The sequence below is a fragment of the Mycobacterium sp. NGS51 genome (assembly GCF_059812525.1).
This window is the reverse complement of the sequence record NZ_JCALCV010000022.1, coordinates 1-57,671: the sequence shown is the minus strand read 5'-3', so window position 1 is coordinate 57,671 and position 57,671 is coordinate 1. Positions and strand designations below refer to the sequence as shown.

Genomic DNA, 57,671 nt, shown 5'->3' with positions numbered 1-57,671 from the left:
CTCGGCGGGTTCATCTTCGGCCCGCTCGGCGACCGTATCGGACGCAAACAGGTGCTGGTAATCACCATCTTGCTGATGACTGCGGCCACCACGGCCACGGGGGTGCTACCGGGCTACAACGCCATCGGCATCTGGGCCCCGATCCTGCTCGTCGTCACTCGAATCCTCCAGGGCCTCTCCACCGGCGGTGACTACGTCGGCGCGATGACTTACATCGGTGAGAATGCCCCCGACCGCAAACGCGGCATGATGGCCGGATTCTTGCCGGTCGGCACGATGAGCGGGTTCGTGGTCGGAGCGGTCGTGGTGACCGGATTGCAGACTGTCCTGCCGACCGACGCGATGCTGAGTTGGGGCTGGAGAATCCCGTTTCTGGTGAGTGCCCCGCTCGCCGTCGTCGCGGTATACATGCGATGGCGCCTTGAAGAATCGCCGGACTACGAGAACAAGGATGAAAGTGAGCGGGGATCCAGCGAAGGCGCGGGGCGACAGTTCAGGCAGACGGTCGTGGAGCAATGGAAGCCACTGCTGGTCTGCATGGGTCTGGTGCTGACGTTCAGCGTCAGCAGCTACATGCTCAGTGGCTACCTGCCCACCTATCTCAAGAAGACGGCACGCGTCGATGAGACGGCCGCACTGATGATGATCCTGCTGGTGCTGGTCATCCTGCTGTCTGCCGTGGTCTTTGTCGGAAAGTTGTCCGACCACATCGGTGTCAAACCGATCATGTGGACCGGCTGCGGGTTGCTCATCGCAGTATCGATCCCGGCATTCCTGCTCATCCGATTCGGCGGCAGCTACCCGGCGGTGTTCATTGGCGTACTGCTCGTCGGGCTCATGCTGCTTTGTTTCAACGGCACCCAGCCATCCATGTTGCCGGCGCTCTTTCCAACGGATGTGCGCTACGGCGCGGTGGCGATCGGATTCAACATCTCGGTGTCGGCTTTCGGCGGCACCACCCCACTGATCGCCGAGTCGCTGATCTCCATTACCGGCAGTCAGATGGTGCCTGCTTACATGCTGATGGTCGCTGGCGTGGTCGGCGCGATCACTTTGCTCTTCACGCCCGAAATGGCCGGCAGGAGGCTGCCGGGATCCGGACCTTCGGTCGAAAACGAGCAGGAGGCGCGGGAATTGGCCGCAGACGTGTAGTGCCCCGGGTGTTGCGGTTAAACCGGCGGTTTGGTGGGGTCCGGGCGAAGATCACGTAGTCGGGGCAGGTCGGGATCTGACTGCACGTACTCGGTGACCGCCTCGGGTTCGATCAACCCGTAGCGGACCTGCAAGTCGACTGGATTCAGGCCGAAGTATCGGGCCACCTTGATCAGGTTGTCGGCGCTGATCAGCCTGTTCTCGCGTGCCGCCTTGTAGTACGCGGACTTGCGGTAGCCGAAGGCCTCATAGACTTCGGTCGCGGCCAGCGGTCTGCCGACCAGATAGGGCAGCACCACCGCAGGATCCTTGTCGCGGTCATCCATGATCTTGAACTTTAATACTCGGCATGGAGTTGTTGTCCCTCCGCCATGCAGAGCTGGCGACCCGGTTGGCGGGCGCGTGTTATGGACGGCGCGCGCCGTCTTGAGGTAGTGGGGCATCAAGCTATGGTGGTAGCCGGCGGTTTTACGCGCCGTCATCCGAGGACCGCCAAGCTAGCAAACCAGCGGGGGAGGATCAGTGGACATCGTCATGGGTATGTCGATGGCGCCCGAGACGGTCCGCATGGTGCTGGTCGAGGGCGAAAACGCCGACGGGCTGACCGTCGATGAGGACGACTTCGATGTAGCCACCGTCGATGACTCGGCGAACTCTGGCGCGGCCGATCAAGTGATCGCCGCCATCCTGGGCACCCGGGAGAGCGCGGCCGAAGGCGACCACCACCTCGCGTCGACCGGAGTGACGTGGACGGATCCGGTGGAAGCCGCGGCACTGCGCGACGCGCTGGCCGCCCACAAAGTCGAGAACGTCATGTTGGTCTCGGCCTTCTTGGCCGCCGCCGCTCTGGCTCAGACCGCCGGCAGCGCTGTCGGGTATGCGCATACCGGGCTGCTGTTCCTCGAGCCAGATACTGCGACGTTGGCTATTGTCGACACCGCTGACGGCTCAATCGTCGATGTACGCCGACAGCCAATGCACAGCGCCGACGCGCCCACCGCGTTGGCCGAGATGATGGACGGGCTCGACACCCTGAATGGGCGGCCGGACGGGGTTTTCGTCGTCGGCTGCGGTGTCGACGTCACAGCGATCAGGCCCCAGTTGGAGACGGCGACGGCACTTCCGGTGAGTGGTCCAGAAGATCCCGAGACGGCGCTGGCGCGCGGGGCGGCATTAGCGTCGGCCAATTCGCTGCTGTTCTCGTCATCGACCACGGCATTGGCCTATTCGCAAGTGCATGACTGGACGACGGCTGAGCGAATCGACGTCTCCGCCGACACCGGCCGGACCGAAATTCGTGCATACAGCATCGCGGCGGACGACGACGCTTTCGCCGGCGAAGATGCCGAGCTCAACGCTGACGAGAACGACTACGGACGCAGGCCGTTCCTGGTGGCGCTCAGCGTCATGATGGTCTTCTTCGCCGGGATCCTGGCACTGGTCGTTTCGCTGGCTGTTGCCGTGCGCCCGGCGGTCAGTCAGCAGCCAAGCCCGGGCGGAAATCTCGTTGTGCCGGCTGAGCAGGTCCCGGCGCCTCCGCCAGCGTCGCTGAACAAAATCGAGCCGCCAGTGCGCGAGGCGCAGCCACTACCTGGAAACGCGCCGATCCCGGATGCGATACCGGCGGTTCCGGCACCCGCCCCGGAGGCTTCCGCCCCGGCGCCCGTTCATGTGCCCGCTGCCTCCGTCCCCGCTCCGCAGGCCCCGGCGCCCGCGCCCGAGGCCCCGGCGCCTGCCCCCGATGCGCTGGCTCCTGTTCCGGCGGCGCCGGCGCCTGCGCCCGCGGCTCCTGCACCTGTGCCGATAGCTCCGGTGCCGGTACCGGTGCCGGTGCCGATGGCGCCGCTCGCTCCCCGGCTACCGCCAATCTTCCATCCGCCGGTACAGAGCCCGCCGTCGCAGCGCCTACCGCAGCGTCCGGCCTGGCGGCCCGGCGGTGGTTCGCGAAACCGGGGCGGGTGGCAGCCCGGCGGTGGTAATCGCGGCGGTGGTGGCGGCATCGGAATCGGTGGCGGCCACGGTGGCTTTGGCGGTGGTCACGGCGGCTTCGGCGGTGGTTTTGGAGGTGGCGGGCACGGCAGAGGCCGCTGACCCTACGCGGTTCCGCCCGCGATCATTGCATTCGGATTCGCCGAAATTTGCGCACTAAAGCGGGGCGGCGGCCGGACAGATCGTGTGGTCCTGGCGGCGGCGGTCACCCTCGACCTAGCACGTTCGTCACGGCGTTTCGCGATCTGCATCACCAACCATGCCAGACCTCACCAGACCCAGCAGCCCCTGCAGTCGCTGGCCTAAGGATTACTGCCTTCTCAACCTCGATAGCGCATGCGATATCGCTCAAGAGGCGACCGCTCTAGATATCACATACGCTATCGCTTTCAAGCAAGAGGTCATGGACGGCCCGGGCCGGTGCTGGTGTGATTGCCGGTAGCCCAGTGGCCAGCGAGGCCAAACCAGCTGTCGGCTCACACTCGAGGGGTTCTGACGAGGTCAAGTCCCACTATTCTGGGCAAGGCCTAACGACAGTCTTTTGGACCCCTATGGGTATCTCTTCTGGTGGCGAGGGTGCGCCCGGTACTCCATCGATTGCTTGCGCCGCAATGGCCACCGCTTGCCTGCCCAATATGCGCTCAAATAGAGAACACTAAATGTTCCTATGCTGACGATTGAGATGATGTAGAACTGCAGCCGCTGTCCGCGCGCAACCGAATAACCCCAGCTTCCGTCGCCATATCCGTACCCGGCAGCTATTATTACAAACGCAGACGCCGCAACGGGTGCCATCAATGACGGTTTGTCTTCTGATTTCACGATCACGCAAAGAATGCATATAAGTAGAGTGAATATCAATAGCCACCATGACTTCTTTGCGGTGGCAATTCCCCCGTAAGAATCAGGAGCCGGATCATAGTCAGGGTCATTACGGTGAAGCGAAGGGCTACCTTTGGATGCGGGGTCAGGTAGGGCATCAGAGACGTGAAACGCATAAACTTTGTCGTGAACCTTGATATACGGTGTGAAAGCGTAAGCAGTGACTAGCATCCAAACCACTCCGAACAGCGAAACGCCTATGCCCAGCTTCCAATCAGGAATCGAAGCAAGGAATGCGCAAATTACCGCCGACGCTGTGCCGCCCCAATAGACGCGCCTTTCCCAGCTTCGGCCGCGCTGCAAAAAGAGCTGCGGCAGCACGGCCACGGCCAATGAAGCCAGTGTTGCGATAAAGAAGATTAGGGTAGTTGGTTGGTCAAGCGAAGGCGACGATGCCACTTCAGCTGCCTGCATCCGGGTTATTCCTATCATCGCTAATTCGTAAGCCACTTATAGCCATGCTCAGCCAACCATTCGCCGCCGAATGCGCCGCCGGCGCCACCAGCTAATGCAAACAAAAACGCGCCGGGTGGACCTCCGACCATCGCGCCGACTGGGCCGAGCGCTTCAGCGCCGGCCCACATGCCAGCAAAACCGCCGGCGGCTTTTACTCCGACCTCCACGGGCGACTTATGCTCTCCAAATATCTCATAGGCCGCTGTCCCGAGTTCGAGGACACTGCCGACGGCGCCAATCCGGCCGCCAAGCTTTCGCAAGGATTCAACGTCTTGAGCGTTATAGGCAGCCGCCTCTGGGGTCCAGTGCCTGCCGTGATCCTCCACTAACCCGGCATATCTTTCAATACTTTTTTCCCCAGCTTCGAATGGCTTACTGCCTGCTGCTGCAGCTTCCACGTATTCCTTGGGAATCTTTCCGTGCGACAAATCCTCCGCCACTTTGCAGGCGCCGTCCGGCGTCATGCCCGCTTGCTGGAGCTGCGCCTGTAGGTTCACTAGCGCATTGGCACGGTCCGTTGCTTCCATCTCATCCATCAGCTGGGTCGCTTGGTCCGGTGTCATCATATTTTGGTGCCAAGACAAATTGCCGTTCTCTAAATCTTGCTGCAATTTGAGTCTGGCCTGTGCCCGGGTCCGGGCATCGCCCCCGAGAACCGGATCTTTGGCCGCCACCGGACCGGTCGAATGGAGCACGTTGTAATCATCGAGACGCTCACCGGCCAGCCGTCGCGCTTGAGCGCGATCATGCACATCAACCGCGTTTCTGCCCGGGTCGTTGATCGATGGATCAGTAATGATCTTGTAGTCGCGCAGCCGAGCTTCGGCATCGGCCTCTTCTTGGCTGAAGTGCCCAGGCTGTCCTATGCCAGTCAGTGAGTCGCTGCGTCCCTCCGCCTTCGCCTTGTCGACCAACGCTTGATCCCGGGCTCGTTGTCCAGACTGGTCATATTGGCGGGCGGCGTCAGCTGGCGCATCACCGGGTACTCCGTCCACGTTGTCGAGCACATCGGGGACATATCCGGAAGCCATCATTGCCGCTTCTGCGCTGCGTAGTTGCGCTGCGTAGGCGCCACGGATCTCTTCTACATGGCCGAGCGCTGCTCTGACCGTACCGACGGCCTGGGCGTGGAGCCCGCCGGTATCCTCGTCGTTCGCTTTTGCAGCAGACATCTGGTTGTCAATTTCCTGCAATTGGGAATTGGTTCCTGCGATTGTGGCTTCGCTGTCGCGCTGCGCAATGGCCAGGGATGCAGCTGCCTCCTCCAACGCTGCCGCAATTCGCGGAAGTGCTTCCTTGTGCTCGCCCAGAGCGTCGGTTACGCGCCGCACCTCCGCTGAATCGTTGATTGGGTGCTCAGTGTCGTTGCGCTTATACGCATCTTTGAACTTCTGCTTGGCCTTATCGAAGTCGTCGTCGGCTTCCTTGACGTGGTTGCCGGACCGATGAAACGCGTCGGCAAGGTCGTTGATGGCGCCGGCATTACCGGCCTGCAGTTCGTCGTCAAGTTTCCAGGGGTCGCCGCCGGCGGCCCCACATAGCTCACTCACGTCCAAGTTGGTGAGGCTTGGCCATCCCACCGTCGGGCCTAGTCGAGCTCGCCAGCAGCTGAGTCGATCGCGTTCGCACCAGACTCGTCCGTGGCGGTGAATGCCTGAGCTGCCTCGGAAGTCTTATCCGATACGTCGTTTAACGACGCGTGATGGCCGTGTAGCTCATCCTGGTGTCGCTGATGCGCGGCGCTGAGCTTGCCGTGAAACTGCTGCGCCTCGGCAAAATCACCGAAAATGCCCGACGCAACGTGTGAACCAGCGAGCTCCTCTGCAGCTCTGCGCGCCGAATCGGCGGCGTCGCGAGATCTAGTGCTACCAGCGTTCAGATGCGCCGTGTCGACTTCGATCTTCTCCGCGTTCATAGCCGCAATCTACCTATTTACCAGCACGTTCGGCAAGGAACGACGTCTGCACGAGCAATCATCGGGCGACTGCTCTGGCGGTGGTCGCGGATACCCTGCCCCCGCCCCGTCATCCACCCACAGGCCACTGCGGAACCATGTTGGGGCGCAACAGGAATCGGCCAGCATCGGCAACGCGCGCGGCACCGCGTCCGGTCATCGGCCCCATCGGCATCAGTGGTACGCCTGCGGGCGCAACAACCGGCGAAGCGCTCGAACCGACGCTTGCCGTCGTCAGGACAACCGGGCTGCTGACCGGCGACGCCGCCGCCCAACTCTGCGGTACCGACAACGCACCGACCGAGGCACCCCGGCCCGCAGCCGCCGACATCGCACCGGCGCTCAGGCCTGGTAATCCCGCTGACCCCGACGCACCCGCCGCTGAGGACAGCGTCTGAACACCGGCGCCTCCTGCCGCGCCGGCGATGTTCGCCGTCCTGGCCAGGCCGGCCGCGCCGACGAGGAAACTCAACGTTGACGCCACCGTTCTGGTATGGCCGCTCAGCGAATCCAGGATCGACTGAGCCGGTTCCAGCGGCGACGACGGCGATGCGAGCCCCTGCAGCGCTCTGGGAATCACCGACGTCGACAAAATTTTCTGCGCCTGTGTGCCAGCGGATTGACCAACGGCTTTGGCAACTGCAGCGCCCTGACGGGCCGCACCGGTCGGGTCCGCGCTGGGAGGCGCGGGGGTGAACGGCGTGACCATCGACGCCGTCGCGGAGCCTGCGGCATACCCGTACATCGCTGCGGCGTCTTGGGCCCACATCTGGCCGTAGTGAAACTCGGTGGCCGCAATCGCCGGAGTGTTTTGGCCCAGAACGTTTGTCGACACCAACGACATCAGCAGCGCGCGATTGGCGGCAATCACCGGCGGAGGCACCGTCATCGCCCGCGCCGTCTCGTAGACGCCCGCCGCAGCCCTGGCCTGAGACGCCGACTGCTCTGCTTGCCCGGCGGTGGTGTGTAACCACGCGATAAACGGTGCGACGGCGGCTGCCATCGACACCGACGCCGGCCCCAACCAGGGCCCGCTGCTCAGTTGTGAGATCACGGACTGGTAGCTCGCGGCGGTGGTATGCAGCTCGGCGGCCAGCCCGTCCCAGGCCATCGCAGCCGCCAGCATCGGCCCTGAGCCCGGACCGGAATACATGCGTGCGGAATTGATTTCCGGTGGCAACAGTCCAAAATCCATCTCTACCACCCTGTTTCAGCCGGTCGAGAACGGGCGGGTAGTCGTTTCCTTACCAATGCTGACGAAAGACATGAGTTCTCCTGGAAAGTCGTTAGGAAAGTGGGTCTCGCCGACTCGTCGTGTTGACGTGTGCCTATACGCAGGCCGACGCGTGTGACCGGTCGCTACAGATGCGCACCGGACCATATGAGTCAGTTCTCACCGGCCGTTGTGCGATAACAACGGCTCGGCTCGAACCGATCAGCAACGGTTGATACAGAGCTGGGTCAAGAGTTGTTGGCCTGCAAGAAAGGTGGCAGGCGCATGCGTGCCAGTCCCACTGGACCGGTATGCGAGCGTGGGTGAAGGAGCGGGCGCAGACGACCATCGCGATAGCGGCCACCAACGTAGCCGCGGCGCTACCGCATGGTGCAGTCCCAAAGTGGCAGATGCCTTTTGGCTTGCCGGCGACGAGTCGTCATCGACGTCGGCGCGTTGAACGTCGTCTGCGGTCAGTGATACCAACACCGGAGGCGATGGGGAAGACATCGCAACCTCGAATCGGACCAACCCGTATCCGAGTACGCCAACCAGCACACACGTCGCGACAATGAGTGCAACGGCCGACCGCAGCCCTGGCGGCCTGGGTCCGTCGCGAAACCTCATAGTCATTCAAAACTATCAGGGCAGATGCCCCATGGGCGGTCTCGCGCGCTCCGGTCAAATCAAATACATAGAGAGTTCGCGGAGCCTGCACCGCGGCCCAGTCATGCAGCGCTCCCTGGAACAGAGCCGGCGAATTCAGCGTGCTTTGGTTGCGGCACAAGTCTTTTGCTCGGCTCCAGACGTGGAGTGATGCCGCCGATGGTGGCGTACCTCGTAGCTCAACAGCGCCGCGCCGACCAAGCCCGTGCACAGCGACACCAAAAACAGCAGCGGGCTGAGGTGGCCGGTGAGCGCGTCGCCCAGGATCACGACCGCGGCGGTCCCGGGAAACAAACCCGCAACCGTCGCCAGCGTGTACGGCATCACCCGCACCGCTGACGCGCTGACGGCGTAGTTGAGCACCGAGAAGGGCACCGCGGGAATCAGCCGCAGCGACACCACCGCCACCCAGCCACGCTCGCGCAGGCGGGCATCCAGCGTTTCGACGGCCTGATGACGCACCAGACGGCTCAGCTGCCAACCGGCCGCGCGCACCAACGCCAACGCAATCACTGCGCTGGCCGTACTGGCCACCACCGCGATCGCCACCCCCAGCGCCGGCCCGAACAACAGCCCGGCGGCCAGGGTGAAGGCGGTCCGCGGAAACGGCAATACCGTCACCACGATGTGGGCGGCCAGAAACGCCAGCGGGAACCACGGACCAACGGACGTCGCCCAGTCGCGCAGCTGCACCGCCGTGGGCAGCGGCACCAGCAATGCCACCGCCACCAAGCCGGCTACTGCCGTCGCGATCACGACGACCCGTCGTCTGGGCACCTGCCGCGCGGTGGCGACGACGGAGGAAGCCACGCCGCGCAGCACATCAACGATTTTGCTGGTCGCGCGAGCCGTCACAGCTCAAGACTACGGGCGGTCGCCCTCGGTTTCCGGGGGCCGACCGGTATCAATTAGCCTGGTTATCAAGTGACAACCCCCGCGGAGGGGGCCACATGCTGCAACAACAGGAGCCACCGGTGTCTCTCGATGTGTCTGCCGAGCCCGCCGACCTCGGACAGGGCCGGGCGAAATGGCGCACGGCGGTGGCCGGGGTGCTGGCCAAGAGCATGCGGCGCGACGCCGAGGAGTTCGGCGCCGAGCCGGAGCGGCAGCTGGACACCCCGACGTATGAGGGCTTCGCCATCCGCCCGCTGTACACCGCGTTCGATGCGCTGCCGGAAGCGTCTCTGCCTGGCGAATGGCCCTATCTTCGCGGCGGCGACGCGCTGCGCGATGTCAATTCGGGCTGGAAGGTCGTCGAGGCATTCCCCGCCAACGGCGCCGACGGCAACGCCGCTGTGCTGGCCGCGCTCACCGACGGGGCCAGCGCGCTGCTACTTCATGTCGGCCAGGACGGTGTACCGCCGGAACAGCTCGAGCAGTTGCTCGCCGGGGTCTACCTCGAGCTGGCGCCGATAATCCTCGATGCCGGCGCGGACTACACCGCCGCTGCTGATCGCCTGCTGACGTTAGCTGCCCACTCGGACAAACCGGCGACGCTTTCGATCGACCTGGGTGCCGACCCACTGACTGCCCCGCTGAGCGGCCGGGCATCCGCATCGCTCGATGAGGTGGTCGCGCTCGCCAAGCGGGTCACTGACAGCCAGGGCGTACGGGCGATCACTGTCGACGGCCCGGCGTTCCACAACCTGGGTGCCAACGCAGGCTGGGAACTGGCCGGCACCATCGCCGCGGCGGTGGCGTATCTGCGGGTACTCGAAGAGTCGGGTCTATCGGTCGCAAAAGCGCTGCCGCAGATCAGTTTCCGGTTCGCAGCCGATGACGACCAATTCATGACGACCGCGAAATTCCGTGCCGCCCGCCAACTCTGGGCGCGCGTCGCCGAGGTTACCGGCGCCCCAGCGGCCGGAGCGGCCACCATCCACGCCGAGACATCGCTACCGATGATGACTCAGCGCGATCCATGGGTGAACATGCTGCGCACCACCCTTGCCGCGTTCGGTGCGGGCGTCGGTGGAGCCGACACCGTGCTGGTCCTACAGTTCGACGTGGCCATCCCCGGCGGCTTCCCGGGCATGGCGACGAGCTTCTCGCGGCGCATCGCGCGCAACACCCAATTGCTGCTGCTCGAAGAGTCACACATCGGGCGGGTACTGGACCCCGCCGGCGGGTCGTGGTTCGTCGAGGACCTCACCGAGCAGTTGGCGCAGCAGGCGTGGCAACATTTCCAAGCCATCGAGCATCGCGGTGGATTTGTCGATGCCCGCGACTATGTGGCCGATCAGATCGCCGAGATCGCCGGGCGCCGCGCCGACGACATTGCGCACCGGCGCACCGCCATCACCGGCGTCAATGAATACCCGAACCTCACCGAACCACCGTTGCCGCAATCAGATTCATCAGTGGCTATCAAACGATACGCAGCGGCGTTCGAGGGGTTGCGGAACCGTTCGGATGCTTACCTGGAACGCACCGAAGAGCGCCCCCGGGTGCTGTTGCTGCCGCTGGGGCCGCTGGCCGAGCACAACATCCGAACCACCTTCGCGGCTAACCTGTTGGCGTCCGGCGGTATCGAAGCGGTCAACCCAGGCCCACTCGACGCCGCCGGCATCGCTCAGGCCGTGTCCGCCAACGGTTCTCCGTCGTTGGCAATCATCTGCGGCACCGACAAGCGCTACGCAGCCGAGGCCGAGGGGGCCGTCGAGGCTGCACGTAGCGCCGGGGTAGAGCGCGTTTATCTGGCTGGGCCGGAAAGGGCCATGGGGGAGGCCCAACACCGACCCGATGACTACCTGACCGCCAAGATCGATGCGGTCGAGGCTTTGTCGAATTTGCTGACTCGGTTGGGAGCCTAGCCACCATGACCGTCCACGATGTCGCCGGTCGGCCGGCTCCCGAAACCGCTTCCGCTGTCGGTAGCTTTGCCGACGTTCCGCTGCACGGCGAGCGTGCCGCCGAGCCTGCCACCGAAGCAGCGGTCACCGAGCATGTCGCCGCCGCCGCGTCGGCGCACGGGTATTCCCCGGACCAGTTGGATTGGCACACGCCGGAAGGCATCGTGGTCAAACCGGTTTACATCGCCGCTGACCGTGACGCGGCGGTTGCCGAGGGCTACCCGCTGGACGGCTTCCCCGGCGAACCGCCGTATGTGCGCGGGCCCTATCCGACGATGTATGTCAATCAGCCGTGGACCATCCGGCAGTACGCCGGCTTCTCCACCGCCGCAGATTCCAACGCCTTTTATCGCCGCAACCTGGCCGCCGGCCAGAAGGGCCTGTCGGTGGCGTTCGATTTGGCCACTCACCGCGGCTACGACTCCGACCACCCACGGGTGCAGGGCGATGTCGGAATGGCGGGTGTGGCAATCGATTCCATCCTCGACATGCGGCAACTGTTTGACGGAATCGACCTCTCGGCGGTCAGCGTGTCGATGACGATGAACGGCGCGGTGCTGCCGATTCTTGCGCTCTATGTGGTGGCCGCCGAGGAGCAGGGGGTGTCGCCGGAAAAACTGGCCGGCACCATCCAGAACGACATTCTCAAAGAATTCATGGTGCGCAACACCTACATCTATCCGCCCAAGCCGTCGATGCGGATCATCTCCGACATCTTCGGCTACACCAGCGCGAAGATGCCTAAGTTCAACTCGATCTCGATTTCCGGCTACCACATCCAAGAAGCGGGCGCCACAGCCGATTTGGAATTGGCCTACACACTGGCCGATGGGGTGGACTACATCAAAGCCGGGCTGGACGCCGGCCTCAGTATCGACCAGTTCGCACCGCGGCTGTCGTTCTTCTGGGGCATCGGGATGAACTTCTTCATGGAAGTCGCCAAACTGCGCGCCGGCCGGCTGCTGTGGAGCGAGCTCGTCGCCCAATTCAACCCGAAGAACCCGAAATCGCTGTCACTGCGCACACATTCGCAGACGTCAGGCTGGTCGTTGACCGCCCAGGACGCGTTCAACAACGTCGCCCGCACCTGCATCGAGGCGATGGCCGCCACCCAGGGGCACACCCAATCGCTGCACACCAATGCGCTCGACGAGGCGTTGGCCCTGCCCACCGATTTTTCCGCCCGCATCGCGCGCAATACCCAGTTGGTTCTCCAACAGGAGTCGGGAACCACCCGGCCGATCGACCCGTGGGCCGGCTCGTATTACGTCGAGTGGCTGACCTACCAGTTGGCCCAACGCGCCCGTGCGCACATCGCCGAGGTGCAAGAGCATGGCGGAATGGCCCAAGCCATCGACGATGGCATCCCCAAGCTGCGTATCGAGGAGGCTGCCGCGCGCACGCAGGCGCGCATCGACTCCGGGCGGCAGCCGGTGATCGGCGTCAACAAGTACCAGGTCGACGAGGACCACGAGATCGAGGTGCTCAAGGTCGAGAACAGCCGGGTGCGTAGCGAGCAACTCGCCAAACTGCAGGAGCTGCGGGCAAATCGGGACCAGGGCGCCGTCGAGCATGCGCTGGCCGAGCTCAGCCGCGCCGCCGGCGAGCACGGGCCTGCCGGCGAGGACGGGCTGGGCAATAACCTGATGGCGCTGGCGATCAACGCGGCCCGGGCTAAGGCCACCGTCGGGGAGATCTCCGATGCGCTGGAGAAGGTGTACGGACGTCATCAGGCCGAGATCCGTACCATCGCCGGGGTTTACCGCGACGAGGCGGGAGGAGACGGAGATATTACCCCGCTTTCCAAAGCCACCGAGCTGGTGGAGAAGTTCGCCGAGGCCGACGGTCGACGTCCGCGCATCCTGGTGGCAAAGATGGGCCAGGACGGCCACGATCGCGGGCAGAAGGTAATCGCAACAGCGTTCGCCGACATCGGCTTTGACGTCGACGTGGGTTCGCTGTTCTCAACTCCGGACGAGGTGGCCCGCCAGGCCGCCGACAACGACGTGCACGTCATCGGGGTGTCGTCGCTGGCGGCCGGTCACTTGACGCTGGTGCCGGCGCTGCGCGATGCGCTGGCCGACGTAGGCCGGCCCGACATTATGATCGTGGTGGGCGGCGTCATCCCGCCGGGCGACTTCGACGAGCTCTACGCAGCCGGAGCCACCGCCATTTTCCCGCCCGGAACCGTCATCGCCGACGCCGCGATCGGCTTGCTGCACAAGCTGGCCGAGCGGCTGGGGTACACCCTTTAACTCAATGGCAACCGAGAACGGCGACAGCGTCGACGAACTCGCCGCCGCTGTCCGCAGCGGCGATCGTGCGGCCCTGCCGCGGGCCATCACGTTGGTGGAGTCCACCCGGGCCGACCACCGCGACCAGGCGCAACAACTGCTGCTGGCGCTGATGCCGGAAGCCGGACGGGCCCACCACGTCGGCATCACCGGGGTCCCCGGGGTAGGCAAGTCGACGGCGATCGAGGCGCTCGGCATGTATTTGATCGGGCAGGGTCATCGGGTGGCGGTACTGGCGGTGGATCCGTCATCGACCCGCACCGGCGGATCGATCCTCGGCGACAAGACCCGGATGGCGCGGCTGGCAGTGCATCCCGACGCCTACATCCGACCGTCGCCGACCTCGGGCACCCTGGGCGGAGTAGCCAAGGCCACCCGGGAAACCATTGTGTTGCTGGAGGCCGCCGGGTTCGACGTGATCCTGATCGAGACGGTCGGAGTCGGCCAATCCGAAGTAGCGGTCGCCCACATGGTCGATACCTTCGTCTTCTTGACGTTGGCCCGCACCGGGGATCAGTTGCAGGGCATCAAGAAAGGTGTGCTGGAGCTGGCCGACATCGTCGTGGTGAACAAGGCCGACGGCGAACATCTGCCCGAGGCTCGATCCGCCGCACGCGAGCTGTCCGGGGCGATCCGGTTGATCTATCCGCGCGAGACGCTCTGGCGACCGCCGGTTCTCACGATGAGCGCATTGGAGGGGACCGGCCTGCCTGAGCTATGGGACACGGTCGAACGTCATCGGCAGGTGCTGACTGACGCCGGCGAGTTCGATGCGCGCCGTCGCGCCCAGCAGGTCGACTGGACCTGGCAGATGGTCCGCGACACGGTGCTGGACCGGGTGTTGGCCAATCCGGCGGTCCGCAAGATCCGCGCCGAGGTGGAGCGCCAGGTCATCGCCGGGGAATTAACCCCCGCGTTGGCCGCTCAGCAAATACTCAAGGTTGCATCAGGCTAACGGAAAGGTAACTTCAGTCTTGTTTGCGGATGACGTCGGTAAATTCGAAGATGTGAGGCTCGAAGTCGTGGGCAACCGGCGGTCGGTACTTCCGCGCCGGGTACACGGAGCCGCTGATCCACACTTTGCCTGCGCTATCCGCAGCTTTGCCAGCATGTTCCCTGGGGGCCGGTTCGGTGGCGGGGCGCTGGCGGTGTATCTCGACGGCGAGCCGGTCGTCGATGTGTGGACCGGGTGCGCGGACCGGCGCGGACGGGTGCCATGGACAGCGGATACCGCTCCGATGGTGTTCTCGGCAACCAAGGGCATGGCCTCCACCGTCATCCACCGCTTGGCCGACCGGGGCCTGATCGCCTACGACGCTCCCGTTGCCGAGTACTGGCCGGAGTTCGGCGCCAACGGTAAGGCCGATATTACCGTTCGTCAGGTCATGCGGCACCGGGCCGGCTTGTCAGCACTGCACGGCGCCAGTACACAAGACTTGCTGGATCACGCGGTGATGGAAGAGCGGATGGCAGCGGCGCCGGCCGGGAAGCTCCTGGGCAAACCTGCGTACCACGCGCTGACTTACGGTTGGCTGATGTCGGGGCTGGCCCGGGCGGTCACCGGCAAGGGCATGCGCGAGCTGTTCCGCCAGGAGTTGGCCGAGCCGCTGAATACTGACGGCCTGCACTTGGGCCGGCCTCCGGCCGACGCACCGACGCGTTCCGCGCAGATCATTACGCCGCAAAGCTCCATCCCCAACCCGCTGTTCAACGTGGTGGCCCCCAGGATCGCCGCGCTGCAGATGTCGGCCGGATTCGGCGCCATGTATTTCCCGGGAATGAGAGCTGTTGTGCAGGGCGAGATTCCGTTCCTCGACGGCGAGCTGCCAGCGGTGAACGGCGTGGTGACTGCGCGTGCCCTGGCGAAGATGTACGGGGCGATCGCCAACGGCGGCGAGATCGATGGCACTCGATTCCTGTCCCGCGAGTTGGTGGCCGGCCTCACCGGGCGGCCGAGTCTGCGTCCAGACCGGAACATCTTTGTGCCGCTGGGTTTCCACCTCGGATATCACCAGGTGCCGTTCAATCTGATGCCAGGCTTCGGCCACGTCGGGCTGGGCGGTTCGCTGGGATGGGCCGATCCGGCGAGTGGGTTGGCATTCGGTTTCGTGCACAACCGACTGCTGTCGCCGTTTGTGGTGGTGGATCACGCCGGATTCGTCGCGACGGGCACCATGCTGCGGCACGGCGCTGCTGAGGCCCGCAAAAACGGGTTCGAGCGGGTAACAGACTTCGGGGCGCCCTTCTCAGAGCCCGGAGCTGTTGCGGGCTAGGCGTCTTCGAGCCGGAAGCCGACTTTCATCGTCACCTGGTAGTGCGCGACGGCTCCATTCTCGAGGTGGCCGCGCACCGACTGCACCTCAAACCAGTCGAGGTTGCGGGTGGTCTCCGCTGCGCGGGCCAGTCCGTTGCGGATCGCAGCGTCGACGCTCTCGGAGGAAGTTCCGACTATCTCGATCACGCGGTAGGTGTGGTTGCTCATCGGCTTCCCCTATTTCTCGGTCGGGCTTGAACGGGACGATGCGTCAAGACGTTCGCCGGGTGATGGTGATCGACTTATCGATCTTCTTGAATGCCGTGAAAGTCGTTGCAGGCACGCCGAAGACAGTGGCGAGGACCTCGGGTGGAAGATTGCTGATCGAGGCGCCAATGCCGATATCGTCTTTACCTTCTTGTGTGCTGGCGTTGAAGACGATGACCAGATTCAGGTCGTCGCTGCCCTTGTTCTCGAAGTAGTGCAGCGAGCCTTGCGGCGCGAAAATCACGTCGCCGGGCTGAGCGTCGAAGGTTTCGCTGTGTCCGAGCGGATCGAGTAGGGTCCAGGTGGCGGCCCCGCTGATGATCACGCTGATTTCCCATGCGCTGGGATGCCAGTGTGGTTCCCGGACGCCTCCGGGTTGCAGCGTCACAAAAACGACGCTGGCCTGCTGTCCGGTGAGGATCGGGAAGTTCTCCTCGTGGGCCTGGCGCAGAAAGCCGCCGTCAAATGTGGTGGGGGACAGGGCACCCAACCGAAATAAGTGCGATTGCGAAGTGTTCAGTTCGGCGGGAATCCGCGGATCGCCGAACCGGGCAGGGTCATCGGTTATCGAATCGTCCGTGGGTCCCTCGCGGAAGCTGGGGGCATTGCCGGACAGTGCGCGGTCGACACCGACCCCGCCGACTGCCGCAGCGCCGGCCAAGCCGGCGCTGCCCAGCATGACTCGTCTCTTGATAGGCATATGCCCATGCTATGGGCCGCGAAACTACCTTGGGGGGTCCTTGCCTTCCAACGAATGACGCGACGCCCCGGCACGGGACGTCGCGTCATCGCTGAGGTCATCAGCACCTGGCAGCGGGATGGGCACAAGCAAGAAGCGCGTGCCTGTCCGCTCAGTAGTTGTTGCAGGTGCTGAAGACTTGGGTGAGAAGGGGAATGTACTGCTGAGCCTGTGGCGAGTTCTGAACCATCTTGGCGTACTTCAAGCGCTGGGGCGGCGGCGCGGCAAGGAACATCCGCACCTGATTCTGCAGCTGCGGATTACTGTTGAACTGCTCTGCAGTTGCTGGATCTTGCGCATTGAGCGCTGCTGCCGCTTGATCGTACGTGCAGGTGGTGTTGACGAAGACATCTAGATTGGGATCCGCGGATGCGACCCCCGCCCCAGCAGTCAACGCCAGTGCCAGACCGCCGGCTGCGATAGCCGATCTGGTCAACGACAGTTTGATCATGTGTGGCTTCCTCCCATTGATTGCGCCCTGATTGCACCGACTCTAACCGTCCAGTTCACATTCTGCCCGACCTTTTCGTAGCCCCCCAAACCGCCCACCACGCCGAGGACGGGGACCACAATCGGCCGGCGGTCAGCACTTAGCAGACCTTACCAACCGAAAGTATACGTGGCGAACGTCAACCTAGACGGTCGTCCTCGGGAAGACGTCTGTGACGGCCTCGTCGTCGCGGTAGTCGTCCTGAAGCATCAACGACCGCGTCACCGGGCGCGATGCCAGAGACCGAAGCATGAGGCTGGCCGGGCGCGGGCGAACCACCTGCGGCCACCAGAACCACCGTCCGAGCAGCGCGGCAATAGACGGTGTCATGAACGCTCGCACCACCAAGGTGTCGAACAGCAGACCCAGGCCGATGGTGGTACCGACCTGACCGATGATCCGCAGGTCGCTGACAGCCATCGAGGCCATCGTGATGGCGAACACCAGGCCTGCGTTGGTCACGACCTTGCCGGTGCCGCCCATTGCCCGAATGATGCCGGTATTTATACCGCTGGCTATTTCCTCTTTCATTCGGGATACGAGCAGCAGGTTATAGTCAGACCCCACCGCCAATAGCACGATCACGGACATCGGAAGTACCATCCAGTGCAATTGAATGCCGAGAATGTACTGCCAAATCAGCACAGACAAGCCAAAGGATGCGCCCAGCGAAAGTGCCACCGTGCCCACGATCGCTAATGCGGCAATAAAGCTGCGCGTGATGATGAGCATGATGATGAAAATCAGGCAGAGCGCACCGACGCCGGCGATCCACAAGTCATATTTTGCCCCGTCGTGGAAGTCCTTGAAGGTCGATGCGGTGCCAGCGAGATAGATCTTGGAGTCCTCCAGCGGCGTCGCCTTCAACGCCTCCTCGGCGGCCGTCCTGATCTTAGCGATACGTGCTATGCCCTCGGGGGTGGCGGGATCGCCCTTATGGGAGATGATGAATCGGGCCGCTTTCCCGTCCGGGGACAGGAAGGAGCTCATCGCCCGCTGGAAGTCTTTGTTCTCGAAAACCTCCGGAGGCAGGAAGAAAGTGTCGTCGTTTTTGGCCGCGTCGAACGCCTGCCCCATGGCGGTCGCGTTTTCGCTCGATTCGTCCATCGCCTTGAAAAGCCCCGACATGGTGCTGTGCATCGTCAGTAGCATCGTGCGTGCGCGCTGCGCAGTCGCGATGAGTTGGGGGAAGTTTTCAAGGAGCTGCGGCAACAGCTTTTCGAGCTGTCCCAGATCCTGAACCACAATCGAAAGATTGTCGGCTGCCAGATCGACACCGTCGACGCTCTCGAATACGGTTCTGATTGCATAGCACAACGGGATGTTTGTACAGTGCTTCTCCCAGAATAAAAAGCTCTTGATCGGCCTGAAGAAGTCCTCAAAATCCGCGATATGGTCCCGCAGCTCGCTGGTCACGGCCTCCATTTCACGTGTCACGCCAATCGTGTGAAGAGTATTGTCGGTGATTTGCTTCTGCAATTCGTACAGCCGCTGCATCGTCGCGACTTGAGTGGACAATATGTCGGCCTGCTTGAGCATGTCGTCAATACGGGCCTTCATATACTGCATGACTTGTTGTCGGCTCGCGTTTTGCATACTGATGATAAAGGGGATTGACGTGTGTTCTATTGGCGCTCCCTCGGGCCGGGTTATGCCCTGGACAAGTGAGACGCCGGGAACATGGAAGATCCCCTTGGCCAATTTGTGTAGTATCAGGAAATCGGCCGGATTGCGCATGTCGTGATCTGATTCGATCATAAGAATTTCGGGCATCATGCGCGATTGGGAGAAATGACGGTCGGCAGCCGCATACCCTTCGTTGGCCGGAATATCCTGAGGTATGTAGTTCCGGTCGTTGTAGCTGGTCTTGTAACCCGGCAGGGTCAGCAGTCCGACCAGCGCGATTGCTAGCGTCGCAGTGAGAATCGGTGCGGGCCAGCGAACAATCGCGGTGCCGAGTCGGCGCCATCGCCGGACACCGACTCTGCGCTTGGGGTCGAATAGCCCAAAGCCACTTCCGAGCGCCAGAACGGCCGGTACCAGAGTGAGCGCGACCGCGACCGCAACCACCATGCCGATTGCACAGGGGATGCCGATTGTCTGGAAGATAGGCATTCGGGTAAAGCTCAAGCACAAGATTGCGCCGGCGATCGTCAAACCCGAGGCCAAGACAACCGGAGCGACTCCCCGATAGGTCGTGTAGTAGGCCGTTTCCGGGTCCTGGCCGGACTGGCGCGCCTCGTGATACCGACCGAAGAAAAATATGCCGTAGTCCGTTCCGACCGCGATACCGAGGGCCACCAGTAGGTTAATGGCAAAAGTCGAAAGAACAAGAATATTGCTGTTGCCGAGAAATGCGACGATACCCCGAGCCGCCCCTAATTCGACGCCGACCATGACCAGCAACAGCACGACGGTGATGGCCGAGCGGTAAACAAGGAGCAGCATCGTGAAGATGATCGCGACGGTTATCACGGTCATCTTCACAATGGATCTATTACCGCTGTGCTGCATATCGGTGACGAGCGCCGCTGGGCCGGTGACATAGGCCTTGATTCCGGCTGGCGGCGCTGTCCGGTGCAAAATATCGCGGACCGCAGCTATGGATTCTTGGCCCAGGGTCGTGCCTTGATTCCCGGCCAGATTCAACTGCACATACGCGGCCTTGCGGTCGTCGCTTTGCGCGCCGGCCGCGGTAAGGCGATCACCCCACAAATCTTGCACGTGTTGGACGTGCGTCGGGTCGTCACGTAAGTCGCGTACCAAGCCGTCGTAGTAGAGGTGGGCATCCTCGCCGAGCGGCTGCTGGCCCTCCAGCACGATCATCGCGAAACTGTCCGAATCGGATTCTTGGAAGTCCTTGCCCATCTGCTTCATGGCCTGTACCGCCGGCGCGTCTTGCGGAGCCAGCGGCACGGAATGCTCTTCGCCCACGCGTTCCAGCGACGGAACGGCAAACGTCACAAGGAGCGTCAGCGCCACCCACGCGAGGATGACCAACAGCGAAAACCTGCGGATGGCCCGCGGTACGAAAGGGCTCTTAGGGTGTTCGGTGCTCATGCGGCGCTCATTATCCCGGGCTCCGTCCTCACCTGGATATCGCCACTCACTGCGGCTGTCTCAGCAAGGCACGCACCAGCGGACGGGGTCCCGACGGCCGGAGTAACGTACTGGCGGGTCGTGGACGCACTTGTTGCGGCCACCAGAACCAGCGTCCCAGCAGCGCGGCGATGGATGGCGTCATGAATGCCCGCACAATCAGTGTGTCGAACAGCAGACCCATCGCGATCGTCGTGCCCAGCTGACCGATGATGACCAGATCGCTGACGATCATCGACCCCATGGTGAACGCGAACACCAGGCCCGCGTTCGTTACGACCTTGCCGGTACCGCCCATTGCGCGAATAATGCCCGTTTTTATACCGGCGTGTATTTCCTCTTTCATCCGGGACACCAACAGCAAGTTGTAGTCGGAACCTACCGCCAAAAGGACGAGCACAGACATCGCGAGCACGGCCCAGTGGATTTGAGTGTGCAGCAAATGTTGCCAGACCAGTACGGACAGCCCGAAGGATGCGCCCAGCGAAAGCAATACTGTGCCCACGATAACCAGCGCGGCGATAAAACTGCGCGTCATGAGTAGCATAATGATGAAAATGAGGCAGACCGCAGCGACGCCGGCAATCATGAGATCGAACTTGGAGCCGTCCACCAAGTCTTTCGTCATCGCTGAGGTGCCGGTGAGATAAATTCTGGCGTTTTCCAGCGGAGTTCCCTTAAGCGCTTCCTCGGCGGCGGTCTTTATCTCGTTGACCCGCGCTACGCCCTGCGGCGACGCTGGATCGTCCCGCTGGGAAACGAGCAGACGAGTGGCTTTCCCGTCCGGAGAAATGAAGACGTCCATGACTCGTTTGAAGTCTTTATTTTTGAAAACCTCCGGAGGGAGGTAGAAAGAATCGTCGTTTTTGGATGCGTCGAACGCCTTACCCATGGCTGTCGCGTTATCGCCCACCTCGTCCATCTGGCCGATCATCCCGGACATGGTGCTATGCATGGTCAGCATCATGGTCCGCATGCTCTGCATGGTCGCGATCATTGATGGGAATTGTGCGACGAGTTGCGGCATGAGCAGGTCGAGCTGATCAAGGTCTTCCACTAAAATGTCGAGCTTGTCGTTGAGCTCGTCGACGCCGTCAATGGAATCGAATACCGATCGGATCGCCCAGCAGATGGGGATGTCGTAGCAGTGCTTCTCCCAATAGAAGTAGCTGCGGATCGGTCTGATGAAATCCTCGAAATCCGAAATGTGATCTCGCAAATCTTGCGTGATGTCCCGCATCTCATGTGTTGAGGCGACCATGTGATGCGTCGTACCGACAAGTTGCTGCATCAGGTCATACATGCGCTGCATGATGTTGATCGTTGCGGTGAGGTCATCAGCCTGCTTGAGGATGTCATTCATGCGGTCTTTTTGGAAACCCATGACCGAAAGCTGACCCGCGTTTTGCATGCTAAGCATATACGGTATCGACGTGTGGTTAAGCGGGCTTCCCTCGGGCCGAGTGACCGACTGCACCCTGGAAACGCCTGGCACCGCGAGGACGCCCTTCGCCAGTTTATTCAATACGAGAGCATCGGCGGGATTGCGCAAATCATGGTCGGTCTCAACCAACAGCATCTCCGGCGCCATCATGGCCGACTCGGGGAAATGCCGTTTCGCGGCCGCAACCCCCTCCTGGCTGGGAATGTTTTTGGGGATGTAATCCATGTCGTTGTAGCTGGGGCGGTATCCCGGCAGCGTCAATAGCCCGATAAGCGCGACAGCTAATGACGCGACGAGAATGGGCCCTGGCCACCGAACAATCGCCGTGCCGATGCGTCGCCATCCATGATGGGAAAGCGGTCGCTTGGGGTCGAACACACCGAAACGACTCCCGACGTTGATGACCGCCGGAACCAGGGTGAGAGCGACGGCGACCGCGACGAGCACCCCGACCGCACACGGGACACCCAGCGCCTGGAACCAGGGCAACCGGGTAAAGCTGAGGCAGAAAAGCGCGCCGGCGATCGTCACGCCGGAGGCCAAGACAACCTTGGCGGTGCCGTGATAGGTGGTGTAGTACGCCGCTTCCCGATCTTCGCCGGCCTGACGTGCCTCTTGATATCGCCCGATGAAGAAGATCCCATAGTCGGTTCCAGCCGCGATCCCGATGGATACCAACAGATTCACGGCGAAGGTCGTAAGGCCGACCATGCCCACGTTGCCGAGGAACGCGACGAGTCCCCGGGCCACCTGCAATTCCAGTCCGACCGTCACCAGCAAAAGAATGACGGTAAGAATTGAACGATAAACGATGAACAGCGTCCCGAAGATCACGGCCGCGCTCACCAGCGTAATTAAGATGACCGTCCGGTTACCGCTATGGCCCATATCCGCAACGATCGCCGCGGGCCCGGTGACATACGCCTTGACGCCTTGCGGCGCCGGTGTCCGCGCGACGATGTTTTGGAGCGCTTCGAGTGAATTGTCGGCCAAGGTCGTCGCCGGCAGACCGGCCAAGTTCACTTGCACATATGCGGCTTTGCCGTCAGAGCTTTGTGCGGCGCCCCGGGTGAGTGGATCGCCCCAGAAGTCCTGGATGTGCCGGATATGTTCGGGATCGTCTTTCAACTGGCGGATCAAATGGTCGTAATATTTGTGGGCCTCGTCGCCGAGAGGTTCTTTCCCCTCCAACACGATCATCGCCGCACTATCGGACGTAGATTGCTTAAAGTCGTCATTCATGCGCGACATCGCCTGAAACGACGGCGCATCGCTGGGGTTCAGCGACACTGAATGCTCTTTTGCGACTTGCTCCAACGGGGGAAGGGCGATACCCACGATAATGGCGATTCCCACCCACGCCAAGATGATGGGCACCGAGAATCGATGAATCGTGCGCGCTACGCGAGGCTCAGTGGGCCGCTCGTAGCCCGTGCGCGCGGTAATCACGCGGCCTTCAGCAGGCAGAAGGTGAATGCATTCACTTCGTGCGAGACTCTTTCGGATTTGACCTCATTGTCCACCGTGATGCGGCAGCCGATGCTGGCACCGTCACCTTGGGCCGTGACATTCCCGATTCCCGCCGCCGCGGTGATTGGGAATTCCAGTGTCCACGGCAAGTGCACCCCTTCGAGGCGCTGCGGGTCACCATTGGCGTCGAAATAGCTAATTGACGCTACGGTCCCTGGTGGTCCGAAGACCTCATAGGTGAGGCGCTTCGGGTTGAACGGTTTAGATTCTCCGGCTCTGGTGTCGGCATACGACGTACGTTTCTCCGAGCCGAAGATGCCGTGCAGCCGCGAGACGGTGAATCCGCCGGCAACGATCACTGCCACAATGACCAGCGGAATCCACAGTTGCCGCAGAACCCTGAGAATCGCACGCCCCCGATTCGGCCGATTCCGTCGAGATTGAGCCCGCGTTGGAGGCTCAGTTGTTGAAGACTGGCGACGCCGCCCGAACCGGCCGAGCCGACGGCCAGACTGTTGGCTCACGTCTGGGTGACCGGGATCGGCGACCTCCGACCATGCTTCCGCAACGGCGCGCCCACCGCGTTCGACCACTGCACCCAACCTTCCGCTGTTTAGCTCCCCGCGCATGTCCGTCGATTCGAACATGCCCTTTACACACCGGCCGTGATAGACCAGCCGACAGTACAGCGAATACGGTGGCCATCGCAGGAAAATCGCACGGTGGTCACCTCAAACTTGCGACGCTTCCCAGAACACGACCCAAACTTGACACGACCCGATCTCGGTGAGTAAATCATGCCCGCGGCCTCCGTATTGGCTGTTGCTCAATCGATATCGGATCGTAATGCATGCCGTGTGCGTAACGGCACGGTACAGATGGTCCCGCCCGCCCCGCAAATCCCGTCATGTCGTTACCTGCCGTGCAGCTCCTCGGCCATCGCGTGCGAACGTAAGGAGAGAGGACCGAGGCCGCCGCGGTGTGCCGCGCACCGGTTGCTAATCTGTGCCGGGAAGTCCCGCGCGTAAGTCACATCAGGGACTTCGTCGAAATCCCGGACGGACCTGTTGGCCACCACTATGGTCTGGAACCGGTACCACTCGTGTCGACTATGAGGTATGGAGATTCGGTGAGCGTCAATCCGTTCGACGACGAAAACGGCAGCTTTTTCGTCTTGGTCAACGACGAGGAGCAACACAGCCTGTGGCCAACCTTCGCCGACGTTCCAGCCGGCTGGCAGGTGGTTTACGGCGAAGCGGACCGCGCTGCGTGCCTGGAGTACATCGAGCAGAACTGGCCTGACATCCGGCCGAAGAGTCTGCGCGACAGGCTGGCCGCGGCCCAGGATTCCGATAACTAAGGCCGTTTCCGCAGTCGCCGCAGTCGTCTAGTCCTTGGGTAGGGCTATCGGCAACGCGCGTTAGTCGATCTCGCCGGTCAGGTCGAACTCAGCCAGCGTGCGCGCAGCCAGTTCCCGCAATGCGGGCTTGGTGTTCTCGGCACCCGGTTGGTAGGCGACGACCGTCATGCCCAGCTTGCCGCTGATGCGCCACGACTGCACCCTCATTTGGCCGCCCATCTGCTCAAGCCGCTGTCGCGTTACCTGTTGCCAAACCCCTCGTGCGGTGCCGTACTCGGCGTCGGTGCCATCGGGGCGCAGCATCGCGCCGAGGTCGCCGAGATAAGAAGACAACACCGGGAGATCAGGGTCGGCGGGCGCCGCGTCGGCCATCCGTTTCAACGCCCGCTTGGGCATCAATGCCATCAGCCAGAGCAGCTGCGACGACTCATCGGTAGTCTCCCGTGAAGTCTTCAGCGCGTGCTTGACGGCAGCGCGGACGTCATGCAGATCCGTCGTGACCGACGTCGGGTCGACGCTGACGCGGGCAAGCGATACTGCGTTGGCACGCTGATCGCCCTCGGTGCGGTCGCTCGCTGGCAGTAGCAACGTGACGGCGCCGTCACTGGCACGTCGGCGCCCCAGTCGCTCGGCGAGTTTGACAGCCAACGCGGCGGCAAGCGCGTTACTGGTCCCGCCAAGGGCCTGCGCGCGGGCATCCCAATCGTTGAGGTCGACGTAGATCGTGATACCCGGCACGCGGACAATGTCATCGCCGTTCTCGAGGACGACCGGTCGCGATCCCGGTGCTTGGGCACTATCGCGTCGGCGGCGGGCTTGTTCTCGAGCCGTTTTCGCCGCAACGACAAGGGCTCGGGCAATCTCAGGTGCGTCCTGCGCTGTTTGGCGAGCATCCTGTGCCACCGCACGTCGTCGAGTACGTGAACGCGGCGGTGGATAGCCAAGGTCGCGCTTGTTGCCCAAGACCGCATCCAGTACGGCGACGCCGAGGCCGAGTCCGTCGACCAGGTAGTGAGAAACCACCAGGCTGACGGCGGTCGAGCCATCCGTAAACGGAAGGACGCCCAGATGCCAGCCCGGCCCCAATTCCGGGTCGGCAGACATGTGCGCGCGGTCATCTGCCCATTCACTGAGTTCAGCGCGTGGACGCGCGCACTCGGCGATATCGATGTCCGACGGCCCCCGGTGTGCGACCCACCGATGCCGAGCGAACGGCAGCGGCGAACGTTCGATGCGCCGTCCGAGCAACCCGTAACCGAGATTGTGGTGAAAACGCCGCAGGGCATCCAAATCGACAGGGTGCTCATAAACCCACAAGCCCTGGATGACTAACTCCTGGCCGGCGGCACGCTGCCCCGCGAACAAGCCGTGGTCCATGAACGCGAGCCGATTGTCTGGCGATGCATCACCGTTGGATTCGCGATTGTCAAACGAGGCGCGTGGAGAACGCTTCCGAAGTGGCACTGGTCAGCCTCCGATGACATGCGATTCGCTCGTGATTCCCCGTGTGGCGTACACCTGGTCACGGCGGGTCACGCTGCGCGGCACGGCATTCGCCTTGCCGGGATTGGCCCATTCACCAGATGAGACTAGCCGATGTGGAACTCCGGTTAGGCTGATATGTCGCGGAGAGCCAGCTGCGACGGCGAATCGCGCTGGGCCGTCGTAACCGCCTCGGTAACCGTAGCGGTGAAATCGATGCCACTGTCGAGAATTTCGGTGAGTAGGCATAGATTGCCTTGCCCTGCAGCGACTCCCAACTGATCCATCCAGATCCGCAGTTCCTAGCGCCAGAGTCGCAAATCGGGTCGACTCGATGACCGCGTTGACGGCCGGGGGCAGATACGCCGTTTGTGGACCCGGGGACATCTAATGGTCGACGGCGAATCGCGCTGGGCCGTCGTCTAGTCTGTTGCCATGAGCCAGAGCCCGCGCAGTGCCGTGAAGCCCTTCGGAGAGGTATACCGACCATACCGCGCCGGCCTGCCATCGGCGGATCTTATGGCGGAGCACCGCTGTCTCACGCCGCGCGCGACATTGGGCACGGAGTGGTGCTCGTGACCGGCGCCGGCGCGCAGCGCGGGACTGCCGCCCGCCCAGTCGCTCTGTTCGTGTTGGGTCCGGGCCGGTCCGGAACATCTGCGTTCGCGCGCGTTCTCTCGCTGTGCGGGGGTGAGCTCCCCGCCGGGGTGTTGGGTGCCGACGCAGTCAATCCGGCTGGGTATTGGGAGCCGCGGGCAGCCCTGCATCTCAACGACAAGATCTTGTACCGCAACGCCAGCGCCTGGTACGACCCGGCCATGCACCTACAGGACGAAGGTGCGTTCGATGCCGAAGAGTACGCCCGTTGCGTCGCCGAGATTGGGGAGTTTTTCACCACACTGCCGGCCGCGCCGCTCGTGGTCATCAAGGAACCTCGGATAACGCTACTGTCCGGCATGTGGTTTGAGGCGGCGCGTCTGGCCGGATTCGACATCGCGGCCTTGATTGCGGTGCGTCACCCGCAGGAGGTCATTGCGTCGATTGCGGCGGCTATTCGAACCCCGGCAGAGCTCGCGAGTGCCGTGTGGCTGAAATACAATTTGCTGGCCGAAAGGGACACCTGCGGCCTTCCGCGGGTGTTCGTAGAGTACGCCAACCTTCTCGACGACTGGCGCCGGGAAATAACGCGGATTTCCGCGGCGCTTGCGATCGATCTCAGCCTCCCGGATGCTGGCGCAGTCGAGGAGTTTCTCAAACCGGGTCTTCGGCGCCAACAACACGACGGTCCGGTGACAGAAGTTCTTGGCACAGACTGGATTTCCACGGTCTACGAAGCGCTGTGCGCAGCCGCGCGGGATGAGCCCTTGGATAGGGCTGCCATGGAGCGTGTTTACGGCGAGTATCGATTGAGCGAGCACAAGTTCCGAGGGGTGTTCGAGGATTTCCGCGGCCACGACAACAGCAGGTTCCTTGGGCCGTCCATCCAGAAGCTGATCCGCTCCGCCCGCGCGATAGTTCACCGCCGCAGCGGAACCTGGGCCTGATCGCTGAGGCTTACACCGTCTCGAATCGCGTGCAGCTTTGAACTCGAAAGAGCCGCCGGACAAGCAGCCGGGCTCTCAGCCACCAGGTCAGCGGACCCCGATGCCCAAGCTCTGGGTTACCAGCGCGACCCCAACCACTGCAAAGATGCCTAGCAGGATCTGCTGACGGTGCGCCAGGGCCCACTCGTGTAGTGGTTTCAGTACCGCTTGGGTCTTCGTTGGAGTGACCAGATAGCTGATGAGCGTGAGCTCAATAACCCCAAGCATCGCGATGACGAACCCGATGACGGCGATGACCTGCGCGCCGAGTGGGATTCCGGCGGTCACGATCGTAGTGTCGATGAATATCACCAGGTAAGGGCCCGGCAACAGTGCCATGCCGACCACGAACGCGACCCATAACGATCCACTGTCCCATGCACTTTGGAGACGGCCCAGCAGCCGCCGGATCGGCGATGCGCCGTCCCTCGCGTCACCAGCGCGACCAAACGGTGATGACGACGTGGTTGGGTCCGGTATATCCGCGTCCAGCACCAGGGTCGAGCCGTTTCCGTCCCTCGCCGGCACCTGCGCTCGTCGACGTGCGACGAAGCGCACAGCCATCACCGCGGCGATCGACAGCACGAGCACACCCATGCCGAATTGAATGTGCCGGACCGTGGAGCTCGCGGCCGTGGTCGGGGTGGCCAGATCATGCGAAAAAGAGGTAAACGTCGGTGTCGAGTGCAGCACCAACAGCGGAGCCAGCAGGATCGGAACGTTCATTATCAGGCAACCCGCCCAGCAGGCGAGCAGGTTTTGCACCGGCCGCGGCCGAGAGATCAAGAGAAGGATGAGGCCGAGAAGCGCCGGATTGAACGCCATCAGCAGCGCCACCCCAAGCAGTGAGCCCCACATGGCCGGAAACATTACCTTGTCAGTTCGCGCGGTTTTTGTCTGTTGGCTCTTTTGCAGCCGACCGGTGTTCTGGACCAGCTGGGCGCATGATTCTGTCGCGAACGTGACAGCAGAGCTCGCCCACTTGAAGAGCGAACGGCTCGGGCCAAGTGCTAGCATCGCGGCCGTGCCTGGACGCGGGGCCTCGGTGCGGATCGGAATTCTGGGCGCGGCCCGCATTGCGCCGTTGGCGCTCATCAACCCGGCCCGGGAAAGCAACGAGGTCGTGGTGGGTGCCGTAGCGGCACGTGATGTGTCTCGTGCTCAAGCCTTTGCCGCCAAGCACGGCATCGCCCGGGTGCATGACAGCTACGAGGCCCTGGTCGCCGATCCAGACTTGGATGCCGTCTACATCCCCCTGCCGAACGGCCTGCACGGCAGATGGACTCGGGCTGCGCTTGTTGCGGGCAAGCACGTGCTGTGTGAAAAGCCGTTTACTGCCAATGCCGCCGAGGCTCGTGAGATCGCCGAATTGGCCGCAAAGTCGGACCGGATTGTGGTAGAGGCACTGCATTACCGCTACCACCCGTTGACTGTGCGTGTCGAGGAGATCATCGCTTCGGGAGAGCTGGGCACACTGCAGCGGGTCGATGTGTCCATGTGCGTATTGCTGCCCCAGTTCTCCGACAGCGACAGCGTCAACAATTATTCCCTTGCCGGTGGTGCGGTGATGAATGCCGGAAGCTATGCAGTCGACATGGTCCGCACGTTTGGCGGTTCGACCCCGGAAGTCGTTTCGGCACAGGCTAAATTACGTAGCCCTGAGGTGGACCGGGCCATGGCGGCCGAATTGCGGTTTGCAGCGGGGCACACCGGCCGGATCCGCTGCGCGGTCTGGTCGTCGAATCTGGTGCGGGTGAGCGCCAAGGTGGTGGGCGACCGCGGCGAGTTGCGTGTACTCAATCCGGCTGTACCGCAGGTATTCCGTCGGCTCTCGGTTAGATCAGCAGACGGCAAACGGGTGGAGCGATTTCCGCGGGGTGCCTCCTACGCGTATCAGCTTGACGCTTTTGCCGCGGCGGTATTGCACGGCGAACCGGTGAGGACGACTCCGGAAGGCGCGATCGAGAACATGACCGTCATCGATGCGATCTATCGAGCTGCCGGCCTTCCGCTGCGCAAGCCAGCCTGAAGCTCATCCGGTAGCACAGTTGGAAGGTCGTGTCTCAAGCAGCGCGCCGCGTCGACACATGGGAGGAGGCGAGCGGATCAGGTGGCAAAATGCGTCTGGACCATAGGAGCAACCGTTTTTACCATAGGACTCAGTCGTCTCTGGCCGCGGACGCTGGCTGACGAGGGTTGCTGGTGAATTCGGCTGGTTCGGACTTGACCGGCTCGTAGACGGCGGGTTTCGGCGTTACCCGAGCTATCTCGAGTGAGTCCGAGTCGGCGTCCTTTCGGGCTCGAAACAACTTCTGAGGCATACGGTAAGAAAGTACGGTACGAATACGAAAATGGACAATGTACTCGATCCGCACGACCAGACCAAGTACGACCTCGCGCGCGTGACAGGCATCGGCAGCCTCCTGCAGTGTGTTTGGGTGTACAACCGACCGGCTGACATCGAGAGTCTGCGGCAGTTTTATGAACACCTTCAGCGAGGTCGGTTATCCCGCTGCATCGAACGGTCACCATTGCGATTTGGCCGCCACCGCTGGGTATCGGCCGATCGCTTATCCGACATGGAAGTCGCCACATTGGACCTGCCGCGTGAAGAATTCGACGCCTGGCTCAACGAGCAGGCCAACACGTCGTTGGATTGCGAGAACGGACCTGGATGGCGCCTAGCAGTGGTTCCGTTCACTGAAGGGGGAACTGGGGTTAGCCTCGTTGTCTCACATTGTCTTACTGACGGCGTCGGGCTGTGCGAGGCGCTAGCAGATGCGGTTGTTGGCCGCGACGACCCGATTAGCTGGCCGACCGCCGCGTCGCGCCAGCGGTGGCAGGCGCTGCGAGAGGATGCTCGTCAAACGGCGCGCGATGTACGGGCGATGTCCCGCGGTGTCATCGCCGCGGTACGGTTGGCCCAGCGTAGCCGGGGCGGTCCCAAAGTTGCCGCCCCGTCGCGTACCACCCCATCTGCGGTGCCCGTCGGCGCCGACGAGTCCATCGTGTTGCCAGCGGCAACGATCTTTGTGGATGCCGAGGAGTGGGATGCCCGCGCACATTCACTAGGCGGGACCAGCAATACACTGCTTATGGCATTGGCGGCCCGCCTGGCGCAGCGTGCAGGATGGGTCAGCGCAGACGGCTCGGTCGTTGTAAGGATGCCGGTGAACGAGCGCATTGCCGGCGATACTCGCGCGAACGCGAACAGCGTTGTCGCCATCACCGTCGACCCTGCATCCGCGCCGGCGGATCTGCGCGAGATCCGCGGCGCAATCAAGCAAGTGCTGATTGAGCACCGCGAGGTGCTCAGCGAAGAGGGTGCAGTGATGTCTCTCATTCCGCTGTTAGGCATGGTGCCGCAGCGGCTCATTGTCGGGGCAGCGAGTGGTGGTAGACCCGACGTCATCTCATCCAACCTCGGTGTGGTCAACCGAGCTGCTGGCCGGGCGGACGGGGCAGACGCGGACTATTTCGCTATGAAGATTCTCTACTCGGGCGCGACCAAGACGATGATGTACCGGTTCGGCGGCCTACAGGTTTTCCTCGCGGGAAGAGCGCACGGACAGTTCTTTATTTCGGCGACAAGTTATCAGCCGGGATGCGCCAACACGAACGATGAGTTGCGACAAGAACTTTCGAGCATCTTGAAGGATTTCTCGCTGACCGGTACGTATCTCGGCGTGCCCCGGAACGTACACCATTGAAAGAATCATCGCGTTGAATCCAGAGGCGGATCGGCCGCTCACCGTAGCTTGACCTGCTCCATAGCTTGAGGAGCCAGCGGGGCCTTATCGACGACACCCCCGCTCGATGATGGGTCTGCTGCACGAACCGGTGACAGTTTCGGTTACGCGGCCTGACTGGCCGGTGTGGTCATGATTGCTTCGAATTCGACGGGGGTCAACCGGCCGAGGCCTATCTGTCGGCGTCGGCGGTGGTAGGTGCGTTCGATCCAGGTGACGATGGCGATGCGCAACTGCTCGCGGGTGTCTCAGCGGCGGCGGTCCAAGACGTTCTTTTGCAGCAGACTGAAGAAGGACTCCATGGCCGCGTTGTCACCGGCCGCGCCGACGCGGCCCATTGATCCGACCATGTCGTGACGGCCCAGGGCACGAACGAATTTTCTGCTGCGAAATTGCGACCCGCGGTCACTGTGGAGGATGCAGCCGGCGACATCGCCGCGGCGTGCAACGGCGCTATTGAGCGCCTGGGTGGCCAGCCGTGACTTCATCCGCGAGTCGATGCTGTAGCCGACGATCCTGGTGGAGAACACGTCCTTGATCCCGCAAAGGTAGAGCTTGCCTTCGCCGGTGCGGTGTTCAGTAATATCAGCCAGCCACAACCGATTTGGGGAATCCGCGGTGAAATCCCGGCCCACCAGATCGTCGTGCACAGGCGGCCCGGGCTTGCCGTTCTTGCCACGCTTCTTGCCGAAGGCACTCCACCAGCCGTTGGCCGAGCAAATCCGCCAGGCGGTGCGCTCGGCCAACGGCTGCCCGGCATCGCCGGCCTCGGCGGCCAGGAAGCGGTAGCCGAACTCCGGATCATCGCGATAAGCGTCGAACAAGGCGTTAGCGCGGTAGGCCTCGACCAGCTCGGCGTCGGTCACCGGGTTGGCCAGCCACCGGTAGTAGGGCTGGCGAGCGAGCTTGAGGCCCCGGCACGTCACCGCCACGGCAATCCCGTCGGCAGCGAGCTCTTTCACGAGCGGGTAAAGCCTTTTCCCGGCAGATTGGACTGCGACAGATACGCCGCCGCCCGACGCAGCACCTCATTCTCCTGCTCCAACAGCCGGTTTCGGCGACGCAGCTCCCGAAGCTCAGCCGATTCCCCGATCGTCTTGCCCGGAGCTGCCCCGTCGTCGATATCGGCCTGGCGTAGCCGCTTCCACAGCGTCATCGGGTGTACCCCGAAATCGACAGCGAGCTGCTCAATCGTCACACCGTCCTCGCGGCTGCGGGCGACACGCATAACGTCGTCGCGGAACTCCTTCGGATAGGGCCTTGCCATGGTGACATCCTTCCAGCCCGCCCACCCTGGGCAAGCGATCTCAGGTGTCACCTATCCCTGCAGCAGACCCGTGATCGTCACGTGACGATAGCAATGACTTCACCGGCGCCGGGATCGCGCATGCTGAAAGTGATCTCGGCTCGGCCTACTCGGCGCATTCCTTCGAGTGACCCGAACTGCCTGCTAGCATCGGTCCGTGCCTGAACGCGGGGCCTCGGTGCGAATCGGGATTTTGGGCGCGGCCCGCATTGCGCCGTTGGCGCTCGTCAACCCGGCCTGGGAAAGCAACGAGGTCGTGGTGGGTGCGGTTGCAGCACGTGATGTGTCTCGTGCTCAAGCCTTTGCCGCCAAACATGGCATCGCCCGGGTGCATGACAGCTACGAGGCCCTGGTCGCCGATCCAGATCTGGATGCCGTCTACATCCCGCTGCCGAACGGCCTGCACGGCAGGTGGACTCGGGCTGCGCTTGTTGCGGGCAAGCACGTGCTGTGTGAGAAGCCGTTTACTGCCAATGCCGCCGAGGCTCGTGAGATCGCCGAATTGGCCGCGAAGTCGGACCGGGTTGTGATGGAGGCATTCCATTACCGCTACCACCCGTTGACTGTGCGTGCGGAGGAGATCGTCGCCTCCGGCGAGTTGGGCCCACTGGAGCGGGTAGAGGCGGCCTTGTGCTTTCCGTTGCCGAGATTCGCCGACATTCGCTACAACTACGCCCTTGCCGGTGGGGCGATGATGGATGCCGGAAGCTATGCAGTTCACATGACCCGCACCTTTGGTGGCTCGATCCCGGAAGTCGTTTCAGCACAGGCGAAATTGCGTGGCTCTGATGTGGACCGGGCTATGAACGCCGAGCTGCGGTTCGCGAGCGGACACACCGGCCGGGTTCGCTGTTCGATGTGGTCGTCGGATCTACTGCGGATAGGCGCCAAGGTGGTCGGTGACCGCGGCGAGCTGCGCGTGCTCAACCCGGTGCTACCGCACGTTTTCCATCGGCTGTCGGTCCGTTCAGCCGATGGCAAGCGGGTGGAACGCTTCCCGAAGCGCGCTTCCTACGCGTATCAGCTTGACGCGTTCGCCGCGGCGGTGCTGCGCGGCGAACCGGTGAAGACGCCGCCAGAGGACGCGGTCGAGAACATGACCGTCATCGACGCGATTTATCGCGCTGCCGGACTGCCGCTGCGCAAGCCGGCCTGAACGCTGATCCGTTGGCTCAGTTGGCATTCGGGCAATCAGCTGGTGAAGTGCACCTGATTCACGTGCTCGGCCACCCGCAAGGCGTTGGCCGCGACCGTCAAACTGGGATTCAAACCGGTGCTGGAAGGAAAGAACGAGGTGTCCACCACGTAGAGGTTGTCCACCTCGTGCGCCCGGTTGTGTGGGTCTAGCACGCTGGTTTGGGGGTCGGTACCGAAGCGGCACGTGCCGCAGACATGGCCCACCGAAGCGTTGTTTTCGCCATCGCGCAAGGTGACTTTGCGGAACGGCTGGAGTACCTCTTTCAACTGCCGCATAAACACGTTGCGGCGCTCGATCTCGCTGGCGTGCAGACGATACTGAAGCCGCAGCCGCTGGCGGCCGTTCAAGATTGGCCGGTCGGATGGCAGGACGCAGTTGTCCAGATAGGGCAGGTCTTCGGTGATCGATGCCAATACCAGTCCGCCGTTGAAGAACCGCTCATAGCCCCAGCGAACCGCCGGACTCATCAGGCGCAGCGCCTTCGCCCGCCAGCCCGGGCCGGTGCTCAACACCTCGATGGGCAGCATCGAGCCGAACGACTGCACGGTGCCGTATTTGTCTCCCTCCCAAAAATAGAAATCGTTCAGCCCGATCTCTTTATTTTGAGCGGTGATGTTGCAATCGGGTTGGGGCCAGATTTCGATCAAATCGATGAGATGGCGCATCAGGTTGCGCCCCACCAAGTCTGAGCCATTGGCCAATCCGCGTGGCCAATCACCCGAACGGGAATTGAGCAACAGCAGTGGGGTGGCCAGTGCACCGGCAGCCACTACCACCACCTTGCCCTTCAGGGCCAACATCCCGGAGCCGCTCTCGCAAATCACTTGACGGACTTGCCTGCCGTCTGCTTCCAGACGCACGGCCCGGCATTCGGCCAACAGGTGCGCGCCGTGCTCGGCAATGGCCGGTAGCAAGCAATTGCGAGCGGCGTCGTTTTTGCACGACTGGTGGCACAGATACCCCTGACAGGTGGAACAACCGTCGGTGTAATCACAGGCCATCGGCAGGTGGTAGGGATGCAGTCCGCGGCCGGTCAGATAGTCGACTAGCGGTTGGTTGTCTGCCGAAAACGGCGGCGCCGCGGGCAGGCCGACCTCCGCTGCCTCCGGCCGTAGGGGATCGGGTTGGCCGCGAACTCCCAGCTGCTTCTCCGCCGCGGTGTACCAGGGCAGCAGCTGGTCGTAGCTGATCGGCCAGGCATCCGGCACGGTCGAATCGCCCGGGTTGCGGAAATTTTGACGCGGAGTGAAATCGCGCACGAAGAAGCGCTCGGAGACCATGCCATAGAGGCCCGACGACCCTCCCGTCCCGCTGCCGAGGAACGGCACGAACCGCCGCGAGAAGCGCCCACTGATGTCTTCGACCTCGTCGATGGAACGTCCGGCGCGGGACAGGGCGTCGTAATAGGCCTCGGCGGAACGGCCGGCCAGTGGCTCGGCCAATTCCGGCATCGAAGCGCGGATGGTCCCGGGCACGCCCGGCAGAGTTGAGCGGCCCTTCTCGACGAACAGCACCCTGCGGCCTGACCGGGACAGCGAATAGCCCAGCATCCCGCCCCCCATGCCGGTGCCCACCACAATCGCGTCCCACTCAACGCGTTCCGCCTCGTGCGCGGTCAGGTCGCCGTCAACCAAAAAGGAGCTCCTCAGGGGACGATGGCCAAGCTTTGCCCGGTTTGGGCGAATCACGAACCTACCACCCACTGCCACAGGCAGGCCGAGCTTTCCCTTGCCGCATGTGCAAGGAACCCGAACATGACCGATACCCTTGAGAATGCCTTCGGGCACTGGAAGGGAAAGGCCCGGATCACATTGAAATTCGTGCTGGCAAGCTTTGGAACTCGCGGCGATGTCGAACCTTGGGTCACGGTGGGCCGTGAGTTGCTGCGCAGGGGGCACGACGTGCGCATGGCCGTCCCGCCCGATTTGGTTGGCTTCGCCGAATCGGCTGGGCTTGCGGCGGTTGCCACCGGTCCGGATGTGCATAGCATTTTGGACGACCATCGCAAGTTCTGGACGCAATTCTTCAGCAAGCCCTGGAGAATCCATGAGCTGATCAGGTTGCGGCGCGAAGTGTGGGAGCCCGTTACCCGTTACTGGACGGAGATCAGCACCACGCTGAAGTCGTTGGCGGACGGGGCCGATTTGCTATGCACCAGTCTGAATTTCGAGGGCGCCGCTGCCAACGTCGCCGAGTATTACGACATTCCGTTGGCCACGCTGCATTATTTTCCGGTGCGGGCCAGCGGCTGGCTCCTGCCATTCCTGCCGGCGTCGTTGGGTCGCGCTGTAATGACGACGTTCGACTGGCTGGGTTGGCGCGTGGAGAAGAAGTTCGAGGATGTGCAGCGCCGCGAATTGGGGCTACCAAAGGCAACTCGCCCTTGGACGCGGCGGATCGCCGAACGTGGATCGTTGGAGATCCAGGCTTACGACGAGGTGTGCTTCCCCGGGCTAGCAGCCGAATGGGCGAAATTCGATGGGCGACGTCCTTTTGTCGGGGCGCTGACGATGGAATTGCCAACCGATGCCGATGAGGAGGTCACCTCGTGGATTGCCGCGGGACCACCGCCGATTTTCTTCGGCTTTGGCAGCATTCCTGTCGAATCACCCTCTGACACGGTCGCGATGATCAGCGCGGCGTGCACGCAGTTGGGCGAGCGGGCGTTGGTTTGCTCCGCGGGGACCGACTTCAGTGGCGTTCCCCATTTCGAGCACGTCAAGATGGTAGGCACGGTGAACTATGCGGCCATCTTTCCGGCTTGCCGCGTGGTCGTCCACCATGGTGGCACCGGCACCACGGCCATAGGCCTGCGTGCTGGGGTCCCCACGTTGATCCTTTCGACGGACCTCGATCAAACGCTCTGGGGGTCTCGGGTCAAACGGCTGAAGGTGGGCGTCTCCCGGCGTCTTTCGGGGACGAACCAGGAATCACTGATCGCTGACTTGCGCACCGTCCTCGCCCCGGACTATGCGACCCGGGCTCGCAAGATCGCCACCCAGATGAGTAAAGCTGCCGAAAGCGTTGCGGCCGCCGCTGATCTTGTGGAACGTGCCGCCCGTTTGCGGCATGTGGGCTGATCGGAGAAAGTGGGCTGCCGCATTGATTTGGTGACGGCCCGTGTCAGGGCGGCTGGAAAGCGGATTCGTTTAATTTTGCCCAAAATGCTTGCTGACAAGTACCAGCAATCACTCTAATAACACTTTGCCATTTCGGCGCTATTTTCAGGGTGGAACCGGCTTCTAAGGCAGCTGTAAGAAGTACGGGCGGCTTGCTCGTCCTGAAGATGCCGGTCAGCGAGCGCGTCGCCTGTGATACTCGCGCCAACGCGAATAGCGATATTGCGGTCACGATCGAACCTGCACCTGCGACGACAGACCTGCGTGAGATCCGGGCCGCTGTCAAACATGCGTTGATTGACTACGGGGAGGAGGTCGATGAGCGTCGAGCACTGTTATCGATTGTTCCGCTGTTGCCGCAGCGGCTTTTCAGGCGAATGATCACCGTGGTTGCCGGCGTCGCCTCATCAAACCTCGGCGTGGTCAATCCGGCCGCGAGCCAGCCAGACGGTACGGACGCCGACTACTTCGCCATGAAGATTCTCTACTCAGGCGTGTCCAGGGCGACGATGCACCGGTTCGGTGGACCGCTGTTCTTGCTCTCCGGGAGAGCGTGTGGACAGGTCTCTATCTCGATGACTGGTTATCAGCCAGGCCGTCCCAACTCGAACGATAGTTTGCGACAAGAAACTTCGCGGGCCTTGAGCGACTTCTCGCTCGCCGGTACGCATTTCGGAGCACCCCAGGATCACACACCATTGACGGAACCGCCACGTCAAATCCGCGATACGGGCGATTGACGCACCAGAGTCCGCAAAGTGCAAGCCCGCTAGCGGGATTCAAGTCTGGATCGCGCTACCGAGATGCCGGCGTGTGCGGTTTCAATGTCATTTCATTTCAGGGTGGAACCGGTCTCTCGGCATATGGCACGAAGTACGGTACGAAGATGGGCAATGTGCTTGATGTGGTGGACCAGGCCGCGTTTGATATCGGTCGAGTGACGGGAGTCACCACCCAGTTGCAGTGTCTGTGGGTGTATGACGGTCCGGTCGACATCGAGGGTCTGCGGCGGTTTCATGGCCATCTTCAGCGGGGGCGGTTGTCCCGCCGTATCGAGCGGTCGCCGTTGCGGTTTGGTCGCCACCGGTGGGTGTCAGCTGAGCGCTCATCTGAGCTGGAGGTCGCGGCGGCGCGGCCGCGTGAAGAATTCGACGCCTGGCTCGACGAGCAGGCCTCCACGCCGCTGGATTGCGAGCAGGGTCCTGGATGGCATCTTGCGGTGCTGCCGTTCACCGATGGCGGCACTGGGGTGAGCTTGCTCGTCTCTCATTGTCTGATTGACGGCGTGGGGCTGTGTGAGGCGGTGGCGGATGCGGTGTTGGGCCGCGACGACCCGATCAGTTGGCCGGCTGCTGCATCGCGGCGGCGGTGGTCGGCGCTGCGCGAGGATGCCCGGCAATTCGGGCGCGATACCCGCGGCATCGGCCGCGGCGTTGGTGCCACGGCCCGGTTGGCCCGGCGTAGCCGCCGTGGTGCTCAAGCTGCCATACCGCTGCCTAGCACGCCACTGACGTCACCTGGCGGAGCGGCCGAACTCGTAACGCTGGCAACGACGACGATCTTCGTCGATGCCGACGATTGGGAGGCCCGCGCACATTCACTCGGCGGGACCAGCAATGCACTGCTTGTGGGTTTGGCGGCCCGCCTCGCCCAGCGACTGGGACGGGTCAGCGCAGGCGGCTCGGTCGTCGCGAGGGTGCCGGTCAACGAGCGCGTCGCCGGTGATACTCGCGCCAACGCAGTCAGCGATATCGCCGTCACGGTCGACCCTGCAACTGCGGCGACGGACCTGCGCGAGATCCGGGCCGCTGTCAAACAAGCGCTGACGGGTCAGCGTGAGCTGCGCGATGAAGAGCGGGCCGCAATGTCGATCGTTCCCCTGTTGGCCCTGGTGCCGAAGCGGTTCCTCCTCAAGGCCGGCGGCGGCGGCGCTGCAGCAGGCGTCGTTTCATCAAACCTCGGTGTGGTTCAACCGGCCGCAAGCCGGCCAGATGGCACGGACGCCGACTACTTCGCGATGAGGCTTCTCAACTCGGATGTACCCAAGGCGATGATGCACCGGTTCGGTGGACGGCTGTTCTTGCTCTCCGGGAGAGCGCGTGGACAGGTCTCTATCTCGGTGAATGGTTATCAGCCCGGTCGTCCCAACTCGAAAGAGGCCTTGCGTCGCGATCTGGTCAGCGTCTTGGACGAATTCTCCCTCACCGGCACACACCACTAAACGGCTGGCCTCGGTGCCCGATTCACCAGGTTCAGGCCCCGGATCGGGGGAGGCGGCCTCTGGAGTGGTGTAGGGTCGCGACGCCAACGAGCGCAGAGAAGTTGAACGCCCTCGGCACAGTGCTTGCTCAGCGGCCCAGTCCATGAATCCAAACGTATTGCCGCAGTTCACCGGAAAGTCACCGCTGCTAGAACCCGTGCTTGCAAGATACGCGCGGATCATGTGGCATTATGGACTTCGTCGAAACCCGGACAAGCCCGATGGTCTTGCACTACCGTATAGTTTCACTCATGTCGAACAGAAGGGTGCAGGGGCCCGGGGAGCGTCAGTCGCTGCGATCGCGACGGCAGCTCGTTGGCCTTGGGCATCGACGTGCAGCAACCCAGCCGGTGGCTGATTTTCGCCGATGTTCGGGCCGGTTGGCGGACGGTTCACGGGGAGGCGGACCGCGCTGCGTGTTTGGACCGGATCGAATGGAACTTGACTGATATTCGCCGAAGAATTGGGCGAGAGGCTACGGCTGCCCGGAATTCTGAGAATTGTGGGTTAAACCACATGGTTTTGGGGGAGTTATGGAACCTGACGACGGTGGACTTCCGCTGACGCGTGGTCAGCTGGATATATGGCTTGCCGAGGAAACGGGTCTTGTTGGTGCCAAGTGGCAACTGGGCGTGCTTGTCCGAATCGCTGGACCGATTGACCCTAATTTATTGGAGTCGGCGATCCGCGAGGCGGTGCACGAGGCCGAACCGCTGAGAGCCAGCTTTTACGAGGTGGGCGGCCAGGTTTTCCAAAAGATCGTCGATCATCCGGACGTTGAGCTTGCCCGCTACGACCTCATGGATTCTCAGAATCCTGGAGGGGACGCCTACCGGTTAGCGTCGTCGATTCAACGCACACTGATGCCGCTCAATGGCACGCTGTTCAAATTTGCATTGCTGCAAACGCGGCCGGATGAATTTTATTTGTTCGTCTGCTGCCACCACATTGTCGTAGACGGGATCGGCCTCGCTCTCGTTTTACATCGGGTTGCAGCTGTTTACAATGCACTTGCTTCGGGCGCGGCGATCCCGCCGGGGTTCTTTGGGTCACTGGATGAGCTGGTTGCCTGTGAGTCCGAATACGAAGCATCCAGCGACTATCTCGATGACCAGGCATTTTGGTCAAGTAAGCTGGCGCCGGAAGGCGACGCCGCTTCTAGGGTGGGACGCAACGGCGGGGGACGTAGTCGGGATGAGTCTTCGGCGCCAATTCAATTGGACCCGTCTGCCGTTGCCGGCATAGACGACCTGTCAAAGGCGTTGGGGATGCGTCGCTCGTCGGTGATTACTGCGGCGTGTGCGCTGCTGGTGCGTGGGAGCGAGTCCGAGAGTTCGGACGTGGTGTTCGATTTTCCGGTCAGCAGGCGTGTGCGTCCCGAGGTAAAGCTGGTGCCCGGAATGATTTCCGGGGTTGTTCCCCTGGTGTTGAAACCTTCGCCGAATGCTACGGTTGCTGACTTTTGTGGACATGTCGATGCTCGAATCCGCGAAACGCTGCAGCATCAACGGTTCCCTACGCGTGCCATTGAGAACACCACGCGTTTCCCTGGTGGCGTTGGGCAGACATCGAATCGGGTAGCGGTTAACTTTATTCCGACTACGCACATGACGGATCTTGCTGGTTCTGCGGTAACGGCGACCCTGACGCATGATGGTCTTGGCGAGCAGTTCAGGCTCGTTTTCTTTAGAGACGACGATCAGCTATTTCTCAGCACACCCGGCGCTGGACAATTATTCGCGGATTGTGATCTTCGCGATTTGGTGACGCGACTAGAGCGGGTGTTGGTGGGGATGGCCAACGACCCAGAGCGGTTGCTGTCGTCTGTGGATGTGCTGGATGGCGGTGAGCACACCCGGTTGGATGAGGTCGGTAACCGGGCGGCGTTGATGGCGAGCGCCTCGCCGTCCGCGTCGATTCCGATGTTGTTCGCCGCGCAAGTGGCCCGTGCCCCGGAATCGGTGGCGCTGGCGTGTGGGGAGCGTTCCTGGACATACCGCGAGTTGGATGAGGCTGCGAACCGGTTGGCGCAGCTATTGGCCGCTCAGGGTGTAGGCGCGGATGAGTCTGTGGCACTGCTGTTTTCGCGCTCCGCTGAGGCGATCGTGTCGATTCTGGCGGTTTTGAAGACCGGAGCGGCTTATTTGCCGATCGACCCGGCGGTGCCGGCAGCGCGGATGGAGTTCATGATTGCCGACGCCGCGCCTATCGCGGCGATCACCACCGCGGGCCTGCGGTCTCGGCTCGATGGCTCCGATCTGCTGGTCATCGATGTCGACGACCCCCAAATCCAGACGTACCCGGGCACGCCATTGCCGGCGCCCGCGGCTGACGACGTTGCCTACCTGATCTACACGTCGGGCACCACCGGCGTTCCCAAAGGTGTGGCCGTCACCCACCGCAACGTCACGCAGCTGATGGAGTCGCTCGACGCCCACCTCGAGCTGGCGGGTCAGGTGTGGTCGCAGTGGCATTCGTTGGCTTTCGACGTCTCGGTGTGTGAGATCTGGGGTGCGCTGTTGCACGGCGGGCGGCTGGTCGTGGTGTCTGAGTCGGTGGCGCGCTCGCCGGAAGATTTCCATGCGTTGCTGAGCGCGGAACAGGTCACTGTCCTCAGTCAGACACCGTCGGCGTTCTATGCGCTGCAAACCGCCGATGCGCTCGCTCCTGAGCTGCGCGATCAGCTCAAGCTGGAGACCGTGCTATTCGCCGGTGAAGCGCTGGAGCCTGAGCGCCTCGGGACGTGGTTGGACAATCACCCAGGGCTGCCGCGCCTGATCAACCTGTATGGCACCACCGAGACGACCGTGCACGCCTCGTTTCGGGAAATCCTTCACAGCGATGTCGCCAGCAGCGCCAGTCCCATCGGGGCGCCATTGGCGCACCTTGCCTTCTTTGTGCTCGACAGCTGGTTGCGACCGGTACCCGCGGGCGTGGTCGGAGAGTTGTATGTGGCGGGTTCCGGCGCGGGATATGGCTACCTGCGCCGGGGCGGTTTGACGGCGTCGCGGTTTGTGGCCTGCCCGTTCGGGGAGACCGGCGCGCGGATGTACCGCACCGGGGATTTGGTGTGCTGGGGCGCCGACGGCCAACTGGACTATCTCGGCCGCGCGGACGAGCAGGTCAAGATCCGCGGCTATCGCATCGAGCTTGGTGAGGTGCGCGCGGCCCTGGCCGAGCTCGACGGGGTGGAGCAGGCGGTGGTGATCGCCCGCGAGGACCGCCCCGGCGACAAGCGCCTGGTGGGTTATGTCACCGGGACCGCCGATCCGGCAACAGCGCGACCGAAACTGGCCGACCGGCTGCCGGCCTACATGGTGCCGGCTGTGGTGGTGGCGCTCGACGCGATGCCGCTGACCGTCAACGGCAAGCTCGATAAACGGGCGCTGCCGACTCCGGAGTATAAGGATGTCGATCGTTACCGCGCCCCGGACAGCGCGGTCGAGGAGATCCTGGCTGGCATCTACGCCCAAGTGCTCGGTGTGGAACGGGTTGGGATCGATGACTCGTTCTTCGAGCTGGGCGGGGACAGCATTCTGTCGATGCAGGTCGTGGCACGGGCTCGGCTCGCGGGATTGGTGTGCCGGCCACGCGATATTTTCGTCGAGCAAACCGTGGCCGGGCTGGCCCGGGTGGCCCGGGTGGCTGACGGTGCATCTGGTGCGGTCGATGAGGGTATCGGGCCGGTGGTAGCCACCCCGATCATCCGGTGGCTGGAAAGTGTCGACGGTCCGGTTGATCAGTTCAATCAGACGGTGGTAGTGCAGGTCCCGAAAGGGGTGACCGAGGCCGACGTGGAGGTGGTGCTGCAGGCGTTGATCGACCGCCATGCGATGCTGCGGTTGCGCGTCGATGACGACGGCGCTGGGGGTTGGTCGTTACAGGTGCCCGAAGTGGGATCGGTGGATGTCGGCGGTTGCCTGCGATCGGTGGACGTGTTGAGCGACGAGGCGCTGGTAAAGGCGCGGTCGCTGTTGAACCCGTCCGCAGGGGTGATGCTGAGCGCGTTATGGGCCGGCTCGAGTGCACAGTTGGCGCTGACCATTCATCACCTGGCTGTTGATGGAGTGTCGTGGCGAATTGTGTTGGAAGACCTCAACATTGCCTGGGCCCAGCATCACAGTGGGCAGCCCGTGGAATTGCCCAGCGGTGGGACTTCGTTTGCCCGGTGGTCGTCGGTATTGGCTGAGTACGCGCGCACCCCGGCGGTGCTGGAGCAGGCCGATGTCTGGCGGCGGGTAGCGTCGGCGCCTGCGGTGTTGCCGGCGGTGCGACCCGAGGTGGATACCTTCGCCACGGCCGGGCACTTTTCGATGGATCTGGATGTCGAGACCACCCAGGTGCTGCTTGGTGAGGTACCGGCAGCGTTTCATGCCGGGGTGCACGACATCTTGTTGATCGGATTCGCGTTGGCGTTGGCGGAGTTTTTCGGCACGGCCAGCGCGCCGATCGGCATCGACGTCGAAGGCCATGGGCGCGAGGAGGAGTTGGCCGCTGACGTAGACCTGACCCGCACCGTGGGGTGGTTCACCACCAAATTCCCGGTGTCGTTGGCCGTCGCTGGACTGAATTGGGCGCAGGTAAAAAGCGGCGAGGCCGCGCTGGGAGCGTTGGTCAAGGACGCTAAAGAACAGCTTCGGGCAGTCCCCGAAGGATTGAACTACGGTGTGCTGCGCTATTTGAGCTCCGAGGTGGACTTGGCCGTGCCCGAGCCGACGGTCGGATTCAACTATCTGGGCCGTCTGGGCGCAGCGGGGGCCGAGAACTCCGGTGATCTCTGGCGGATCAGCCCGGAAAGCTTGTCGTTGGCCGCGGCTGCCGCGGCGGTGCCCATGCCGCTGATGCACACTGTGGACCTCAACGCCGCCACCGTCGACACTGACGCCGGGCCGCAGCTGCAGGCCAACTGGACCTGGGCGCCGTCGGTGCTGAATCACTCGCAGGTCAGCCGGCTTGGCCGGTTGTGGTGTGAGGCCCTTGTCGGCATCTGCGCGCATGTGCGCGGTGGCGGGGGTGGGCTGACGCCCTCTGATCTCGCGCTTGTCGGGCTGAGTCAGGAGCAGATCGACGAGCTCCAGCGTCAATATGCGGATCGCTGACGTCTTACCGCTGACCCCCCTGCAGCAGGGCCTGCTCTTTCACGCCGGCACCGCGCAGGGTAGCGGCGACGATCTGTATGCGGTGCAGCTCGATATCACCGTAAACGGCCCGCTCGATCAGCACCGGCTGCATGAGGCGGTGCAGACGGTGGTCAACCGCCATCCCAACCTGGTGGCCCGATTCTGGGAACGATTCGGCGAGCCGGTGCAGATCATCCCCGCCGACCCCGCCGCAGCGTGGCGGTATGTCGACGCCGACCCGGAGGTCGATGTCGAGGAGCAGATCCAGCAGGTGTGCGCTACCGAGCGCGCGGCGGTCTTCGACCTGGCCGAACAGCCGGCCTGTCGGGCGGCGTTGATCCGCACCGCACCAGACCAGCACCGGTTTGTCCTGACCATCCACCACATCGTGGTGGATGGTTGGTCGCTGCCGATCCTGCTGGGGGAAATTTTTGCCAGCTACACCGGGCAGTGGTTGCCTGCCGCCGCGCCGTATCGCCGTTTTGTCGGCTGGCTGGCCGGCCGGGATCGCGACGCCGCCGGTGCGGCGTGGCGTGAGGTGTTGGCCGGGTTTGACACCCCCACGCTGGTCGGGCCGCCGGATCGGTTGGGCCTCGGGCAACGAGGTGTCGCCTCGTTTCGACTTACTGAGCAGACCACCCGCGCGGTCAGCGAGCTGGCTCGCTCGCAGCAGACCACCGTCAACACCGTGCTGCAGGGTGGTTGGGCGTTCCTGCTGAGCTCGTTGACCGGGCAACATGACGTCGCATTCGGTGTCACGGTCTCGGGACGGCCCGACGAGGTGCCCGGGGCGGACTCGATGGTGGGCCTGTTGATCAACACAGTGCCGGTGCGGGCCACCATCACCGCGACAACCACCACCGCAGAGTTGCTCAACCAACTGCAAAGCGCATACAACCACACCCTCGAGCACCAGCACTTGGCGCTTAGCGAGATCCACCGCATCACCGGCCAAGAACGCCTCTTCGACACCCTTTTCGCGTTCGAGAACTATCCCCTCGACACCGATGCATTGTCGGACGTCGACGGGTTGGCCATCACCAAGTTCAGCAACCGCGAATACAACCACTACCCGCTTGCAGTGCAGGCGCTTCCCGGCAACGAACTGGGCTTGCGCGTCGAATTCGACACCGACGTGTTCGACGCGGACCGCATCGAAGCGCTGTTTGAGCGCCTGCAGCGGGTGTTGGTGGCGATGACCGTCGACCCCACCCGACGACTGTCGTCGGTGGACGTGCTGGATGCCGGTGAGCATGCCCGGCTGGATAGGTGGGCCAACCGGGCGGCGTTGACGGCGCCGGCCGGGCCCGCGGAGTCGATTCCGGTGTTGTTTAGCGCGCAGGTGGCGCTTACTCCGGAGGCGGTGGCGCTGTCCTTCAACGGCCGGTCGATGACCTACCGGGAGTTGGAGGAAGCGGCCAACCGGTTGGCGCACCTGTTGGTCGACCAGGGTGTGGGTCCGGGGCAGTGCGTGGCGTTGCTGTTTTCCCGGTCGGTTGAGGCGATCGTGTCGATTTTGGCGGTGCTCAAGACCGGCGCGGCGTATTTGCCGATCGATCCGGTGGTGCCGGCGGCGCGGGTGGAGTTCATGATCGGTGATGCCGCGCCGGTGGCGGCGATCACCACAGCCGGGTTGGCTGACCGGCTCGACGGGCATGATCTGCCGGTCATCGATATCGATGACCCTGAAATTGATACCTATCCATGGACTGCGTTGCCGGCACCGGCGACCGATGACATCGCGTACCTGATCTACACGTCGGGCACGACCGGCGTCCCCAAGGGCGTGGCCATCACCCACCACAACGTCACCGAGCTGCTGACGGCCGCCGGCGATGGCCTGGAACTGGCAGGCCAAGTGTGGTCGCAGTGGCATTCGCTGGCGTTCGACGTCTCGGTGTGGGAGATCTGGGGTGCGCTGCTGCACGGTGGGCGCTTGGTAGTGGTCCCCGAGTCGGTGTCGCGTTCGCCAGAAGAATTCCATGCCCTGCTGATCAGCGAGCAAGTCAGCGTGCTGAGCCAGACTCCGTCGGCTTTTTATGCGTTGCAGACCGCCGCTGCGTTGACCCCCAAGTTGGACGATCAGCTCAAACTCGAGACGGTGGTGTTCGCGGGTGAAGCGCTGGAGCCGCCCCGTCTTCGGACGTGGTTGGGTCACCACCCGGGTCTGCCGCGACTGATCAATATGTATGGCACCACCGAGACGACCGTGCATGCTTCGTTTCGGGAGATCGTCGATGATGACGTCGACAGCAATGCCAGCCCTATTGGGGGCCCGCTGGCCCATCTCGCCTTTCTGGTGCTGGATCGCTGGTTGCGCCCGGTACCCGCGGGAGTGGTCGGAGAGTTGTATGTGGCGGGTTCCGGCGCGGGATATGGGTATGTGCGCCGGGCTGGGTTGACGTCGTCGCGGTTTGTGGCCTGCCCATTCGGCGGTTCTGGAACCCGGATGTATCGCACCGGCGATTTGGTGCGCTGGGGCGCGGGCGGGCAGCTGGATTATCTGGGCCGGGCTGATGACCAGGTCAAGATCCGTGGCTATCGCATCGAACTTGGTGAAGTGCGGGCTGCGCTGGCCGGGGTCGACGGGGTGCAGCAGGCCGTGGTGGTCGCCCGTGAGGATCGCCCGGGTGATAAGCGCCTGGTCGGTTATGTCACCGGGACCGCCGATCCGGCGGCCGCACGCGCCGCGCTCGCTGATCGGCTGCCGGCCTATATGGTGCCGACGGCGGTGGTGACGCTGGATGCGCTGCCGCTGACGGTCAACGGCAAGCTCGACAAGAGGGCGTTGCCGGCACCGGAATATCAGGATGTCGATCACTACCGCGCCGCCAGCGACCCGGTCGAGGAGATCCTTACCGGTATCTACGCCCAAGTCCTCGGGCTCGAGCGCGTCGGCGTCGACGACTCCTTCTTCGAACTTGGCGGAGATTCGTTGTCGGCGATGCGGGTAATCGCGGCGGTCAACAAGTCATTGGATGCCGCCCTATCGGTGCGGATCTTGTTCGAGTCGCCTGCGGTTGCCCAATTGGCGTCGCGTGTGGGTGCTGGCGGACGTGGCTTGGAGCCGTTGGTGGCGGGCGAGCGACCGGCGGTGGTGCCGTTGTCGTTTGCTCAGAACCGGTTGTGGTTCTTGGACCAGTTGCAAGGGCCGTCGCCGATTTACAACATGGCGGTGGCGTTGCGGCTGTGTGGTCACCTGGATGCCGAGGCGTTGGGTGCGGCGCTGGGCGATGTGGTGGCCCGTCATGAGAGCCTGCGCACGTTGTTTGCCGCCCCGGACGGCGTGCCCCAGCAGTTGGTCGTTTCCGCCGATAGCGCTGAGTTACCTTGGGACGTAGTCGATGCCAGCGGCTGGCCGGCAAGCCGGCTGGAGGAGGCCATCGGCGCCGCAACACGTCACCCTTTTGATTTGTCGACCGAGATCCCGCTGCGCGCAACTCTTTTCACTCTCGGTGCGGACGAGCATGTGCTGGTGGGGGTAGTGCACCATATCGCTGCTGACGGTTGGTCGATCACTCCGTTGGTGGCTGATTTGGGGGTGGCTTATGCCAGCCGCTGTGCCGGGCAGGCCCCGAGCTGGGCGCCGTTGGCGGTGCAGTATGTCGATTACACGTTGTGGCAACGTGCTCAGTTCGGAGATCTCGACGACAGCGAGAGCTTGATCGCGTCCCAATTGGCCTACTGGGAAGGCGCTTTGGCCGGGATGCCGGAGCGGTTGGAGCTGCCGACTGATCGGCCCTACCCGCCGACTGCCGACTACCGTGGCGCCACCGTAACGGTGGACTGGCCGGTCGACTTGCAGCAGCGGGTGCGCAAAGTAGCCAGTGAGCACAATGCGACCACTTTTATGGTGGTGCAGGCCGCCCTGGCCGTGTTGTTGTCGAAGATCAGCGCGAGTTCTGATGTGGCGGTGGGGTTCCCGATCGCCGGACGCCGCGATCCTGCACTGGATGAGTTGGTGGGTTCGTTCATCAACACCTTGGTGCTGCGAGTCGATGTGGCCGGTGATCCCACCGCAGCGGAATTGCTGGAGCAGGTGCGCTCGCGCAGCCTGGCCGCCTACGAGCACCAGGACGTGCCCTTCGAGGTACTCGTCGAGCGGCTCAACCCAAGCCGAAGTCGGGCCCATCACCCGCTGGTCCAGGTGTTGTTGGCCTGGCAGAACAATCAGCCCGCCTCGTTGAGTTTGGGTGATCTGCAGGTCACCCCGCTGCCGGTGGACACGCACACCGCCCGCATGGATTTGGCGTTCTCGTTGTCGGAGTGCTTCACCGAGGACGGCGATCTTGCCGGCATCGGCGGAGCGGTGGAGTTTCGCACCGATGTGTTCGACGCGGGCAGCATCGAAGCGCTGATTGAGCGGTTGGAGCGGGTGTTGGTGGCGATGACCGCCGACCCGGCCCGACGGGTGTCATCGATGGACCTGGTCGATGCGGACGAGCAAGCCCGACTGGATCGGTGGGGCAACCGAGCCGTGTTGACGCAGTCGGAGCCGGTGTCGGAGTCGATTCCCGCCTTGTTTGCCGCGCAGGTAGCCCGTGCCCCGGAGGCAGTGGCACTGGTGTGCGGCGACAATTCGTGGACGTATCGCGAGCTCGACGAAGCGGCGAATCGGTTGGCGCACTTGTTGGTTGAGCGAGGTGCGGGTCCGGGACAATGCGTGGCGTTGCTGCTGGAACGTTCGGCCGAGGCGGTCGCGGCGATCCTGGCGGTACTCAAGACCGGGGCAGCGTATCTGCCGATCGACTCAGGGCACCCCGACGCGCGGATCGGGTTCATGGTGGCTGATGCCGCGCCGTTCGCCGCGATCACTACCGCGGATCTGGCCGGGCGGTTCGACGGGCACGACTTATTGATCCTCGACGTCGCCGACACCGCAGTGGACAGCCAGCCTTCGACCGCACTGGCGGCACCCGCGGCCGACGACATCGCATATCTGATTTACACCTCCGGCACCACCGGGACGCCGAAGGGCGTGGCGGTCACTCATCGCAACGTGACCCAACTGGTGGCGTCGCCCGATGTCGGCCTGCCGCACGCGGGGGTGCGGCCGCAGTACCACACCTTGGCCTTCGACACCTCAGTGTGGGAGATCTTCAGTTCCCTGGTGCAGGGTGGACGCCTGGTGGTGGCGCCCGATCCGGTAGCGCGCTCGCCGGAAGACTTGCATGCCTTGCTGGTTAGCGAACGGGTCAATGTATTCGTCCAGACGCCATCGGCGGTGGCGGCGTTATCGCCCCAGGGGTTGGAGTCGGCGATGTTGATCGTAGCCGGTGAGCCCTGTCCGGCCGAGGTGGTGGATCGGTGGGCGACCGGACGGGTGATGCTCAACGCTTACGGCCCCACCGAGACCGCGATGGTTGTGACGATCAGTGCGCCGTTGATACCGGGGTCGGGGGTGGTGCCGATCGGTTCACCGGTGCCCGGGGCGGCATTATTTGTGCTGGATAAGTGGTTGCGTCCGGTGCCGGCGGGTGTAGTCGGTGAGTTGTATGCGGCCGGCCGAGGCATCGCATGTGGATATTGGCGTCGGCCCGGGTTAACCGGGTCGCGGTTTGTGGCGTGTCCATTCGGGAATTCTGGGGCCCGGATGTATCGCACCGGCGACTTGGTCCGGTGGGGTCCCGATGGGCAGCTGCAGTATCTCGGCCGTGCCGATGAGCAGGTCAAGATCCGCGGCTACCGCATCGAGTTGGGTGAGGTGCAGGCAGCGCTTGCCGCACTCGACGGTGTGGAGCAAGCGGTCGTGGTTGCCCGCGAGGACCGCCCCGGCGATAAGCGCCTGGTTGGTTATGTGACGGGGACCGCCGAGCCAGCCGCCGCGCGCGCTGCCTTAGCTGAGCGGTTGCCGGCTTTTATGGTGCCCGCGGCGGTGGTGGTGCTCGAGGCGCTGCCGATGACCGTTAATGGCAAACTCGATACCCGCGCCCTGCCGACACCCGAGTACACCGCTGGTGAGTACCGCGCCCCGGCCAACGCCGTTGAGGAGATCCTGGCCGGCATCTATGCCCAAGTGCTGGGGGTGGCCCGGGTCGGAGTCGACGACTCGTTCTTCGATTTGGGTGGAGATTCGTTGTCGGCGATGCGGGTGATCGCGGCGATCAACAAATCTTTGGACGCTCACGTTGCGGTGCGTTTGTTGTTCGAGGCGCCCACGGTTGCGCAGTTGGCGCCGCGACTGACCGCCGGTGGGGATGTGTTGGCGCCCTTGGTGGCTGGCGAGCGACCGCCGGTGGTGCCGTTGTCGTTTGCCCAGAACCGGTTGTGGTTCATTGATCAGTTGCAGGGTCCCTCACCGGTTTACAACATGGCGGTGGCCTTGCGGCTGGGCGGGCGCCTGAATGCCGAGGCATTAGGCGCAGCGCTGGGCGATGTGGTGGCCCGTCATGAGAGTCTGCGCACGGTGTTCGCCGCTTCTGATGGCGTTCCGCAGCAAGTGGTGATGCCTGTTGAGCGCGCCGAGTTGGGCTGGGACATCGTTGATGCCAGCGATTGGTCGGCCAGCCGCCTGCAGGAGGCTATCGAGGAGACGGCCCGGCACAGTTTTGATCTGGCGAGCGAGATCCCGCTGCGGGCACGGCTTTTCCGGGTTGGTGAGGATGAGCATGTGCTGGTGGCGGTGGTGCACCATATCGCTGCCGACGGTTGGTCGATCACCCCGCTGGTGGCTGATCTGGGTGGGGCATATGCCGCCCGCTGTGCCGGCGAGGCTCCGGGTTGGGCGCCGTTGGCGGTGCAGTATGTCGATTACACGCTGTGGCAGCGCGCGCAATTCGGTGAGCTCGACGACAGCGAGAGCCTGATCGCCTCCCAGTTGGCCTATTGGGAAAGCACTTTGGCCGGGATGCCCGAGCGTGTGGAGCTTCCCACTGATCGGCCCTATCCGTTGGTGGCTGATTTCCGTGGGGCCAGCGTGGCCGTGGACTGGCCGGGCGAGTTGCAGCAGCAGGTTGCCCTGGTGGCTCGTGAGCACAATGCGACCAGTTTCATGGTGGTGCAGGCCGCGCTGGCGGTGTTGTTGGCCAAGCTGAGTGCCAGTTCTGATGTGGCGGTGGGTTTCCCGATCGCTGGTCGCCGCGATCCTGCGTTGGACGAGTTGGTGGGCTTTTTCGTCAACACGTTGGTGTTGCGGGTCGATGTGGCCGGTGATCCCACTGTAGCGGAGGTGTTGGCGCAGGTGCGCGCGCGCAGCCTGGCGGCCTATGAGCACCAGGACGTGCCGTTCGAGGTACTGGTGGAGCGGCTCAACCCGACCCGAAGCCGCGCCCACCATCCGCTGGTGCAGGTGTTGTTGTCCTGGCAGAACTTCGCCGGTGCCCCCGTCGCCGGGTTGGGCCTGGGTGATCTGGAGTTGACCCCGCTGCCGGTGGATACCCACACCGCGCGTACGGATTTGACGTTCTCGCTCGCTGAACGTTTCACCGAGGACGGTGAACTCGCCGGGATCGGCGGGGCGGTGGAATTCCGCACCGACGTGTTCGATGCGGTCAGCATCGAGACACTGATCGAGCGGTTGCGGCGGGTGTTGGTGGCGATGACCGCCGATCCGGCCCGGCGGGTGTCGTCGGTCGATGTGCTCGACGCCGGTGAACATGTCCGCCTCGACGAGATCGGCAACCGCGCGGTTTTGAGCTCGCCGGCTCCGCCTGCGGAGTCGATTCCGGGGTTGTTTGCCGCGCAGGTGGCGCGCACACCAGAGGCCGTGGCGTTGACCTTTGACGGTGAGCCAACGAGCTACCGCGAACTCGATGAGACCGCGAACCAGTTGGCGCACTTGCTGATTAGCCACGGCGCTGGCCCGGGGAAGTGTGTGGCGCTGCTAATGCAGCGATCGGCTGAAGCGGTCGTGGCGATGCTGGCGGTGCTCAAAACCGGCGCGGCGTATTTGGCTATTGACCCGGGTCATCCCGATGCGCGCATCGAGTTCATGGTGGCCGATGCCGCGCCGATCGCCGCGCTCACCACCGCCGGGCTGGCCGGTCGGTTGGACGGCCATCAGGTGGCGGTCATCGATATCGACGATCCCACTGTCGACACCCAGCCGCGCACTGCGCTGCCGGCGCCCGGCCCTGACGACGTCGCGTATCTGATCTACACCTCGGGCACCACCGGGATGCCCAAGGGAGTGGCGATCCCGCACCGCAACGTGGTCGGACTGCTGGACACTTTGGATGTTGACCTGGAGCTGTCGTCGGGACAGGTGTGGTCGCAGTGCCATTCGTTGGCCTTCGACTTCTCGGTGTGGGAGATCTGGGGTGCGTTGTTGCGGGGTGCACGCCTGGTAGTGGTGCCCGACCCGGTCGTGCGTTCGCCCCAGGATCTGCATGCGTTGCTGGCCACCGAACAGGTCAGCGTGTTGAGTCAGACGCCCTCGGCCTTTTATGCGTTGCAGACCGCTGATGGGCTCGCCCCCGAGTTGGGCGCTCAACTCAGCCTCGAGACGGTGGTGTTCGGCGGGGAAGCCCTCGACCCGCAGCGTCTTCAGAGTTGGCTGGATCGCCATCCGGGGTTGCCGCGGCTGATCAACATGTATGGCATCACCGAGACGACGGTGCATGCCTCATTCCGCGAGATCGTCGAAGCCGATGTCGATAGCAGCACCAGCCCCATTGGCGGGCCGTTGGCACATCTGGGCTTTTTCGTTCTCGACGGGTGGTTGCGTCCGGTGCCCTCCGGGGTGGTGGCGGAGTTGTACGTGGCCGGCGCCGGTTTGGCGTACGGGTATGTGCGCCGGTCGGGGTTGACGTCGTCGCGGTTTGTGGCCTGTCCTTTCGGAGCGCCGGGAACACGGATGTATCGCACCGGGGATCTGGTGCGCTGGTGCGCCGATGGGCAGCTGGAATATCTGGGTCGGGCTGACGAGCAGGTCAAGATTCGTGGGTATCGCATCGAACTCGGTGAGATCCAGGCCGCGCTGGCCGCGCTCGACGGCGTCGACCAGGCGGTGGTGATCGCCCGCGAAGACCACCCCGGCGACAAACGTCTGGTCGGCTATGTCACCGGAACCGCCGACCTAGCCGTCGCACATAGCGCCCTGGCGCAACGGCTGCCGAGCTACATGGTGCCCGCCGCGGTGGTGCAACTTGATGCGCTGCCGCTAACGGTCAACGGCAAACTCGATACCCGGGCGCTGCCCGCACCCGAATATCAGCATGCAGATCATTACCGCGCCCCGTCCGATCCGGTCGAGGAGATCCTGGCCGGCATCTTTGCCGAAGTCCTCGGGCTTGAGCGCGTCGGCGTCGACGACTCCTTCTTCGAACTTGGCGGAGATTCGTTGTCGGCGATGCGGGTGATCGCCGCAGTCAACAAATCTTTGGATGCCGGTGTCGCCGTACGGGTGTTGTTTGAGGCACCCACGGTTGCGCAGCTGACGCCCCGGCTGGGTACCGACGGACGTGGCTTGGAGCCGTTGGTGGCTGGCGATCGTCCTGCGGTGGTGCCGTTGTCGTTTGCCCAGAACCGGTTGTGGTTCTTGGATCAGTTGCAGGGGCCGTCGCCGATTTACAACATGGCGGTGGCGTTGCGGCTGTGTGGGCGCTTGGACGGCGAGGCGTTGGGTGCAGCGCTAGGCGATGTGGTGGCCCGTCATGAAAGCCTGCGGACGGTGTTCGCGGCGGCGGATGGCGTTCCGCGCCAAGTGGTGATTCCGGCCGAGCGCGCTGAGTTGGGCTGGGACGTCGTTGATGCCAGCGGCTGGCCGGCCAGCCGATTGCAGGAGACCATCGAAGAAACGGCCCGGCACAGTTTCGATTTGACGAGCGAAATCCCCTTGCGGGCAAGGCTTTTCTGCGTTACTCAGGATGAGCATGTGCTGGTGGCGGTGGTCCACCATATCGCTGCCGACGGCTGGTCAGTGGCTCCGCTGGTAACGGATTTGGGCGCGGCTTACGCCAGCCGGTGTGCCGGGCGGGCTCCGGGTTGGGCGCCATTGGCGGTGCAATATGTCGATTACACGCTGTGGCAGCGCGCGCAGTTTGGCGACTTAGATGACAGCGATAGCCCGATTGCTTCCCAGTTGACCTACTGGGCGAATGCGCTGGCCGGGATGCCTGAGCGACTGCAACTACCAACTGATCGGCCCTATCCGCCGGTTGCCGACTACCGTGGCGCCACTGTGGCCGTGGACTGGTCGGCCGAGCTGCAACAGCGGGTGTGCAAAGCGGCCGGTGAGCACAATGCGACCAGTTTCATGGTGGTGCAAGCTGCGCTGGCGGTGTTGTTGGCCAAGCTGAGCGCCAATTCCGATGTGGCGGTGGGCTTCCCGATCGCCGGGCGCCGCGATCCTGCGCTTGATGAGTTGGTGGGCTTTTTCGTCAACACCTTGGTGTTGCGGGTCGATCTGGCCGGTGACCCCACGGTGGCGGAGGTGTTGGCGCAGGTGCGCGCGCGCAGCCTGGCCGCCTACGAGCATCAGGATGTGCCGTTTGAGGTGCTGGTAGAACGGCTCAACCCGACCCGAAGCCGGGCCCATCACCCCCTGGTCCAGGTGGGGTTGGCGTGGCAGAACAATCAACCGGCCAAGTTGAGTTTGGGTGATGTGCAAGCGACCCCGCTGCCGGTGGACACCCACACCGCGCGAATGGATTTAACGTTCTCGTTGGCTGAACACTGGACTGAGGCCGGCGAGCCAGCCGGGATCGGTGGGGCGGTGGAGTTTCGCACCGATGTGTTCGACCCCGCCAGCATCGAGGTCTTGATCCAGCGTTTCGAGCGAGTGTTGGTGGCGCTGACCGCTGATCCGACGCGGCGGTTGTCATCAATGGATCTGCTCGATGGTGCTGAGCAGAACCGCCTGGACCGGTGGGGCAACCGGGCGGTGTTGACGCAGCCGGAGGCGACGTCGGTATCGATTCCGGTGTCCTTTGCCGCGCAGGTGGAGAGCGCCCCAGATGCGGTGGCGATCAGCGACGGGGAGCGGTCGTGGACCTACCGCGAGCTCGATGACGCCACTAACCGGTTGGCGCGCAAGCTGATTGCCCACAGTGTGGGTCCGGGGCAGTGCGTGGCGCTGTTGTTGGAGCGATCGGCTGGGGCCGTGGTGGGGATCTTGGCGGTGCTCAAGGCCGGGGCGGCGTATCTGCCGCTCGACCCGGGGCATCCCGACGCGCGGATCGAGTTCATGCTCACCGACGCTGCACCGGTCGCGGCGATCACCAGCGCTGAGCTGGCCGATCGGCTGGACGGGTTCGACGGGGCGGTCATCGACGTCAACGAAACCGCCGTGGGCGCCAAGCCCAGCACCGCGTTGCCAACTCCGAGCGCAGACGATATCGCGTACCTGATTTACACCTCGGGAACCACCGGCGTGCCAAAGGGGGTGGCGGTCACTCACCGCAACGTGACTCAGCTGCTGGCGTCGCCGGATGTCGGCCTGCCTCGCGTGGGGGTGCGACCGCAGTATCACACCTTGGCCTTCGACACTTCGGTGTGGGAGATTTTGGGTGCGCTGCTGCAGGGTGGACGACTGGTGATGGTGCCCGACTCGGTGGCGCGCTCGCCAGAAGACTTGCACGCCTTGCTAGTTAGCCAACACGTCAACGTGTTCGCCCAGACGCCTTCTGCGGTGGCTATGTTATCGCCGCAGGGGTTGGAGGCGGCGACGTTGATCGTGGCCGGTGAGCCCTGTCCGGCCGAGATAGTGGACCGGTGGGCGGCGCCCGGGCGGGTGATGGTCAACGCCTACGGACCCACCGAGACGGCGATGGTTGTGACGGTCAGTGCGCCTTTGACGCCGGGGGCCGGGGGGGTGCCGATCGGTTCGCCGGTGCCCGGGGCGGCGTTGTTTGTGTTGGATAATTGGCTGCGACCGGTACCGACCGGGGTAGTCGGGGAGCTGTATGTGGCTGGCCGCGGCGTCGCGTGCGGATATCGGCATCGCCCTGGATTGACCGGATCGCGGTTTGTGGCGTGTCCATTCGGCGGTTCTGGAACACGCATGTATCGCACCGGCGATTTGGTGTATTGGGGACCCGATGGGCAGTTGCGGTACTTAGGGCGTGCGGATGAGCAGGTCAAGATTCGCGGCTATCGCATCGAGTTGGGCGAGATTCAATCCATCCTGGACGGACTAGACGGGGTGGATCAAGCGGTGGTGGTTGCCCGCGAGGAGCGGCCCGGCGATAAACGGCTGGTCGGTTATGTGACCGGAAGCGCAGATCCGGACATCGCGCGCGCGCAGCTGGCCGATCGCCTCCCGCTGTATATGGTGCCGACCGCGGTGGTGGTGCTCGAGGCACTGCCGCTCACTCCGAACGGCAAACTGGATACCCGCGCACTGCCGGCACCGGAGTATCAGGATGCTGATCGTTACCGCGCTCCGGCCAGCCCGGTTGAAGAGGTATTGGCTGGCATTTATTCCAGGGTCTTGGGTGTAGAGCGGGTTGGGGTCGACGACTCATTTTTCGACTTGGGCGGGGATTCGTTGTCGGCGATGCGAGTGGTTGCCGCGATTAATACCGCGTTGGATGCCGGCGTCGCTGTGCGGGTGCTGTTCGAAGCACCCACCGTTGCCCAACTGGCGCCGCGGCTGGCTGCTGGCGGACGTGGCTTGGAGCCGTTGGTGGCTGGCGATCGTCCTGCGGTGGTGCCGTTGTCGTTCGCCCAGAACCGGTTGTGGTTCTTGGACCAATTGCAGGGTCCCTCACCTATTTACAACTTGGCGGTAGCGTTGCGACTGGGTGGGCGCCTGGATACCGCGGCGCTGGGTGCCGCACTGAGCGACGTGGTGACCCGCCATGAAAGCTTGCGCACGGTGTTCGCCGCTGCTGATGGTGTCCCGCAACAGGTGGTTGTCCCGATTGAGCGCGCTGAGTTGGGTTGGGACATCGTTGATGCGAGCGGTTGGCCGGCAAGCCGGTTGCAGGAAGCCGTCGAAGAAACGGCGCGTCGGTCGTTCGATCTAGCGAGCGACCTTCCTTTGCGGGCACGGCTTTTCCGTGTTGCCGACGATGAACATGTGTTGGTGGCGGTGGTGCACCACATCGCTGCTGATGGTGTCTCCATGAGGCCGTTGGTGGCTGATCTCGGTGTGGCGTATGCCAGCCGGTGTGCCGGCGAGGCTCCCAGGTGGACGCCGTTGGCGGTGCAATACGTGGACTACACGCTGTGGCAGCGCGCGCAATTCGGTGACTTGGCGGACCGGCACAGTCGTATCGCCTCCCAGTTGGACTTCTGGCAGGGGACTTTGGCCGGGATGCCCGAGCGCCTGGCGTTGCCCACGGATCGGCCCTATCCGCCGGTGGCTGATTACCGGGGTGCCAGTGTGGCA

The 57,671-nt window shown here is 63.3% G+C and carries 31 protein-coding genes and 2 pseudogenes (1 of these 33 running past the window's edge); 17 read left to right on the top strand and 16 right to left on the bottom strand.

What is annotated here, in order from left to right:
- Nucleotides 1-1,152, top strand: partial view of an MFS transporter gene (locus AC5Y5W_RS21970; RefSeq protein ID WP_500013689.1) — the 3' portion only. Its footprint begins 177 nt before the window's first position; 1,152 of the gene's 1,329 nt are visible here — the last part of the coding sequence; its start codon lies beyond the left edge, outside the window; it ends in the stop codon at nucleotides 1,150-1,152.
- Nucleotides 1,153-1,169: 17 nt separating this feature from the next.
- On the opposite strand, the gene AC5Y5W_RS21965 is transcribed toward AC5Y5W_RS21970, so the two are convergent.
- Nucleotides 1,170-1,478 (bottom strand): helix-turn-helix domain-containing protein, encoded by a 309-nt coding sequence (locus AC5Y5W_RS21965; RefSeq protein WP_499890487.1) that lies wholly within the window; start codon nucleotides 1,476-1,478, stop codon nucleotides 1,170-1,172.
- A gap of 196 nt (nucleotides 1,479-1,674) precedes the next feature.
- Here AC5Y5W_RS21965 and AC5Y5W_RS21960 point away from each other — a divergent pair, with 196 nt between their 5' ends.
- Entirely contained in the window at nucleotides 1,675-3,243 is a 1,569-nt protein-coding gene (locus AC5Y5W_RS21960; protein WP_500013658.1) for a DUF7159 family protein, read from the top strand.
- A 447-nt stretch (nucleotides 3,244-3,690) separates the two neighbouring features.
- On the opposite strand, the gene AC5Y5W_RS21955 is transcribed toward AC5Y5W_RS21960, so the two are convergent.
- The 5 genes from AC5Y5W_RS21955 to AC5Y5W_RS21935 form a co-directional block, all read right to left on the bottom strand.
- Complete coding sequence (locus AC5Y5W_RS21955; RefSeq protein ID WP_500022611.1) at nucleotides 3,691-4,437, bottom strand: hypothetical protein; 747 nt, start codon at nucleotides 4,435-4,437, stop codon at nucleotides 3,691-3,693.
- A gap of 20 nt (nucleotides 4,438-4,457) precedes the next feature.
- Nucleotides 4,458-6,035, bottom strand: coding sequence for a putative alpha/beta hydrolase (locus tag AC5Y5W_RS21950; RefSeq protein ID WP_500022610.1), 1,578 nt, complete (start codon nucleotides 6,033-6,035; stop codon nucleotides 4,458-4,460).
- Nucleotides 6,036-6,067: 32 nt separating this feature from the next.
- Nucleotides 6,068-6,394: a DUF2563 family protein gene (locus AC5Y5W_RS21945; protein WP_500022609.1), complete on the bottom strand. Its 327-nt coding sequence runs from the start codon at nucleotides 6,392-6,394 to the stop codon at nucleotides 6,068-6,070.
- Between the two features lie 109 nt (nucleotides 6,395-6,503).
- Entirely contained in the window at nucleotides 6,504-7,628 is a 1,125-nt protein-coding gene (locus AC5Y5W_RS21940) for a PPE family protein (RefSeq protein WP_500022608.1), read from the bottom strand.
- A gap of 780 nt (nucleotides 7,629-8,408) precedes the next feature.
- Complete coding sequence (locus tag AC5Y5W_RS21935; protein ID WP_500022607.1) at nucleotides 8,409-9,167, bottom strand: TVP38/TMEM64 family protein; 759 nt, start codon at nucleotides 9,165-9,167, stop codon at nucleotides 8,409-8,411.
- A 119-nt stretch (nucleotides 9,168-9,286) separates the two neighbouring features.
- Here AC5Y5W_RS21935 and mutA point away from each other — a divergent pair, with 119 nt between their 5' ends.
- The 4 genes from mutA to lipL are packed head-to-tail and all read left to right on the top strand — an operon-like array spanning nucleotide 9,287 to nucleotide 15,731.
- Entirely contained in the window at nucleotides 9,287-11,125 is a 1,839-nt protein-coding gene (mutA, locus tag AC5Y5W_RS21930) for a methylmalonyl-CoA mutase small subunit (RefSeq protein WP_500022606.1), read from the top strand.
- Between the two features lie 5 nt (nucleotides 11,126-11,130).
- A complete protein-coding gene (scpA, locus tag AC5Y5W_RS21925; RefSeq protein WP_500022605.1) occupies nucleotides 11,131-13,419 on the top strand; it encodes a methylmalonyl-CoA mutase in 2,289 nt (762 codons plus the stop codon).
- A 4-nt stretch (nucleotides 13,420-13,423) separates the two neighbouring features.
- The gene (gene meaB, locus AC5Y5W_RS21920; protein ID WP_500022604.1) at nucleotides 13,424-14,413 is read left to right on the top strand and encodes a methylmalonyl Co-A mutase-associated GTPase MeaB; all 990 of its coding nucleotides are present in this window, start codon (nucleotides 13,424-13,426) and stop codon (nucleotides 14,411-14,413) included.
- 52 nt (nucleotides 14,414-14,465) lie between these two features.
- Nucleotides 14,466-15,731 (top strand): esterase/beta-lactamase LipL, encoded by a 1,266-nt coding sequence (gene lipL, locus AC5Y5W_RS21915; RefSeq protein ID WP_500022603.1) that lies wholly within the window; start codon nucleotides 14,466-14,468, stop codon nucleotides 15,729-15,731.
- On the opposite strand, the gene AC5Y5W_RS21910 is transcribed toward lipL, so the two are convergent.
- The 6 genes from AC5Y5W_RS21910 to AC5Y5W_RS21885 all read right to left on the bottom strand — a co-directional run bounded on the left by AC5Y5W_RS21910 (nucleotide 15,728) and on the right by AC5Y5W_RS21885 (nucleotide 23,616).
- Complete coding sequence (locus tag AC5Y5W_RS21910) at nucleotides 15,728-15,940, bottom strand: dodecin (protein WP_065013877.1); 213 nt, start codon at nucleotides 15,938-15,940, stop codon at nucleotides 15,728-15,730. The two genes, lipL and AC5Y5W_RS21910, sit on opposite strands and share 4 nt — an antisense overlap.
- Before the next feature lie 43 nt (nucleotides 15,941-15,983).
- A complete protein-coding gene (locus AC5Y5W_RS21905; RefSeq protein ID WP_500022602.1) occupies nucleotides 15,984-16,679 on the bottom strand; it encodes a cupin domain-containing protein in 696 nt (231 codons plus the stop codon).
- Nucleotides 16,680-16,830: 151 nt separating this feature from the next.
- The gene (locus AC5Y5W_RS21900) at nucleotides 16,831-17,166 is read right to left on the bottom strand and encodes a hemophore-related protein (RefSeq protein WP_500013691.1); all 336 of its coding nucleotides are present in this window, start codon (nucleotides 17,164-17,166) and stop codon (nucleotides 16,831-16,833) included.
- A 186-nt stretch (nucleotides 17,167-17,352) separates the two neighbouring features.
- Nucleotides 17,353-20,268, bottom strand: a complete 2,916-nt coding sequence (locus tag AC5Y5W_RS21895; RefSeq protein ID WP_500013677.1) for an MMPL/RND family transporter — start codon at nucleotides 20,266-20,268, stop codon at nucleotides 17,353-17,355.
- Nucleotides 20,269-20,314: 46 nt separating this feature from the next.
- A complete protein-coding gene (locus AC5Y5W_RS21890) occupies nucleotides 20,315-23,197 on the bottom strand; it encodes an MMPL/RND family transporter (RefSeq protein ID WP_500013693.1) in 2,883 nt (960 codons plus the stop codon).
- A complete protein-coding gene (locus tag AC5Y5W_RS21885; RefSeq protein WP_500013695.1) occupies nucleotides 23,197-23,616 on the bottom strand; it encodes an MmpS family transport accessory protein in 420 nt (139 codons plus the stop codon). Before AC5Y5W_RS21885 ends, AC5Y5W_RS21890 begins: the two co-directional genes overlap by 1 nt.
- A 734-nt stretch (nucleotides 23,617-24,350) precedes the next feature.
- On the opposite strand from AC5Y5W_RS21885, the gene AC5Y5W_RS21880 reads away from it, so the two are divergent.
- The gene (locus tag AC5Y5W_RS21880; protein WP_500013679.1) at nucleotides 24,351-24,581 is read left to right on the top strand and encodes an MbtH family protein; all 231 of its coding nucleotides are present in this window, start codon (nucleotides 24,351-24,353) and stop codon (nucleotides 24,579-24,581) included.
- 60 nt (nucleotides 24,582-24,641) lie between these two features.
- On the opposite strand, the gene AC5Y5W_RS21875 is transcribed toward AC5Y5W_RS21880, so the two are convergent.
- Nucleotides 24,642-25,958: a hypothetical protein gene (locus AC5Y5W_RS21875; RefSeq protein ID WP_500013681.1), complete on the bottom strand. Its 1,317-nt coding sequence runs from the start codon at nucleotides 25,956-25,958 to the stop codon at nucleotides 24,642-24,644.
- Nucleotides 25,959-26,638: 680 nt separating this feature from the next.
- On the opposite strand from AC5Y5W_RS21875, the gene AC5Y5W_RS21870 reads away from it, so the two are divergent.
- A complete protein-coding gene (locus tag AC5Y5W_RS21870; RefSeq protein ID WP_500022601.1) occupies nucleotides 26,639-27,607 on the top strand; it encodes a sulfotransferase family protein in 969 nt (322 codons plus the stop codon).
- A gap of 87 nt (nucleotides 27,608-27,694) precedes the next feature.
- On the opposite strand, the gene AC5Y5W_RS21865 is transcribed toward AC5Y5W_RS21870, so the two are convergent.
- The gene (locus tag AC5Y5W_RS21865) at nucleotides 27,695-28,483 is read right to left on the bottom strand and encodes a GAP family protein (protein ID WP_500022600.1); all 789 of its coding nucleotides are present in this window, start codon (nucleotides 28,481-28,483) and stop codon (nucleotides 27,695-27,697) included.
- Here AC5Y5W_RS21865 and AC5Y5W_RS21860 point away from each other — a divergent pair.
- Nucleotides 28,461-29,675: a Gfo/Idh/MocA family protein gene (locus AC5Y5W_RS21860; protein WP_500022599.1), complete on the top strand. Its 1,215-nt coding sequence runs from the start codon at nucleotides 28,461-28,463 to the stop codon at nucleotides 29,673-29,675. The genes AC5Y5W_RS21865 and AC5Y5W_RS21860 overlap by 23 nt on opposite strands.
- Nucleotides 29,676-29,997: 322 nt before the next feature.
- The gene (locus AC5Y5W_RS21855; RefSeq protein WP_500022598.1) at nucleotides 29,998-31,356 is read left to right on the top strand and encodes a hypothetical protein; all 1,359 of its coding nucleotides are present in this window, start codon (nucleotides 29,998-30,000) and stop codon (nucleotides 31,354-31,356) included.
- 143 nt (nucleotides 31,357-31,499) lie between these two features.
- On the opposite strand, the pseudogene AC5Y5W_RS21850 reads toward AC5Y5W_RS21855, so the two are convergent.
- Nucleotides 31,500-32,662 (bottom strand): annotated as a pseudogene (locus tag AC5Y5W_RS21850) (IS3 family transposase).
- A gap of 196 nt (nucleotides 32,663-32,858) precedes the next feature.
- Between AC5Y5W_RS21850 and AC5Y5W_RS21845 the strand changes: the two are divergent.
- A complete protein-coding gene (locus AC5Y5W_RS21845) occupies nucleotides 32,859-33,857 on the top strand; it encodes a Gfo/Idh/MocA family protein (RefSeq protein ID WP_500022597.1) in 999 nt (332 codons plus the stop codon).
- Nucleotides 33,858-33,892: 35 nt separating this feature from the next.
- Here the strand turns inward: AC5Y5W_RS21845 and AC5Y5W_RS21840 are convergent, their stop codons facing one another.
- Complete coding sequence (locus AC5Y5W_RS21840) at nucleotides 33,893-35,533, bottom strand: GMC oxidoreductase (RefSeq protein ID WP_500022622.1); 1,641 nt, start codon at nucleotides 35,531-35,533, stop codon at nucleotides 33,893-33,895.
- A gap of 177 nt (nucleotides 35,534-35,710) precedes the next feature.
- Here AC5Y5W_RS21840 and AC5Y5W_RS21835 point away from each other — a divergent pair, with 177 nt between their 5' ends.
- From AC5Y5W_RS21835 to AC5Y5W_RS21810, 6 genes and pseudogenes are all read left to right on the top strand, one after another.
- Entirely contained in the window at nucleotides 35,711-36,979 is a 1,269-nt protein-coding gene (locus tag AC5Y5W_RS21835; protein WP_500022621.1) for a glycosyltransferase, read from the top strand.
- Between the two features lie 191 nt (nucleotides 36,980-37,170).
- Nucleotides 37,171-37,758: a hypothetical protein gene (locus AC5Y5W_RS21830; protein ID WP_500022596.1), complete on the top strand. Its 588-nt coding sequence runs from the start codon at nucleotides 37,171-37,173 to the stop codon at nucleotides 37,756-37,758.
- Nucleotides 37,759-37,904: 146 nt separating this feature from the next.
- On the top strand, nucleotides 37,905-39,239 hold the full coding sequence (locus AC5Y5W_RS21825) for a WS/DGAT/MGAT family O-acyltransferase (RefSeq protein ID WP_500022595.1): 1,335 nt from the start codon (nucleotides 37,905-37,907) through the stop codon (nucleotides 39,237-39,239).
- A gap of 354 nt (nucleotides 39,240-39,593) precedes the next feature.
- Nucleotides 39,594-39,761, top strand: a pseudogene (locus AC5Y5W_RS21820) (MbtH family NRPS accessory protein); the annotation flags it as partial.
- A 50-nt stretch (nucleotides 39,762-39,811) separates the two neighbouring features.
- Nucleotides 39,812-44,377 carry an amino acid adenylation domain-containing protein gene (locus AC5Y5W_RS21815; RefSeq protein ID WP_500022594.1) on the top strand — a complete coding sequence of 1,522 codons (4,566 nt, stop codon included), beginning with the start codon at nucleotides 39,812-39,814 and terminating at the stop codon, nucleotides 44,375-44,377.
- Nucleotides 44,364-57,671, top strand: a 13,308-nt coding sequence (locus AC5Y5W_RS21810; protein ID WP_500022593.1) for a non-ribosomal peptide synthetase, incomplete at its 3' end; no start/stop codon positions are given. The genes AC5Y5W_RS21815 and AC5Y5W_RS21810, both read left to right, overlap by 14 nt.

Coding starts and splice junctions, on each gene's coding strand:
- AC5Y5W_RS21965 (WP_499890487.1), bottom strand. CDS start 1,478: ATGGATGACCGCGACAAGGATCCTGCGGTGGTGCTGCCCTATCTGGTC.
- AC5Y5W_RS21955 (WP_500022611.1), bottom strand. CDS start 4,437: ATGCAGGCAGCTGAAGTGGCATCGTCGCCTTCGCTTGACCAACCAACT.
- AC5Y5W_RS21945 (WP_500022609.1), bottom strand. CDS start 6,394: ATGAACGCGGAGAAGATCGAAGTCGACACGGCGCATCTGAACGCTGGT.
- AC5Y5W_RS21940 (WP_500022608.1), bottom strand. CDS start 7,628: ATGGATTTTGGACTGTTGCCACCGGAAATCAATTCCGCACGCATGTAT.
- scpA (WP_500022605.1), top strand. CDS start 11,131: ATGACCGTCCACGATGTCGCCGGTCGGCCGGCTCCCGAAACCGCTTCC.
- meaB (WP_500022604.1), top strand. CDS start 13,424: ATGGCAACCGAGAACGGCGACAGCGTCGACGAACTCGCCGCCGCTGTC.
- AC5Y5W_RS21910 (WP_065013877.1), bottom strand. CDS start 15,940: ATGAGCAACCACACCTACCGCGTGATCGAGATAGTCGGAACTTCCTCC.
- AC5Y5W_RS21905 (WP_500022602.1), bottom strand. CDS start 16,679: ATGCCTATCAAGAGACGAGTCATGCTGGGCAGCGCCGGCTTGGCCGGC.
- AC5Y5W_RS21895 (WP_500013677.1), bottom strand. CDS start 20,268: ATGAGCACCGAACACCCTAAGAGCCCTTTCGTACCGCGGGCCATCCGC.
- AC5Y5W_RS21875 (WP_500013681.1), bottom strand. CDS start 25,958: ATGGACCACGGCTTGTTCGCGGGGCAGCGTGCCGCCGGCCAGGAGTTA.
- AC5Y5W_RS21855 (WP_500022598.1), top strand. CDS start 29,998: ATGGACAATGTACTCGATCCGCACGACCAGACCAAGTACGACCTCGCG.
- AC5Y5W_RS21825 (WP_500022595.1), top strand. CDS start 37,905: ATGGGCAATGTGCTTGATGTGGTGGACCAGGCCGCGTTTGATATCGGT.
- AC5Y5W_RS21815 (WP_500022594.1), top strand. CDS start 39,812: ATGGAACCTGACGACGGTGGACTTCCGCTGACGCGTGGTCAGCTGGAT.